Origin of the sequence: Aureimonas phyllosphaerae, assembly GCF_047943035.1 — a bacterium.
GTDB lineage: Bacteria > Pseudomonadota > Alphaproteobacteria > Rhizobiales > Rhizobiaceae > Aureimonas > Aureimonas phyllosphaerae.
In genome coordinates, this window is the sequence record NZ_CP181348.1 from 2515830 (window position 1) to 2571644 (window position 55815).

Below are 55815 nucleotides of genomic sequence, written 5' to 3' on the forward strand. Positions count from 1 at the left end.
AACGGCCGCAAGGTCGCGTCGCTGATCCTCTTTCTGATCTACGATCTCGCCGTGTCGGCTTGGCGGGTGGCGGTCGTCGTCATGCGGCCGAAGCTCGAGCTGAAGCCGGGCGTCTTCCTCTATCGCCACAAGGTGCGCAGCGAGTTCCAGATCGCGCTTCTCTCCAACCTCGTGGGCCTGACGCCGGGCACCCTGATCTTCGACATCTCGGACGACGAGCGCACGCTCTATGTCCACGCGTTCGACTGCTCCGATCCCGACGCGCGTCGTCGGGAAATCTCGGAGGGCTTCGAACGCCGGATCCTGGAGCTGTCGGAATGAGCTTTCTGCAGTTTTCCGAGATCATCCTCGACTGGGCGTTGTCGATCGCGCTGGTGCTCCTTTGCCTGTCGCTGACGCTGACGATCGTGCGCATTTGGAAGGGGCCGACGCTGCCGGACCGCGTTCTCGGGCTCGACGTCCTGACGAGTTCCTCGATCGGCCTGATCGCGGTGATCGGCATCGACACGGGATTCACGCTCTACGTCGATATCGCCATCGCGCTCGGTCTCGTCGGCTTTCTCGCCACGATCTCCTTCGCGCGCTTCATCATGGCGCGCGGCGACACCGAGCGCTCGCCCGTCGCGATCGCATTGAGCGACGAACCGGACGAGGTCGTCCTGTCCGAGGAGCCGCAGCCATGACCGCGATGGGCAATCTTCTGGCCGCCCTGTTCGTCATCCTCGGCGCGCTGTTCGCGCTGGTCGCCTCGGTCGGCATCCTGCGCCTGCCGGACTTCTACACTCGCGTCCACGCGGCCTCGAAGGCGGGCACGGTGGGATCGGCTCTCGCCCTCGTCGCGCTCGCCATCGTCTCGGTCCAGACCGCCGAGGTTCTGCGCGCCATCGCGGCCATCGTGTTCTTCTTCCTGACCGCCCCGATCGCCGCCCATCTTCTCGGCAAGGCGGCCTATTCGGCGGGGTATCGCATGTGGTCCGGTTCGGTCCTCGACGAGATGCAGGCGCGCAAACCCGCGACGGAAGAGGGCGATGGCAGCGCGTCGCAGAGGCCGATCCTGTGAGCTCGCGCGCTCTGATCGCAGCGGCGGGACTGTTCGGTGCGGCCGGCACGGCCGGTGCGGCCTTCGCGGCTCATGGCGGTGCGCAGGCCAATCTGGTCGCCATCGCGGCCGCGATCGCCTTCGTGCATGCGCCGGCGCTCTTGGCCTTGGGTCTCGCGCCGGTTGGGGCTCACCGGGCTCCCACGCTGCCCGGTCTCCTGATGATCCTCGGCACGCTCCTGTTTTCGGGCGATGTGGCCCTGCGCGCCGTGACGGGCGACCGCCTCTTCGCCAACGCCGCGCCGATCGGCGGTACGATCCTCATCGTCGCTTGGCTGACGCTCGCGATCCTCGCCGTCCTGCCGCGTCGCTCGGCTTGACGCCGGGTCGTCGCGATGGCTCCCATGCGGGCCAGCAGGGGGAGACGAGCATGACGGGATTCGACGAGAAGCTGTTCGCGGGGCGCACGGTGGTGGTCACGGGAGCGGGGCGGGGCATCGGCGCGGCGGTCGCGACGGCGTTCCTGCGGTGCGGCGCGCAGGTGATCGCCCATGCCGGGCGCGACCTCTCGCATGTCGAGGGCGACCTTCTGGCGCGACTGCCGGCCGGCGCACGGGCGAATCTGAAGCTCCTGACGGGCGATCTCGCCGCGCCGGACGGCGGCGCGGAACTCGCTCGAGAAATCCTGTCTCACGCGGACGCGATCGACGTCCTCGTCAACAACGCCGGCACGATGGGCGGACGCATCCCGACGGGTCAGGAAACGCGCGAGGACTACGACCACGTCCTCGATCTCAACATTCGCTCCGTCGTGGCGCTCACCGGCACCCTCCTACCGGCACTGCGCCGGGCCAACCACGCCTCGATTGTCAACACGGTGTCGATCTCGGGCCGACAGGGCGGAAGCGCCGGATCGGCTCTCTATTCAGGCGCGAAGGCCTTCGTATCGGCGTGGACGAAGACACTCGCCAAGGAACTCGCGCCGGACGGCATCCGGGTGAACGCCGTCTCGCCCGGCACGATCATGACCGACTTCCACCGCCGCTATTCGACCAAGGAAAAGCTCGACGCGACTGCTGCGACGATCCCGATGAAGCGGCTCGGCACAGCCGAGGACTGCGCGCCGGCCTACCTCTTCCTCGCGGCCCACACCCTGTCCGGTTACGTCACCGGCCAGATCCTCGAGGTGAACGGCGGTCAGCTGATGCCCTGACCGCCGGGCGCAATCAGTTCGCGGACGGCGGAGCCGGGGGCCCGGCCGGAGCGGGCGGCGTCGCGAGCGCCGCCTGCGGGCCGCCGCGCAGGGCCGCCAACAGCCGGGCGGCGAGCGCGTCGTAGTTGCCGTCGAAATGGTGGCCGCCTTCGATCGGCAGCTTGGTGAACGCGGCGAGCTTCGGCTCGATGCAGGCGGTGTCGTCCTCCTCCGAGCCGTAGACGCACAGGACGCGCTCGGTCGGAAGCCGCGAGGCGGCTTCGACCACGTCGCTGTCGCCGGTCGACATGCCGAGCCAACCCCCGACCGAGATCTGGAAGCCGGTCTGGGTCGAGGGAGCGAGGAGGCCGATCAGCGACACGCGCTGGGCCCATTCCGGCGACAGATCGGCGATCGCGAAGGGGAGGGTATCGGCGCCGAACGAGTAGCCGAGAAGGCCGATCGGCACACCTGCCGCCGGCTTCACGTTGGACAGCATGGCGTCGATGTCGTCCGCCATCTGCTTGGCGGTCTTTTCCGACCAGAAGTATCGCAGCGAATCGACACCGACGACCTCGACCCCTTCGGCGGTTAGCCAGTCGCCGATTGTCTTGTCGAGATCGCGCCAGCCGCCATCGCCCGAGAAGAAGACCACCACGGCCTTCGGCTGCCCTTTCGGCTTTCCGACGACGATCGGAAGCTCGGTCCGGTCGGCATCCGCGATCGCGAGCGCGCCCTGAACCACAGCTGCGTCCCGTGCCTCGGGCGTCGCGATGGCGCTCTGGCCGGCGCGCATCGGAGCCTTCATCGCGGTGGCGATCTCGGTGCCCTCGGACGCGACGAAGGTGAATGGGGCGGGCAGGTCGGCGCCGCGATCATAGGTGAAGGTGCCGGGGTCCGCTGGCGTCGCGGTGGCACCCTCGCAGACCGGAATCCGCGTGTGGGCAGCCGGCGGAGCGTCGAGCGCCACGCCGCCGGCCAGAGTCGCGGCCGGGGCGTCGGCGACGGCGGCATAGGCGAGCGTTCCGCCTTCGCCACGACCGACGACCACCGGGTGGAAGTAGGTGTCGAGTTCCAGCGCCCGCAGCGCTTCCTTGGCGATGCCTTCGAGGTCGGAGCCAAGATAAAGACATTCGCCGTCCGGCCCCGCGTCGGTCTCAAGCGCCGCGCGCCAGCGGTCGAGATCGACCGGGATGACGATCAGCCCGGCAGCTACGAGTTCTGCTGCCAAATCACGGTCGGCGCGGGTGGTGCCGCCGCGATCAGAGACCAGAACGACGAGCCCGCGGGCGTCGTCACCCGGCGAGAGGACATCGACGTTCTGGAGGTTCTCGGCGGAAATACGGGCGGCCACGAGGCTTCCGGCTGCCTGATCCAGGGCGCGCGAGGCGAGAAGCGCGGAACTGGCTCCGCCCAGAAGCATGAGGGCGAGCGATGCGGACAGTACGGAAAGGGTGCGCTTCATGGATCCTGCTTCGGGCGTCCGGAGATGAGGGCGGTCACGTCGACGAGGCATTTGGCTGTGTCGAAGCCGCCCGGGCAGATCAGGTAGTGCGGTGTCCAGACGGGATTGAACTTCTGCTTGAAGCCCTTCAGCCCGTCGAAATGGTAGAAATTTCCGCCTCGGCGATAGAGGAACGAGCCGAAGCGGTTCCAGCGCGAGGCGCCGCGGCGATCGACGAGGCCGGACAACGGCGCGGCGCCGAGGTTGAACCAGCGATAACCCTCGTCCTTGCCGTGGAGAAGGAGCTTGGCGAAGAGGGCATCCATCAGGACGCGCGAGACGTCCGGCAGGAAGCGCATCAGGTCGATCGACAGCTCTTCCTTGTTCGCGCCGCGCCAGAGATTAGCGAAGGCGACGATGGCGCCGTCCTTGCGCATCACCGCCATGTCGAAGTGGGACAGATAGGCCTCGTCGAAATAGCCGAGCGAGAAGCCCTTTTCCGAGCCCGCCTTGTTCTCCAGCCATGCGTCGGAGACGGCGCGCAGTTCGGCCATCTCGGCCTTCACCTGCTCGGCGCCGATGATCTCGAAGGACAGGCCTTCGCGCTCGGCCCGCCGCATGGCGGTGCGAAGGTTCTGCATCTTCTGGCCCTCCAGCTTGAAGGCCGGGAGATCGACCCGCGCGACCTCGCCGAGCTTCAGGGCGCTGAGACCCATGTCGAGGAAGAGCGGCAGGCTTTCCGGTCCGACCTGATAGAAGACCGGCCGCTCGGCCTGCCGGTCGGCGAGGTCGCGGAAACTCCAGGCAAGTTCGGACACGACGTCGGGCGGCCCCACCGGTTCGCCGAGCGCGATCAGGCTGCCGCCGGAACGCGCGTACATGACGAAGCCGCGGCGATCGGGCGAGAACAGGAAGCGCTTGTCGCCAAGAAGCGCGAGCCACGCGTCGGTCGACGGTGAGGCCGCGACGATCGGCGCGACCTCGGGTGGGATCGCGCTGGCCCGATGCAGTTTCTCGGTGCGCCGATGGATGGCGACATCGAGCCCGACCGCCGCGACGATCGCCACCGCCACGACGCTGGCGCGCAGGAAGCGCGGCGCGTCGGCATTCAGCGCGAAATCCCACCACATGGTGTTGGCATACTCGACGTGACGGTAGGCGAAGAAGCCGAGCCAGATCGAGGCCATGACGGTCGCAAGCACGGCCGCGAGCCAGCTCCAGGTGAGGGCGAAGGGATTTAGGACCGAGCGGCGGTAGAAGGCGCGGCGGAAGCCGAGGAGGAGCGTCGCCTGGATCACCAGGAGAACCGCTTCCTCCCAGTCGAGGCCGCGGAACATGGCGAACACGGCGCCGGCAAGGAGAAGGCCGAGCGATACGACCCAAGCGCGCCAAAGCCGCTTGGCCAAGCCGCGCGCGACGATCAGCAGAGCCACGCCGACGAAGCTCGCGGCCAGCTGCGACATCTCGATGAAGGGCAGGGGAACGATGTCCCCAAGGACGCCGATGCGCGACGCGACGCTCGGCAGCGAGCCCGAAGCCAGGAGAACGAGGCCGCCCCCGAACGTGAGCGCGGCGACGGCCGGGGGCACGATGGGTTCGACCGCCCGGAAGAGTTCCTTCGCCGGTCCCGCGACGACGCCGCGCCGGCGAACCACCTCGATCACGGCAAGCACCACCACGGTCACCACCAGAGGCAGGATCGTGTAGATCAGGCGGTAGAGGACAAGCGCCGCGACGACGTCGGCTCGATCCGACAGCCCGAGCGTGACGAGAAGCGTCGCTTCGAACGCGCCGAGACCACCGGGCGCCGAGGACGCGACACCGACGACGGTCGCCACGGCGAAGACGAGCGAGAAGAGAAGGAAGCTGCCGACGGTGCCCGGCGGCATCAGCACGTAGAGGACGGCTGCGGCGGCGCCGACGTCGACGATGCCTGCAACCAGCTGCACCAGCGCGCCGCGGTGGGACGGCAACGCCATGTGGAAGCGCCCGATCCGAACCTCGCGCGCGCCGCGCGAGAGCCAGAGCACGAAGAGCCCGACAAGGGCGACGATAACGATGCCAAGCACCAGATCGACGCGGTGGTCGAGATCCTTCAGCAGGGGGATTCCGCTCGGATCCACCATGAGCGCGACGCCGAGCATGATGGCAAGGGCGAACCAAAGCGCGAACCAGGACGTGCCGACGATGCGCCCGATGTCGGCGAGTTCGATGCCGCCGGACTTGTAGGCATGGTATCGCAGCGCGCCGCCGGTCAGGAGCGGAAAGCCGAGCGCATTGGAAATGGCGTAGCCAGCCGCGCCGACGACTGCTGCCACGGGGCGCGAGACCCGACCCGGCGCGATCGTCTCGACGGCCACGACGTCGTAGAGGGAGACGGCGGCGAAGCTGACCATCGTGAAGAAGATCGCGAGCACCAGGGCCGAGGTCGGCACGCCGGCCACTGCGGCGTGGATCTCGCCGAGCGACAGGCTGGACATCATCGTGTGAAGCGTGGCGAAGGCCACCACCGAGATCGCAAGGCCGATCCCAACCGGCACCCAGGTCTTCCAGCCGCGGCCGGACCTGGGGCCGGTAGCCGTTTGCGTAACGTCCGCTTCCACGCTCATCGGCACCCGCACATCCTGCCCATGATCTCAAGTCTCGCCCGGCTCGCGGCGAAGCGGGCTTCGCGCAATTTGCGGCGCACCACAAGACCGCGTCCCCTACCTTGCGGAAATTTTAAAATCTCGCTGGACCTTTCGTCTCTACGAATACGGCCATCACGGGAAGTCTCGAAAGAGGCTCAAAATGTCCGATCATTCGTACAAGTAACGGAACCATAACGTTGGCGATTGCATGGTTGCATTCGGTAGCCTGCCATAGGGTGTGGTTCGTTGCCGAGTTTCCGAGTGGATGAGACGCGGTCGTTCATGTCCATCAATGCCAAGCTTCTCGCGAGTGGTCTGGTGCTGGCTCTCCTCGGCGCCGGTTTCGCGCTGACGATCGACCGCAGCGGCGAGGCTCTGATCGACGCATCCGACCGCGTCGTGAACGACGGCACCTTTCCTCTGGCTCGAATCGAGGCGGCCGCCATCCGCGCCGACGAACTGTCCGAGCGTTTCGAGCGCGAGCATCGCGGCGACATCAACCGCATCGTGACGCGCGAGGAAGCGACGCAGATCGCCGAGGGCCTATCCAAGGTGATGAGCGAACTGCGCACGGTGTCGGTCAATTCCGGCCCGATCGCCGCGCGGCTGGACGAGCTCGACTACGGCATCAATCGATTGCGCATGGCCGACGGGGAGATCACCCGTCGCCTCGTCCGGCGCGAGCTGACGCAGATCGTCGCCAGCCTCAACGGCGTCGCCCAGAACCTGCGCAAGGGCGTCGACGAGCTGCGCCAGAACACCGTGGATCGATCCGGCGACCTGAAGCGCCTCATCATCGCGGGGTCGATCGTCAGTCTCGTCGCCGGGTTGCTCATCCTTCTCTACCTTTCGCGAAGCATCGCCGGGTCGATCCGGCAGGCGACGTCGAACCTCCTGCGCGTCAGCGGCGAGGAGCAACTCGCTCCCGCCGGCGGCGACGCCATCGCCGAGCTCGAAGCAGCCATCGAGTTCGTGGAGGTCGCCCTCGAAGGGCGGATGCAGGAAATCTCGGCCGGCGGCCGCGAGACCGCACGTCGATACGAGGGCGAACTGCAGCGGCAGCAGAAGCGTTTCGAGGCCGCGCTGAACAACGTTCCGCAGGCCTTCTGCGTGCTCGACGACACCGGCAGGCTGCTCAGCGTCAACGCTGCGTTCTCGCACCTCTTCCCGTCGATGAAGGTCGGCATGTCGACCGCCCGCGCGAATGGCGATCCGCTCCTCGCACGGCTTCTCGCCCCGCCGCATCTCGAGTTCGAGACGCGGGAGGCCGCCGACGGCCGCTCGTTCGAATTGCGTCGTCACGCGAGCCCGCAGGTTGGCGGCACCATCGTCATCTTCGAGGACGTGACGCGCATCCAAGCGGTCAGCCGCGAGATGGAGCGCTTGTCCGGCCAGGACGCGCTGACCGGCCTTGCGAACCGCGCGCGTTTCTATGCCAGCCTCGAGACGATGCTACGCGACGAGGCGATCGAGGGCGAGATCGCCGTCCTCTCGATCGACGTCGAGGACTTCAACACGGTGAACGCCACGCTCGGCCAGGCGGCGGGCGACGATCTCTTGCGTCAGCTCGGCGAGCGCTTCCGCTCGCTGGTGCCGGACGATGCGCTGGTCGCCCGACTGGACGGTGACGAGTTCGGCATCCTGATCACGCTCGACGGCGAGCCCGGAAGCAAGCAGCGGCTGGCGCGGGCCGTCATGGAATCCGTGGACGGACGGCCGATCCGCGTCGCCGGCAGGCCCCTGGCTGTTGCCGTGGCCGTCGGCATGGTCGTGGTCGGGCGCGACGATCGCGTGGCGGGACTCGATGCCGCGCGCGCGATGCAGAATTGCGAGCTGGCACTGCAGCAGGCCAAGGCGCAGCCGGGACGCAAGTTCAAGGCCTACCGGCCCGAGCTTCGCGAGGAACTGCAGGCGAAGCAGCTGATGATCGCCGATCTGCGGGCGGCGCTGGAGCGCAACGAGTTCGAGCTGCACTTCCAGCCGTTCGTCGATTTGCGTCGCCAAGCCGCATCGGGTTTCGAAGCCCTGGTGCGCTGGCGCCATCCGACGCGCGGGCTCGTCGGTCCCGCGACCTTCATCCCCTTGATGGAGGAAATGGGCCTGATCGTACCCCTCGGCCGCTTCGTGCTGATCGAGGCCTGCCGTCATGCGGCGGGGTGGCCGGGCAACCTCACGCTCTCGGTCAATCTCTCGCCCGTGCAGGTGAAAAGCCAGGATCTCGTGACGGTTGTGCAGGGGGCGCTGCGCTCGAGCGGTCTCGCAGCGGAGCGGCTGCAACTCGAGGTCACCGAATCCCTGTTCCTCGACGATGCCGAGGGCGTGCTCGGCACCCTGCAGCGCCTGCGCGAGCTCGGGCTGGTGATCTCGATGGACGATTTCGGGACGGGTTATTCCTCGCTCGGCTATCTCAGCCGCTTCCCGTTCGACAAGATCAAGATCGACCAGTCCTTCGTTCGCGACATGAACCGCGACGAGAACATCGCGATCGTGCGCGCCGTCATGGGCCTCGGCGCCGCAATGAGGATGAGCGTGATCGCGGAGGGCGTCGAGACCGTCGATCAGCTCATGCGGCTGGAGCAGGAGGGCTGCTCCGAGGTTCAGGGCTACCTCTTCTCCAAGCCGCGCCCAGCCTCGGATTTGCCGAAGATGCTGATGGAGATCCGCGAAGGCTTCCGAACGGGACGGTTCCGTCGTCCGGCGGAGACGGAAGCCGCGCGAGCCAGCTGAGCGGCGGGCACGACTTCGCCGGTCGTCAGCCGCCCGACATGCCGGCCTTGAGGCGCTGGGACAGGTCCTCGAAAGGGGTCGTGGAGGGCGCGTCGCCCGGATGCTGCATCATGCATCCGAAGACGTGCGGCACCAGGTCGACGGCCTGATCGAGCGTCGGATCGGCGCCGCGCTGGTAACCGCCCAGCAGGCGGAGGTCGCGGGTGTCCTCGAAGCGCGCGATCATCGCCTTCAACCGCGACACGAGCTCACGCTCCTCAGGCTTCCACGCGAGATCGGCCATGCGGGAGATCGACTTGAGCAGGTCGATGGCGGGGAAGCGGCCTTCTTCTGCGATCGTCCGATCGAGAACGATGTGTCCGTCGAGCGTCCCCCGGATGGCGTCCGCGACGGGCTCGTTATGGTCGTCACCATCGACGAGAACGGCGAAGAGGCCGGTGATCGTGCCGCTGCCTTCCGCGCCGGGACCTGCCCGTTCCAGAAGGCGCGGCAGTTCGGAGAAGACGCTCGGCGGATAGCCGCGCGCGACCGGCGGCTCGCCCGCGGCGAGGGCAACGTCCCGCGCCGCATGGGCGAGGCGCGTCACCGAGTCCACGATCAGGAGCACGTGCTCGCCGCGATCGCGGAAGTACTCGGCCACCGTCATCGCGGTTTTGGGCGCAAGGCGCCGCATCATGGCGCTCTCGTCGCCGGTCGCCACCACTGTGACGACGCGCGACAGCTCGCCCTGCATGGTCTCTTCCAGGAACTCGCGCACCTCGCGACCGCGCTCACCAACAAGCGCCACCACCACCGTATCGAAGCCCGGCGCGCGGGCAAGCATCCCCATCAGCGTCGACTTGCCGACGCCCGAACCCGCGAAGATGCCCATACGCTGGCCACGGATCAGCGGCGTGAAGATGTCGATGGCCCGGACCTGCGTCGGCACCGGCTGACGAATGCGCGCGCGCCGCATCGCTGCGTCGGGGAGCGAATCCGTGACGAACTCGGTGTCGCCGTTCTCGAGCGGTCCGAGGTCATCGCAGGGGCGTCCGAACGCGTCGACCGTTCGGCCTTTCCAGGCCGGAGAGGGGGCGACGGTGACGGGTCCGGTGCGATAGGCCAGCGTGCGCACGCCGCTCTGGAAGCGCACGGCGAACGGCTTGACCGTGGCGGCCGCCTCCTCGACGCGCACCACCTCGCCGAGCTCGGGACCCTGCGGCCCCTCGCAGACCACGCAGTCGCCGAGCCGCACGTAGGGGCTGAGGCCGGCCACGCGGAAGGACTGCGGCGTGACGTCGACGACATGCCCGCTGATGCGCACGAGCGGTTCATCGAGGCCGGACAGATCCCTCTTCCGGCTGGCTTCCGTCACTTGGGCGCTCCGAGCTGCGTGACGGCTTCATTCAGCGAGTTCTCGGAGGTCTGGATCATGTTGGCGGCCTGCTCGAAGATGCGCTGCACCTCGATCAGCCGGGTCATTTCCAGGATCGGATTAACGTTGGAGCCTTCGACGAAGCCCTGCGCGATGCGGTCCTCGTTGAAGTCGACGATCGGCTGGGCCTTGGCGTCGGGGACGACGCCGGACGTGCCGGCGCGCGAGAGGTTGGCGCCGGCCGGCATCTTGAAGAGGCCGACGGCGCCGATCTGGCCGCCGCCCTGCGTGATCATGCCGTCGTGGGCGATGTGGATCGGACCGCCGTTCGGGTCAATCTGCAGCGGTGCGCCGCCGACGTCGAGGAAGGGCTCGCCGTTGACCGTGCGCAGCTCGCCGGCATCCGACATCTGCATCCGGCCATCGCGCGTGTAGACGGTGCCCTTCGGCGTCTGGATCGCGAAGAAGGCTTCGCCGGCGACCGCCATGTCGAGCGGGTTGCCGGTTTCGGTGAGCGCGCCGGCGCGGGTCGACAGATACTGCTGACCCTGCGAGGCGAAGGCCACGGTCCGGGACGACGCCCGCGACATCACGCTTTCGAACTTCACCTCCTCGGCGCGGAAGCCGGCCGTGCCGACGTTCGCCAGGTTGTTGGCGAGCGTGTCGAGGCGCTTTTCCATGGCGAGCTGCGCGGAAAGGGCGACGGGAAGCGAGGTCTGCATGATGCGATCCGGTACTGGGCAGCTGAACGAGCGCCGGCACCGTCGGGCGGACGGGCCGAAATCTCCGTCATGATGCCCGGTGCGAATGGATCGAAGCTGACCCGGCCGCGCTGCAAACGCACAGTCTCGCGCAAGTCCGCCTCGTTAATCCTTCTTACGAATTCCTTTATCGTTTAAGGGTTAGCCCGATGGGTATCATTCTCGGCCTTATCGTGACGATCGGCTGCGTTCTGGGCGGCTACGTCGCGTCTGGCGGACATCTCTATGTTCTCTGGCAGCCCTACGAGCTTCTGATCATTCTGGGCGCGGCGCTCGGCACGTTCCTGATCGCCAACAACATGAAGGTCGTGAAGGACACCGGAAAGGCGATCGGCGAAGCGTTCAAGAACGCCGTGCCGAAGCAGCGCGACTATCTCGACCTCCTGAGCCTCCTCCACTCGCTGATGCGCGAGATGAAGTCGAAGTCGCGCTCGGAGTTCGAATCGCACGTCGACAATCCCGCGGACTCCGCGATCTTCAGCGCCTTCCCCAGCATCCTGAAGAACAAGCCGATGACCGACTTCATCTGCGACTACTGCCGCCTGATCATCGTCGGCAACGCCCGCCCGCATGAGATCGAGGCGCTGATGGAGGAGGAGATTCAGACGGTCGCCCGCGACCAGCTGAAGCCCAAGCACGCGATCCAGGACATCGCCGACGGCCTTCCGGCGCTCGGCATCGTCGCCGCGGTTCTGGGTATCGTCCACGCGATGGGCGCGCTCGACCAGTCGCCGGAAGTGCTCGGTCATCTCGTCGGCGCCGCGCTCGTCGGCACCTTCGCAGGCATCTTCTTCTCCTACGGCGTGTTCGCCCCGCTCGCCACCAAGGTGAAGGGCGTGCGCGAGAAGAAGATGCGCATGTACGTCATCATCAAGCAGACGCTCATCGCCTACATGAACGGCGCCCTCCCGCAGGTCGCCTTGGAATACGGCCGCAAGGCGATCTCCGCCTACGACCGCCCGACCATCGATCAGGTAGAAGCCGAGACGATCGGCGGCGCCCCTTCGGCCGCATAAGGAGGGACCATGGACACGGTCACCGAACGCAACATCGGCGAGCGCCTGCGCTCGGCCGCCCGGATCGAGCCGGAGCGCTTCCCGCGCCTCAAGCAGATCGGAACCAAGTGGGCCGAGGCCGTGTCCGCCAAGCTGGCGGCGGGCCATGCCTCGCCGCTCACCGTCGAGTTCATCGCTTCCTCGCCCTTCGTGCTGTCGCCCTCGGCCCTGTCGGACACCGACACGCAGCTGGTGCTGACGGTCCGCTCGTCGAAATGGCGCGAGATGGCGCTGGTCGCGGCCGACGGACGCTTCGCCGACACGGTGACGGAAGCGGGCTTCGGCGGCGACGGCCGCGACGCGCCGGCGCCCGGTCGTCCCCTCACCAGCGTCGGCCGCTTCTTCGCCGACGCCGCGCTGCGCAGCTTCGTCGAGACGGGTAATGCCGTCTTCGCCGACGTCGTCGCGCTCGGCATGTCCGCCGACAGGCTTCTCGCCGAGACGATCGGCGAGAAGCTCGACGAGTGGATCGCAGCCGACGCGCGCACCTTCGTCGAGTTCCGCTTCCGCCTGTCGATCGGCCGCTGCGAGGCGGCGCTGCGGGTGGCGATCCCGGAATCCGTCCTGTCGCCGCATCGGCGCAAGTTCGCGGCCGTCCCCGACGAGGGCCCGTCGATCGTCGACGAGACCTGGGCGCGCGACCTCGAGGCCGGGTTCCAGAAGACCGACATGCACGTTCGCGCCATCCTGTGCGAGCAGCAGACCTCGCTCGGCGAGATCTCGACCTTCCATGTCGGCCAGACACTCGCGCTGGACGCCACGATGCAGAGCCTCGTGCTTCTGGAATGCGAGGGGCAGCGCCTCTTCCGCGGCGCCATGGGCCGCTCGCGCGACACCTACGTCATCAAGGTTTCCGAGCCTGTTGATCCGACCGAGGAGTTCATCGATGACATCCTGGCTCATTGACGCGATTCTGGTCGCGGCCCTCCTTGTCACGAGCTGGCGCACGGGCTCCATGTACAAGGAGCTGAAGCGGCTGCGCTCGGAGGAGACTGGCTTCCGTCAGGCTCTCGAGGACGCCGACGCCTCGATCAACCGCGCGGCCAACGCCGTGGTCCTCCTGAAGAGCGAGGGCGTGCGTACGCTGCGCGCCCTCGAGGAGCGCGCGGCCGAGGCGCAGGAGCTGGTCGAGCGTCTCGACATCCTCCTCGACTCCTACGAGCAGAAGCGTGTCGCCCCGGTCACCGCCGCCGCGATCCCCCACGACAACGACGCGATCTCCCGCTTCGCGTCAGTTCCGAGCGCTATTCGTTAATTTACGGATCGCCCGGCGATCCAGACCTTCCCGAGGACGACCCCGATGCAGAACGAGACGATGGAACTCGAGACCGAGACCCAGTTCGGCGGCCAGTTCGGCGCCATGGACAACGGTTTCGAGATGGACGAGGCGGTCGAGGATGCCGAAGACGGCCACCACATGGGCCACGGCATGAGCTTCGCCGACGTCGAGGAAGAGCCGGTCGCGGACGTGACGCCCAACCTCGACGTCATCATGAACATCCCGGTGACGATGCAGGTCGTTCTCGGCTCCACCGTGATGCCGGTCGCCAACCTGATGAAGCTCGGCCGTGGCGCGGTGGTGAAGCTCGACACCAACATCTCCGATCCCGTCGATCTCATCGTGAACGGCCGCATCGTGGCGCGCGGTGAGGTTGTCGTACTGGAGAACGAGGAATCGCGCTTCGGCATCACGCTGACCGAGATCGTCGCCCCCACCGCACGCCAGCCCCGCGCCAAGGGCGCCTAAGACACGATGCTCTCGGAAGCCTATCAGAGCCGCGAACTGGGCGCGCCGACGCTGAGCGGCGCCTCGCGCGCCGCCGTCCTGCTCCTGACGCTGGGCGGCGAGGGCGCGACCAAGCTCCTGAAGCATTTCAGCGCCGAGGAGATCCGGGCGCTGCGCCAGAGCGCGGCGCTGCCGAACTCGGTCACCCCGATGGAGCTCGACGAGATCGTCGCCGACTTCCAGGACGCGTTCCGCGCCGGGGCAGCCATCACCGGCCTCAACGACGAGATGACGAAGCTCCTGCGCTCGAGCCTGTCGAACGAGGATCTGGCGATCGTCTTCGAGGGCGAGGCGATGCCGATCGACGAGAGCGGTGTCCCGGTCTGGCAGGAGATCGAGCAGCTCGGCGCCGAGGCGCTTGCCAAGATCCTCGACCGAGAGCATCCGCAGGTGGCGGCCTATATCCTCCAGCGCCTGAAGTCCGACCTCGCGGCCGTCGTCGTCGCCGGCATGGCGCCCGCCCGCCGCAACGACATCATGCGCCGCATGCTCTCCTCGGCGCCCCCGCCCGAATCCATCGCGCGGCTGATCGAGCGGCGCTGCCGCGAGGCGTTCGTATCAAGCTCGAACGGCGCCGAGCGCCGCGAGCGCTACGCGACGATGGCCGAAATCGTGAACCGGATGGACAAGGCGCAGACCGAGGAACTCCTCGCCTCGCTGGAGACCACCGAGCCGGAAGAGGCGGCGGCGCTTCGCAAGCTGCTCTTCGCCTTCGAGGACGTGGCCGAGCTGTCGAAGAAGGGCCGTCTCGTCCTCTTCGACGCGATCCAGGTGGAACAGGTCACGCTCGCGCTCAATGGCGCGCCGCAGGACCTGCGCGAGGCCGTACTCTCGGCGCTCGGCGCGCGCGCCCGCCGCATGGTCGAGGCCGAACTCGGCCGCAACGAGCCGGCGGCTGCCGACGCCATCCAGGCCGCCCGGCGGGCCATTGCGGGCGCGGCCCTGCGGCTCGCCGCCGAAGGGCGCATCGACCTCACCGAGAAGGTTGAGGGCTGACAACCATCGCGGTCCCGGCGCTAGAGCGGCGCGCGGGGCCGCTATCTGTTTCGTGAAGGGGCGGGCGCGGCATGTCGGAGGGTGCGGACAAGGAGTCCCAAACCGAGGAACCGACGGAGAAGAAGATCCGCGATACGGTCGAGAAGGGCAACCTTCCCGTCTCGCGCGAAGCACCGATCCTCGCCTCCCTTCTCGCCGCCATCGCCGTCGTCGTCTTCCAGGCGCGCAACAACGCGGCGCAGCTCGCCAGCGATCTCAAGGTCACCTTCGAGAACCCGACGCAATGGTCGATCGGGAACGGAATCGACGCCCTGCAGTTTCTGCACGCGATGGCGCTACAGAGCGCCAAGTTCGTGCTGCCGGCGACGGGCCTCTTCATGGTGGCGGGTATTCTTGCCTCGCTGCTCCAGAACCCGCCGCAGATCAACCTCGAGCGCATCCGTCCCAAGTATTCGAACATGTCGCTTTCGAGCGGCTGGGGGCGTTTGTTCGGGCGTCGCGGATTCACCGAGTTCGGTAAATCCTTATTCAAGTTCTCTGCCGTTACGATCATCGTCGGTTGGATCTTGTCCGACGAACTGCCCTTGCTGTTGAAGACGATGTTCTCGGACCCACTCCTGCTTCCCGAAACGATCCTCGGCCTGGCGATGCGGCTCCTCGCGGCCGTGTCGGTCGCCACCATCGTGCTGGTCGCCGCGGACCTTCTCTTCTCTCGCATCCTGTGGCGGCGCGACCTGCGCATGTCCAAGCAGGAGATCAAGGACGAGATGAAGCAGTCGGAAGGCGATCCGATGGTCAAGGCGCGCCAGCGCCAGATCGCCCGCGAGCGCACCAAGCGCCGGATGATGGCGGCGGTGCCGCGCGCGACCGTCGTGATCGCCAATCCGACCCACTACGCCATCGCCTTGCGCTACGTGCGCGAGGAGGGCGGTGCGCCGGTGGTGGTCGCCAAGGGCGTCGATGTCCTGGCGCTCAAGATCCGCGAGATCGCCGAGACCAACGACATCCCGGTCATCGAAGACAAGCTCTTGGCAAGGTCGATGTACGACCATGTCGAAATCGACCAGATGATTCCGCCCCAATTCTTCAAGGCGGTCGCGGAACTCATCTACTTCCTTCAGTCGCGCTCTCAGGCGCGCCTGGAGATCGGGGCAGCCTGACCCGGCCGACCTGTCGACGCCTGCCTTCCCCTCGGGAAGGCGTTTCGGTTCATTTCGCGTAAAGGTCCTCCATGGGTTCCCACGTCATGCTCAACGTTCGCAACAAGTACGCAGCCGACCGCGAGAAGGCGCTGGCGAACGGGATCAAGGAAGTGGTGGCCGAGCTGCGCCTCGTCGACGTCGTCGACTACGTGGCCTTCCTGCGGATGGACCAGTTCGGCAATATCGCCGACATCGTCGAGTCCTCGGCGCAGCTCTACCTCGCACCCGGCTCGCTTCGGTTCGCGGGCGGCGGCGACGTGCATCTCAACTGGGGCAGCGCGCCGACGATCGACCTCGACATGGAATTCCACGGCGGCGAGGTGACGGTGCACTTCAAGCTGTCGCTGACCGCGACCAAGGCGGCCGTCCATATCAACTACATCGCCTTCTCCGACCCGGATGCCGACCCTGCGGCCAATACCGAGCGCCTGAAGACTGCGATCGCGGCCGCGCGCCTTGCCACGGCTCGCAACGCCTGAAACCATTCCGCCTGCAGTTTTCAGGGCCTCGCCATCGGCGGGGCCTTTTTGTTGATGCATTATGCTTTCGTTAATACTGATTAACGATCTGTTAATACTAAGAAATCTGTAAGATCGTCAGCTTCGGACAAGTGGCTGTTCCTATGAATGGGACACCGATCAAATGTCCGAGGACGCGACCCTTGAGCGAGTTCTATCTTTTCGGGCTGAGTTCCCGCCGAGCCGAATGGCTGTCCGCGCGCCAGGCCGTGGTCGCCGAGAACGTGGCCAACGCGAACACGCCGACCTATCGGGCCAAGGACGTGACGCCGTTCTCCGAAGTGCTGGAGACGACGGCGCTCCAGATGTCCGGCTCGAACCCGAGCCACCTCGTCGCTTCGGCCGGCCGTGATTTCGGCATCGACGAAGCCGCCCAGAAGCCATGGGACGTCACCCATTCCGGCAACTCGGTCAGCCTCGAGCAGGAAATGCTCAAGGCCGGCGAGGTGTCGCGCGACTTCGCCCTTTCGACCTCCGTCGCGAAGTCGTTCCACCGCATGTTCATGACCACGCTGAAGGGCTGACGCCTTGACCGATTCGATCACCTCCGCCCTCAAGATCGCGGCGAGCGGCCTCGAGGCGCAGTCCGAACGGATGCGCATCGTGTCCGAGAACGTGGCCAATGCCCGCTCCACGGGCGAGACGCCCGGAAGCGATCCCTACCGGCGCAAGACCGTCGCCTTCACGAGCGAGATGGACCGGCTTCTCGGGGCCGATCTCGTGCGCATCAAGTCGGTCGGCACCGACCGCTCGGACTTCCGCATGGAGCACGATCCCGGCAATCCGGCCGCCGACAAGGATGGCTACGTCAAGATGCCGAACGTCAACATGCTGGTCGAGATGACCGACATGCGCGAGGCGAACCGCTCCTACGAAGCGAACCTGCAGGTCATCAAGCAGGCGCGCGAGCTCATCAATCTCACCATCGATCTCATGAGAGGCTGACGCCCATGATCCCCGCCATCGGCAGTGCCATGCCGCGCGTCGACGCGCTGCGCCTCGACGGTCTTTCCCCTGCCGGCGCCTCGAGCGCCGCAGCCACGCAGGAAGCCGGCCAGAGCTTTGCCGCCGCCATGAACGAGATCGCCCGCGAGGCGACGCAGTCCATGAAGGGCGCGGAGACCGTCTCGATCCAGGGCGTCAACGGCAAGGCTTCCACGCAGGCGGTCGTCGACGCCGTGATGGGTGCCGAGCGCACGCTTCAGACGGCCGTCGCGCTGCGCGACAAGGTCGTCTCCGCCTATCTCGAACTTTCCCGCATGTCGATCTAACGAAAGTACCAGCCCATGCGCGCCCTTGCGATCGCCGCGACCGGCATGAACGCCCAGCAGACCAACGTCGAAGTGATCGCGAACAACATCGCGAACATCAACACCACCGGCTTCAAGCGCGCCCGCGCCGAGTTCACCGATCTCCTCTATCAGGTCGAGCGGATGCAGGGCGTGCCAGCGCGCGGCGGCGAGAACGTCGTTCCCGAGGGCGCGCGCATCGGCCTCGGTGTGCGCACGGCCGCCGTTCGCTCCGTCCACATCCAGGGTGCGCTGGAGCAGACCGGCAACAATCTCGACATCGCGATCAACGGTCAGGGCTGGCTCCAGATCCAGGGACCCGGCGGCGAGACGCTCTACACGCGCGACGGCGCGCTCAACAAGAACGATACCGGCCAGATCGTGACGCTCGACGGCTTCACCGTGGACCCCGGCATCACCGTTCCGCAGAACACGACCGACATCTCGATCAACGATTCCGGCGAGGTCTACGCCACGGTGGAGGGCGAGGCGCAGCTGATCGGTCAGCTGACCCTCGTCAACTTCGCCAACGAGCCGGGTCTGGCGGCCGAGGGCGGCAACCTGTTCCGCGAGACGGTCGCGTCCGGCGCCCCGATCGCCGGCGTGCCGGGCGATCCGGGCTACGGCGTGATCAAGCAGGGCTACCTCGAAAACTCCAACGTCGATCCGGTGAAGGAAATCTCCGAGCTGATCTCGGCGCAGCGCGCCTACGAGATGAACTCCAAAGTCATCCAGGCCGCCGACGAGATGTCGGGCGTCGTCTCCAAGGGCATCCGCTAAGCATCATGACCCGCATCGTCCGCCTTGCAAGATACGTCCTGGCCGCCGCCGCGCTCGGCCTCGTCCCGGCCGCTGGCACGGCGGGCGCCGCGGATCTGAACCTGCCGGTTCCCACCGCCGTGGTCTATCCCGGACAGAGCGTCCTCGACCGCGGCGTCATCTCGGCGCGCTTCACCGTCCCCGGCAACCAGCTCTCGGCCTATGTGGTCGAGGAAGGCATGCTGAAGGACCGGATCGCGCGTCGCACGCTGCTGCCGAACCAGCCGATCCTCCTCAGCGACCTCAAGTCGCCGGATGCCGTCACGGTCGGACAGGTCGCGACCCTCATCTATCGCGAGGAGGGCCTCCTTATCACCGGCAAGGGCCTGCCGCTTCAGTCGGCGCAGGCGGGTCAGCCGGTGCGCGTGCGCAACGTCGACAGCGGCGTCCTGATCAGCGGCATCGCGTCCGAGGACGGCTCGATCGAGGTGTCGGCGCAATGAGAGCATCGCTTCGCACCGTCGTCCTCGGCGCCAGCCTCGCAGCCGTCCTCGTTCCGGCGAACGCGGCCGACTACGGCGTCGCGGACTACGGTTATGCGCAGGCCGGCATCGGCGCGCACGAGAACTTCCAGACGATCGTCCCGCGTGCCCGCCAGTCCGGCGGCGTGCGCATCAAGGACGTCACCACGATCAAGGGCGTGCGCGACAACCAGCTCGTCGGCTACGGTCTGGTCATCGGCCTGCAGGGCTCGGGCGACTCCTTGCGCAACTCGCCCTTCACCGAGCAGTCGCTCCAGTCGATGCTCGACCGCATGGGCGTCAACGTGCGCGGCGCCAACCCGCGCACGCGCAATGTCGCGGCCGTGATCGTCACCGCCGACCTGCCGGCCTTCGCCGGCATCGGCTCCCGCATCGACGTCTCAGTGTCCTCGCTCGGCGACGCCTCGTCGCTGATGGGCGGCACGCTCGTGATGACGCCGCTCTACGGCCCGGATGGTGAGATCTACGCCGTGGGGCAGGGGGCGCTCGCGGTCAGCGGCTTCTCGTCCGAGGGCACCAACGAGAGCCTGACGCAGGGCACGCCGACGACCGGTCGCATCGCCGGCGGCGCGCTGATCGAGCGCGAGGTTCCGCGCGCGACGGTGGATACGCCCAACATCACCATGGAACTGCGCAACCCGGACTACCGCACCGCGATCCGCGTCGTCGATGCGATCAACTCGTTCGCGGTGCGCTCCTACGGCAAGCCCGTGGCGCGCGAGCAGGATTTCCGCACGATCTCGCTGACGCGCCCGGCCAAGATGTCGTCCACCCGCTTCATCGCGGATGTCGGCGACCTGATGATCGAGCCGGACACCGCCGCGCGGGTCGTGATCGACGAGCGCACCGGCACGGTCGTCATCGGCAAGGATGTCCAGATCTCGACGGTCGCGGTCACGCATGGCAGCCTGACCGTGCGCATCACCGACATTCCCAATGTCTCGCAGCCCGCACCCTTCAGCGAAGGGCAGACCGTGGTCACGGCGGATACGACGGTGAACGCCGAGCAGGGCGGCGGAAATCTCGCGATCGTGCAGGGCGCCAATCTCGACAGCGTGGTGCGCGGGCTGAACCGCCTCGGCCTCAAGCCGACCGGCATCATCGCCATTCTTCAGGCTATCAAGACGGCCGGCGCCATGCAGGCCGAGATCGTGGTGCAGTGATGACCTCGTTCCGCTCCCATCGTGCGGCCCTTGGGCTCGGCCTGATGCTCGCGCTTGTGACCGCAGACGCGGCTTTCGCCGAAGGCGCGTCGACGCCGCCGCCGGCCATGCCGACGACGCCCGCCAAGGTGCGCGTCATCGGCGCCGACGGCAAGGAAATGTTGACGCCGGAAGCGCCGATGACCGACACGGACCGTTTCTGCTCCAACATCGCCAATCCCGCGCTCGACGCACGCAACGCCATGCAGCTGGCCGAGATCCGCCAGGCGGAGGGCGAGATTTCCTCCAAGATCGACGAGCTGGAGGCCAAGCGCGCCGAGGTCGAGAAGTGGCTCGGTGAGCGCCGTGACTTCATCAACTCGACGTCCGACATCGTGATCGGCATCTATTCCGGCATGAAGCCGGATGCGGCGGCCGCCCAGATGGCAGCGCTTGACCGCCCGATCGCCGCCTCGCTCCTGACGCGCCTCAAGCCGCGGCAGGCCAGCGCGATCCTCGCCGAGATGCCTGCGCCGATCGCGTCCGAACTCGCGGCGCTGATCGTCAAGAAGACCGACCGCGCCTCCGCCGAGGCCGGTGCGAAGGACCAGTCCCTGTGAGAGCCATTGCCCCCCTCCTGGCCGTCGGCCTCCTTGCCGGTTGTTCCACCACGCGCGAGGATGCGTTCCGCGAGCCGCTGCTGACGCCCGTCGGAAGCGGACTCTACCAGAACGCCCCGATCGTCCAGCCGGCGCCCGGCCCCGGACCGAACGAGCTGCCGCGCAACGTCAACTCGCTGTGGACCGGCCGAAACGCCGATCTCTTCCGCGACACGCGCGCGCTGAACGTCGGCGACATCGTGACGGTGAAGATCCAGATCGACGACAAGGCGACGCTCGACAACAACACCAAGCGTTCGCGCGATTCCGGCGTCAGCGTCGGGGCCGACCTCAAGGGCTCGATCGGCTCCTACGGGTTGCCGACCGTCGGCACCACGCTTGGCCTCAAGAACGGCACCAAGGCGACCGGCAAGGGAACCGTGGACCGCAAGGAAGAGATCGACGTGTCCGTCGCGGCCGTGGTGACGCAGGTCCTGCCGAACGGCAACCTCTACATCGCCGGCCAGCAGGAGGTGCGCGTCAACTTCGAGGTGCGCGTCCTGTCGATCGCCGGCATCATCCGGCCGGGCGACATCCTGCCCAACAACACGATCCATTACGAGAAGATCGCGGAAGCCCGCATCTCCTACGGCGGCCGCGGCCGCCTGACGGAAGTGCAGCAGCCGGGCTGGGGTCAGCAGGTCCTCGACAACGTCCTGCCCTACTGACGAGGGCCCACTTCGCACCGTTCCGACGCCGCCCTCGGCTGCAGCCCCGCTGCCGCCGTGGGCGTTCGTCGTTCTGATGCGCGCGGCAAGGCTCGCGACAGGGCAATTCCTTAACACTTCCTTGCCGGGCGGCGGTTCCCGGCGGGACGATCCCGCCCACACCGCGCCCGGCTGCCCCATTCCATGCCGCCGGAGCGCCGAATGACCGAGCTCAGCCCTGAAGCCCTAGGCATGATGCCGGACGGCTTTGCACCGCCCAAGAAGAGCAACAAGGCGCAGACGATCGGCGCCCTTCTTGGCCTGACGGTGATCGCGCTGGCGGGCGGCGGTGCCCTCGGCTTCCTCCTGAAGAAGGATCCGCCGGTGGTCGCAGCGCCGTCGGCCGAGGCCCCGGCGGCGGCCGCCGCCGCCGCTCCGTCGCTCGCCTCGGTTCCGGCCGGCACGAAGGAGATCGTCCAGCCGCTCGAGCCGATCCTCACCGATCTCGCCTCGCCCCCGGGCACCCAGGTCCGGCTCGAGGCCGGGCTGCTCCTGTCGCTCTCGGAGGACGAGAGCGTCGATCAGACGGTGCTGGCCTCCCAGATCCAGGCCGATACGCTGGTCTTCCTGCGCACGCTGGAACTTGCCCAGATCGAGGGCGCCCGCGGTCTTCTGCACCTCAAGGAAGACCTTCTCGAGCGCGCCAAGCTGCGCTCGACAGCGGTCAAGGACGTCGTCGTCCGCTCGTTGATCGTCAAGTGAAGCGGCTTCTCCTCCTCCTAGCGCTCCTCGTCGCCAGCGCTGCCCCGGCTCTGGCGCAGGATGCGGTCGCGGAAGCGGCGAGCGGGCTCGCCTCGCTGATCCCCGCAGGCGACACCGCCGTCTCCGGCCGGATCGTCCAGCTGTTCGGCATCGTCACCGTCCTTTCGGTGGCGCCGGGTCTCCTCGTGATGGTCACGGCCTTCACCCGCGTCGTGATCGCGCTTTCGATCCTGCGCACGGGTCTCGGGCTCCAGACGACGCCGGCCAACCTGATCCTGATCTCGCTGTCTCTCTTCATCACCTTCTTCGTGATGATGCCGACCTTCGACCAGTCATGGCGCGACGGCCTGCAACCGCTGATGAAGGGACAGATCACGGAAGAAGAGGCGCTGCCGCGCATCGCCGAGCCCTTCCGAGAGTTCATGCTCGATCAGGTGCGGGAAGAAGATCTTGCCCTCTTCAACAACATCAACGAGGCCTCGATCCGCGATCGTCTCCCGGTGGTGGAGCAGGGCTCGGGCGAAGGGCAGGTCGTCGACTTCCGCATCCTCGTCCCGGCCTTCATGATCTCGGAACTTCGCCGCGGCTTCGAGATCGGTTTCCTGATCGTCCTGCCGTTCCTGGTGATCGACCTGATCGTCGCGACACTGACCATGTCGATGGGCATGATGATGCTACCTCCAACGATCATCTCGCTGCCCTTCAAGATCCTGTTCTTCGTCCTGATCGACGGCTGGAACATGCTGACGGGCAGCCTCGTGCGCTCCTTCATGTAGCGACGCTCGCACGCAAGGCCCCTTCCAAAAGGCCCTCGGACCTACCGGTCCGGGGGCCTTCTGCGTTGCACGCTGGACGCCTGGCGGCATTTCAGAGGCTTAGCCGAAAATGTATCCAATTTGAATCGAAACCGCGCCGACCCCGAAGTTGATTTTCATCTATACTTTAGGTCCATAGGTCCGAATGCCCGATATGATTCAATTTTAGCGATCCAATACAGCAGGTATTCCGAGTTCCCCGGTAGTTTTGTCTTCGAAGCAAAGAGCAACGGCTCAAACAAAAGCTTCAAGATAAACGGGGAAAAGACAATGGTTGCTATCAGCACGACGAATAACGGTGTCGCCATGGCCGCTCTGCGCCGCGTGAACGCCGATCTCACCACGACCCAGAACCGCATCGCGACGGGCCTGCGTGTCGGCTCTGCGAAGGACGACGCCGGGATTTGGGCGACCGCCACGAAGATCCGCTCCGACATCTCGGCGTCCGAGTCGGTCAAGTCGAACCTCAGCACCGCCAAGGCCCAGGTCGATGCCGCCTCCGCCGCACTCGACGAGATCAGCGCGCTGGTTGATGAGGTCGCCAAGATCACCGCTTCTGTCGCAGCAGCTGGCGGCACGGCAACGACAAGCCAAGTCAATCAGGTCGTTGCCTTCCAGACCCAGATCACCGCCTTGATGGGCAGTTCGACGGTCAACGGCAAGAACCTTCTCGGCGCTGCGGGCGCACCAAACAACCTTTCCGTTGCGACCGGCGTTTCGGACGGGGCGCTTGTCGGAACCGTCGCCTACACTGCTGGTCTTCCGACCGCTGGCGCCGGCATGACCGAACTGATGGCCGTTACTGATGCAGCCAGCTTGGCGGCTTTCACGTCGACGGACGCTGCGACGGCGCAAAGTGAGATTGCAGCCATCGCGACCAAGCTTGGTGCCGTGTCGAAGGGGCTCGACAGCGCGATGAGCTTCAACGACCGGATGGCCGACGTCCGCAACAACGCCCTCGGTGGTCTGGTGGACGCCGATCTCGAGCGTGAAACCGCCAAGATGCAGGCGCTTCAAGTTCGCCAGCAGCTCGCCTACCAGGCCATCTCGATGAGCAACAACTCGGCCCAGAACATCCTCATGCTCTTCCGCTAAGCCTTAGGCGACGCATCGCGTCTCCCCGTCGCGCCACTTGCCGACGGCTTAGCAAGCGACCCTCCGGCGCTCCCCGTGCCGGAGGGTTTTCGATTCCGGATCGTACCTCGAGTCCTTCATCCTTCATCATTCGGTAAGGTCATCACGTCCGCGCAAGCTTGTGCCCCCAGAGTGACGCCATCACTTCCCGCATTCCGCAGGCGAACGCATGGCGATGGTCGCTCGGGCCGAGGCCCAAAAACTCCTGTCCAACCTTCAGGCGCTGGGCGGCCGCAAGCTGGGTGCGCTGGCGTTGATCGGCGTCGTCGCCATCGCGCTCGTCAGCCTCGCCGCCTTCTACCTGTCCAAGCCGACGATGGAGTCCCTGTATTCGGGCCTCGACCGGCAGGACGTCACGCGCATCGGCGCGGCGCTCACCGAGGCGGGCATTCCGTTCGACGTGAACGCGGCCGGCGACACGGTGATGACCAACTTCTCGCAGACCGCGAACGCCCGCATGCTGCTCGCGGAAAAGGGCCTGCCGCGGTCGGAGAACGCGGGATACGAGCTCTTCGATTCCATGGGCTCGATGGGTCTTACCACCTTCATGCAAGAGGTAACGCGCGTCCGCGCTCTTGAGGGCGAACTCGCCCGCACGATCCAGACCTTGAAGGACGTGCGCGCTGCGCGCGTCCACATCGTCCTGCCCGAGCCGGGCTCGTTCCGCCGCGAGAGCCAGAAGCCGTCGGCCAGCGTCGTGATCCGCACCGACAACACCGAGGACTTTGCCAACGCGCAGGCGATCCGCCACCTCGTGTCCTCCGCCATTCCCGGCATGCAGGTCGACCAGGTGACGGTGCTGAACACCGACGGCACGCTGCTTGCCTCCGGTGACGACGCCTCCAACGCCACCTCGACCAAGCAACTCGGCATGGAGGGTATCGTCTCCTCCTCGATCCAGGACTCGATCCGCCGCACGCTCGCCCCGTATCTTGGCGTCGGCAATTTCCAGTCCAGCGTTATCGCCCGCCTCGATACCGACCGGCGCCAGATCTCCTCGCGCAAGTTCGACCCGGACGGCCGCGTCGAGCGCTCGACGCGCACGGTGCGCGAGACCGGCCAGTCGACCGACCAGGCCGCCGACGCCAATGCGGCGACCGCCGCGCAGAACGTGCCCCAGGCCGCCCCGCAGCCCGCCGCCAACGGCACCTCCTCGTCGGAGGCCAAGGAGCGCCGAGAAGAGCTGACCAACTACGAGATCAACGAGACCACCACGCAGACCGTCTCCGACGGCTACGACGTGCGCCGCCTGTCGATCGCCGTCGTCGTCAACCGTGCCCGGCTCGCTGCCACGCTCGGCGAGAACCCGACGCAGGAGCAGATCGACGCCGCGCTCGCCGAGGTGAAGACCCTCGTCGCCTCGGCGGCCGGGATCACCGACAGCCGCGGCGACCAGCTCGAAGTGACCGCTGTCGACTTCGTCTCCAATGGCCAGGACCTCCAGCCCGTGCCTTCGCTCGGCTACGGCGAGATGCTGCTGAAGCAGTCCGGCACGATGGTCAACGCGCTCACCATCCTCGTGGTCGCCGTGCTCGTCATCTGGTTCGGCCTGAAGCCCGCCATCCGCGCGATCTCGGCCCCGGCCGCCAACGACAACGTCGACGACGCCATGCTGACGGGCGACGGGCCGATCGAACTGCAGAACCCGATGCTCGACAACGATCTCGGCCCGCTCAACACGCCTCCCGGCTTCGGCGCCGACCTCGTGGCCTCGCTGGGCTACGGCGAGCCGCCCGCAAACGACGACCTGTTCGACGAACTCACCCGCAACCGTGCCAACTCGCCGAAGGTCCGCCTCGAGAAGCTCGTCGATTTCGACGAAGCCCAAGCGGCGGCCATCCTCAAGCAGTGGATTCACCAGAAAGAGGCGGCCTAAGCCATGATCCCTCTCGCGCAATTCCTGTCGGACGAAAACGAAGACGAGTTCGTGCCGCTGCGGGCCCAGGCGCCGCGCCGGCCTCCGGTCGCCGCTCCCCGCGCCTTCGAGGCTGGCCTGCCGCGGGTCTCCTCGCAGGCCGCGCCGGCGGCGCGCGCGGCGGCTAAGCCTGCCGCTCCCATGCCCGCCATGCGCCCGACGGCGATGCCGGCCAAGGCCCTGCAGGCGGCGGGCGTCGCGCCCGTCCAGCCGCGTCCCGCGGCCGAGCCGCGCGTGCCGCTGCGTGAGGTCGAGGCGGAGCGCCGGGCCTGGGCAAGGGAGCGTGAAACGCTTCTGCGAGCCCATGAGATCGCGTTGGCCCAGGCCCACCAGGACGGTGCCGCCGAAGCTGGCGAGGCGGTGCGCCAGGATCTGGAGCGCGCGTCCGCCGAACGCATCGAGGCCCTTCGCCAGACGCTGGCAGCCGACCACGAGGGGGTGCTCGCCGAGGCGCGCCGGCAGTGGGTCGAGACCGAAGGCGACCGGCTCGCCGATCTCGTCATCCTGCAGATGGCGGTGTTCGAGGATGCGTTGAAGACGACGCTAAGCTCGCTCCTGCGGCCCCTCGTGCTCGACGCGCGAAAGCGCATGACGGTGGACGAGCTGGCGGGCGCGGTGAAGACCATCGCCTTCGACGGCACCACGGTGAAGATCGCGGCATCCGGCCCGAGCGATCTTCTGCATTCGCTGGAGGACAAGCTCGGCGATCACGCCCGCCATGTCTCCTTCGATCCTGACGAGACCTATGCCGACGTTCGCATCGACGCCAATCAGACCGTGATCGAGACCCGTCTCGCCGCGTGGCTGAAGGCCGTCGAGGAGGCGCTTTCGTGAGTGCACTCGATACCGAGCGGCACGAGATCATCATCGTCCGTCGCAGCGGCGAGGGCGAGGACGGGCACCATGGTGGCGCCTGGAAGATCGCCTTCGCCGACTTCATGACGGCGATGATGGCCTTCTTCCTCGTGATGTGGCTGACCAGCGTGTCGGACGAGGCGACGAAGAGCCAGATCGCCCAGTACTTCAACCCGATCGAGCTGAACGACCCGCTGCCGCCGACGGACGGTGTGGCGCGCGACCCGTCGGCCCCGGCGCAGACGCCCGGTCCCGCCGCGGAGGACAGCAAGACGCCCGGCACCCCCGGCGGCAAGCCCGTCGGCGGCGACGCCAAGGGCGGCGAGGATCAGGCGATCTTCCGCGATCCGTATGCGGTGCTGGCCGAGATCGTCGCCGAGAACGAGGCGATGGGCGACACCGGAAAGGCGGTCGGCAAGCCCGACGGCACTGGGCTTCCGGGCCTCAACGGTGGCGACGCCTACCGCGATCCGTTCGACCCAACGTCCTGGCAGCTGACGCCGAACGCCGTCGCCGGCAAGGAGGTCGAGGTGACTGCCGACGATTTCGCGACGGTCGCCGTCGAGCCGCCGAAGCCCGCGCCGCCGCCGGTCGAGGTTGCTGCCGCACCCGCCGCGCCGGCAACGCCCGAGCAGAGCGATGCGGCCGAGTTGCAGAAGGAGATCGACGCCAGCGTGCCGGGAACGGAAGTCGCCGACGTCCAGGTGAAGAGCGGCGATGCGGGATCGGGCACGGTCACGATCTCGCTCGCCGACACGCTCGACACCGGCATGTTCCAGATCGGTTCGGCCCGGCCCACGGCCGACGCGATCCGGCTGATGGAAAAGATCGCGGCGATCCTCAAGGACCGTCCGGGCGACATCGTCATCCGCGGCCATACGGACGCACGGCCCTATTCGGGCAACGGCCAGATCGACAACTGGCGCCTGTCCACCGACCGCGCCCACATGGCCTACTACATGCTTCGCCGCGGTGGCCTCGACGACAAGCGGGTGGAGGCGATCGAAGGCGTCGCCGACCGTCAGCCGAGCAATGCTTCCGATCCCGAGGCCGCCAGCAACCGGCGCATCGAGATCCTCTTGAAAGAACCCAAGGCGTGAAGAACTCTCTGCGGCTCCTGCTCGGCTCGTTGCTGATCGGTGCGTCCATGCTGCCCGCGCGCGGCATGGAGGCACCCGCCGTGCCCGAAGCCGCGGGACAGGCCGAGCCGGCCGCGGCAGAGGCAACGGCCGCCGCGTCTGCCGACCCGGCGCCCGCGCCGACCGCCGAAGCGGGTGCCGGAGGAGAGGCTACGGGCGCGGCCCATGACGCCTCACCGGAAGCGCCGCCGGAACTGACCGGCGGTCGCGACACGCACTGGACCGAAACGCGCACGCCGATGCCCTTCGACGTCATGCGATCGGTGCAGTTCCTGCAGGATCAGGTGGCGCGGGGCAACGTGCGCGCGATCCGCGTGCAGGCTCTGCTCCTGCGCCGCTTCGCCCGCACCTTCGTCGAAGCCGCGCCTGAGGTCTGGAACGATCCGCGCAACACCCGCGCCATCGTGCTCTTCACCTTCAGCGGCGGGACGCCCGACGTCATCGCGACGCTGCTCGACCAAGGACGCCTGCCGGAGGCCGAGCGTCCCCTGTTCGACGGAGCGCTGGCCTATGTGCGGAACGATCTGAAGACGGCGGCGACGAAGCTCGAGTCGATTTCGATCGACGATCTGGAGCCCGTGCTGGCCGCGCAGGTCAGTCTCGCGCTGGGTCAGATCCACCAGATCGACCATCCCGACAAGGCGATCGAGGATCTGGCCAACGCCCGGCTGCTCGCGCCCGGCACGCTGATCGAGGAGGCGGCGCTGCGTCTTGGTGCGCCGCTTGCGGACGATGCCGGTGCGCACGACGACGCCGACCGGATGGCGCGGCGCTACTTCGACACTTATCACGACTCCAGCTATGCGGCGAATTTCGAGACCCGCTACGTCGCCCTCGTGGTCGGCCGTGCCATGGCCGATCCGCAGGCGGCGCTCGTCGCCATGGACGGCGTCGTCGCGGGGCTCCCAACCGCCCGGCAGCAGCGGCTCTATCTCGCGGCCGCCCGCCGTTCGCTCGTGGCGGGCAACCTCCATTTCGCGTCGCAGTCCGCCGACCAGGCGATCGCCCTCGACGGCTTGGAGCCCGGCGACGCAGCCCGTGCCAGCCTCTATCGGACGGCCTCCGCGCTCGGCGCCGACGACCAGACCGCTTCGAGAAAGGCTTTAGACGGCATCGACCGAAGCCTCCTGCATGTCGAGGACCAGAAGATCCTCGATGCCGCCTATTCCGTCTTGGACTCCATGGCCAAGCCGGCGCTGATGACAGAGGTGAGCAATCCCGCTCCGCCGGAACCGGACACCTCGTCGGTTCTGACACGGGCGCGGGCCGCGCTCGACGCCGCCTCCAAGGAAATGAAGAAGCCGTAATCCATGAAGATCGATCTCTCCCTCGCGCCGCTCGACAAGGACGGACCGGCCCGCGCTTCCGCCAATCCGGAGGCCGATCGCGGCGTGCTCGGCGATGCGTTCGGGAGGGCGGTGCGCGACGCCGAGGGCAAGCGTTCCGCCAATTCCAACGACCGAACGTCGAAGGCCGACGCCGAGAAGCCGGAGCCGGCCGCGAACGACGCGGCGCTGGTGGATCCTGAGGACGCGGACGATGCGGCCTCCGAAGACAAGCACGATGTGAAGGCCGACCAGCTCCAGGCTCTCCTCGGCTCGCTCGCGGCCGTCACCAATGCCAAGGCCGCGGCGAAGCTTGCGAAGCAGGTCGCCAAGGAGCACGCCAAGGCCGATGGCGAGACCAAGCTGTCGCTCGAACGCGCGGGGCAGAAGGTCGCGATCGCCGAAGAGGCGCAAGGCAAGACCAAGGGCGGAATGAAGCTCGACGTCTTGCGCATGGAAACGCATTTCGAGCCGCACCAGGACGGCATGGTTCTGGTGGAGGGCAAGGCAGGTGCAAAGGACGAGGCGACCCCCGTCGTGGACGCCAAGTCCAAGGGCGCCGCGCCCGGCGCGCTGTCCGCAGCCCTCGCCGACATCGCCAAGGGACGCGTCGGCGACGGCAAGTCGGCGGCGGGCGATGTTGCCAAGGGTGTGGCCGACGACGGTGCCAGCCCGCCGATGCGGTTCGACGAGGCACTCGCGCGACTCGGACGCGGCGCGTCCGATGGTTCGGGCCGCGAGGCAGGACGCGACGGCTCGGCCGCTGCGAAGTCGGCCCTCAGCGAATTGGCGGACCGTCGAAGCGCGGCCAGAAGCGCGGACGCGGCATCGGGCACCGTCTCGATCGCGTCGCCGCTCCCGTCCTCGTCGCCCTACAACCTGGCCGGGCAGGTGGCCGGACCGATCATGGAGGCGCTCGGCGATCCTGCCAAGGCGCCGGCCCAGTCCGCGCCCGCCAGCTCGGACGCCCATCTCCGCATGCGGGCCGGCGGCGGCGCGCTCAAGACGCTGACGATCCAGCTCCATCCCGAGCACCTCGGCACCGTGGACGTGTCGATGCGGCTGAACGAGGGACGGCTGACGCTGGAACTTGCCGCCAGCCGGAGCGACACGGCCTCGATGCTGCTCGACGATCAAGCGTCCCTGCGCAAGCTTCTCGAGCATGCCGGCTTCTCGCTCGACGACGCTGCGATCTCGGTTATCACGCGGGACAACGGGCAGTTGCGCACCGCGGACGCCAGCGGAACGAATTCGCAGCCGAACGACCAGGGCGGTCGTCCGGCGGGGGAGGGGCGCTCCGACGCCCGCGGCCAGTCCAGCGGATCGGACGAGCAGGCGAGCCGACGCCGTCCCACCCAGCAGGGCCGCGACGACGGCTCTCCGGCCAAGTCTCAGGCCGGATCGACCTATCTCTGAGCAATCGGACAGGGGATGCCGTCGGCCATCAGGTCTTCGGCATCCCTTCTCTTTTCGTAACCCGAGGTTGCGACACCCGATCGAGCGCAAAACGGTTGCAAGACTCGCGATAGCTTGCACGGATAGATTGAAAATCAACGGTCCGTGATTTATCTCGAATGTGAATGGTTCCGAACAAGCGTCTGTCAACAAATGGTAAATCGACGCTGACTGTTACGAACCATTAACCCTATAGTGATTTTTGGGGATGGCCCGATTCGCGGTGGGTTGGTTATTTGTTTCCTAACGAAACGCAAGTCACGCGGCGGGGACAAATGATCGTAGTTGTGGACAATCGCGAGCTGGTCACGAACGGCTACAAGTCCCTCTTCGGGACGGAAGGGGTCTCCTCCGCCGGTTTCGGCGTCGACGAATTCCGCGACTGGGTCGAGTCCGCGTCCGACAACGACCTGTCGGCCGTCGAAGCCTTCCTGCTCGGCGACTTCCCCGAGCGCGGCGCCTTCACCCGCCTCGTCCGCAGCCGCTCCACCGCCCCGATGATCGCCCTGGCCGAAGCCAAGGCCCTGACCTCCACGCTCGACCTCTTCGCGGCCGGCATCGACGACGTCGTCGCCAAGCCCGTGCACGTCAAGGAAATCCTGGCCCGTGTCGGCGCCATCCGCCGCCGCGAGGTGACGATCGACCGCGCCAAGACCACGGTCGACGAGATCTGCGTCTTCGCCGACGGTCGCGACGCCGAAGTCGCCGGCCAGCCGATGGTGCTGCCGCGCCGCGAGCGCCGCATCCTCGAGTATCTGGTCGCCAACAAGGGTCGCCGCGTCTCGAAGCAGCAGCTGTTCAGTGCGATCTACGGGATCTTCGACGAGAACGTCGAGGAGAACGTCATCGAAAGCCACATCTCCAAGCTGCGCAAGAAGCTCAAGATGCGTCTCGGTTATGATCCGGTCTCGTCGAAGCGTTACCTCGGTTATGGTATCGGCGTCTGAAGCAACTCGCTTCGTAAAGTAGACGAACGACTTTGAGGGCCCGGCACGAAAGTGCCGGGCCCTTCGATTTATGAAGATATGGTTAATGATATGTTATTTAAATTCTATGTGACAGCAGCTTCGCGCAAGCCATTCCCACTAGTGTGAATGCAATCTGAGGTAACGGATAAGGGTGGCAGTATGAGCATCGGCGGCCTAATGCGCACGAGCGTCTCCGGCATGAACGCGCAGGCGACGCGCCTCAGCGCGGTGTCGGAGAACATCGCGAACGCCAACACCAACGGCTACAAGCAGACCACCACCGAGTTCACCTCGCAGATGCTGGCCAACGGCAAGGGCCAGTACAACTCGGGAGCGGTGGAGGCCAACGTGCGCACGCTGATCAGCGAGCAGGGCGGCCTCAGCTACACCGCCAACTCCGTCAATTCGAAGAAGCTCGACCTTGCGATCTCCGGCCAGGGCTTCCTGGTCGTCGACGACGGCAACGGCGGCAACGTCCTGACGCGCGCCGGCTCCTTCATGCAGCAGCCGGACGGCACGCTGGTCAACGCCGCCGGCTACGCGCTGAAGGGCTACCCGGTCGGTGCGACGGGCACCGACTTCGTCCTCAACGGCTTCGCCGGGCTCAAGCCCGTGAACCTCAACGCCGGCCTCCTCAGCGCCAGCCCGAGCACCAAGGGCATCCTCACGATCCCGCTGAACAAGGACTTCACGGAGCAGACCGGCGATCTGCCATCTGCGAACACCGACAAGACGCCCGACCCGAAGAAGACGGTCTCGAACTCGCTGGTGGTCTACACCAACTCCGGCGAGGCGGTGAAGCTCGACATTTATTATACAAAGACGAGCGACGCCAATAACGAGTGGGAGGTTACGGTCTTCGACAGCCGCGGTGCCAGCAAGACCGGCACCAACCGCCCATTCCCCTACGATGACGGCCCGCTGAAGACGGCGACGCTCGCGTTCGACGCCACGAAGAACTACTCGCTGGCGTCGATCGACGGCACCGCGACCGGAATCCTCGACATCGACCTCTCCAGCATCGGCGGTGTCGCGGCCTTCAATCTGGACATCGGCAATACGACCCAGTTCACCGGCGACAACCAGCCGCTGGAAGCCAAGGTCGACGGCAACCCCGCCGAGGTGATCGATAAGGTCAACGTCGGCAAGGACGGCACGGTGCTCGCGACCTTCACGTCCGGCGCCACCCGCGAGCTATACAAGATCCCGCTCGCCAAGGTCGCCGCGCCCGACAACATGACCGTCCTGTCCGGCAACGCCTTTGCGCCGAGCCTCGAATCCGGCAGCGTCCTGATGGGCTTCGGCGGATCTGACGGCTTCGGCGACCTGATCTCCGGTGCGCTCGAGAACTCCACCGTCGACATGGCCTCCGAGCTCACCACCATGATCGAGAGCCAGCGGTCCTACACCGCCAACTCCAAGGTCTTCCAGACCGGTTCGGAAATCATGGACGTGCTGGTGAACCTGAAGCGCTGACGGCGTCGGTTCCCAACCTTTCCTGACAGCAATGCGCGTCGCAGGACTGCGGCGCGCCGCCGGACCGATCGTCCTTCGTACCCTACCGGATTGCTCCCATGTCGCTCTCTGCCGCGTTGAACACTGCCAAGTCGTCGCTGGCCGCGTCGCAGCTTCAGACGCAGATCGTCTCGAGCAACATCGCCAATGTGAACACGGCGGGTGCCACCCGCAAGATCGCGAACGTGGTGACGGGCGCTGGCGGTGGGGTCACCGTTTCCTCGATCTCGCAGGCCTCCAACTCGGTCCTCTTCCGCAACATGCTGGACGCGACCTCGAAGCTGCAGGTCGCCGTCACTCAGTCCGACGCCTACTCGCGGATCAATGAAATCCTCGGCGACACCGCGGCCAAGGAGTCGCCGCAGGCCCGCATCGCCGCCTTGAACGACGCGCTTTCGACGCTGGCCAACACGCCGGGCAATTTCGATCTCGCCCGCAACGCCGTGCAGGCCGCTCAGGACGTCGTCACCACCATCCGCACCCATGCCGCGACCGTCGACACGATCCGTCGCGACGCGGACGACGGATTGGTGGCAGCGGCTGCCGACATGCAGCAGATCCTGGCCGAACTCGAAACGGTCAACCGCCAGATCGTGCAGGGCACGAACAAGGGCCAGGACATCACCGACCAATCCGACCAGCGCGATCGGCTCGTCACGCAGCTGTCCCAGTATGTCGGCGTCAGCGTCCAACTGCGCGGCAGCAACGACATGGTGATCTACACCGACTCCGGCGTGACGCTCCTCGAGAACACGGCGCGTAGCGTTTCCTACCAGTCGACGAATTCCCTTGCGCCGGGCGCCGAGGGCAACAGCTTCTACATCGACGGCGTCGCCGTGACCGGCGAAAAGTCGTACATGCCCGTGAAGACCGGCAAGATCGCCGGGCTGACTGAAGTCCGCGACGAGATCGCCAACACCTACGGCGCGCAGCTGGACGAACTGGCCCGCGGCCTCGTGTCCGCCTTCTCCGAGTTCGATCCGTCGGGCACGGGCGTCGCCAAGACCGGCCTCTTCACCTCGACCGTCGACATGTCCACGACCACCGGGCCCGTTTCGGCCGGCGCGTTGACGACGCCTGGCGCCTTTGCGGCCGACAAGGACGTGTCCTTCACGGTCACCTACGAAGGCACGACCTACCAGGCTTCCGGAACGCTGACCGCCGCGGATCTCGCCAGCGAGGCAGCCTTCGCCAGCCGCCTTCAGTCGCTTGTCGCGGGCGCCAAGACCACGACGGGAGCGACGCTCGGCGCCGGACGCATCTCCGTCACCAGCACGGGCACCGCGCTGTCGATGTCGGCAACCGGCGTCGGCGATAGCATCGGGTTCGCAATCTCCGGGCTTTCCGCCAACATGACGGCGGCCGGCGTCACCGCCGGGACCGGCACGCCTGATCCCGAGCCGGTCTATCGTGGCCTCAGCTCGAACCTGACGATTGCCGCCGGCCTTGGCGCCGATCCGACGCTGGTGCGCGACGGCGTGAACTACCAGTACAACCCGGGCTCGCCGACGAAGCTCGGCGGCTTCAGCGATCGCATCGTGGCGCTCGGCAAGGCCCTGGATACGGCCCGCTCCTTCTCCAGCGACGCGGGTGCCAATCCGAAGGCGACGCTGGCCGGTTACGCAGCTTCCTCGATCGGCTGGGTGCAGCAGTCGCGGACCGCCGCCAGCAATTCCGCGACGTCGATGGCGACGCTTGTCAACAAGACCAACGAGACGCTGTCCAGCGAGACCGGCATCAATCTCGATGTCGAGCTGACCCGCCTGATCGAACTCGAACGCTCCTATCAGGCGTCGGCCAAGATCATCTCCACCGTGGACCAGATGTTGGCCCAGCTTCTCCAATCCATCTGACGGATCGCGTAAGTCATGAGCATTTCCTCGCTGTCCTTCAACGCCGCCACCCGAGCGACGATCCTGCGTCTCCAGTCCGAGCTGAAGGACGCGACGACGGAGTTGAGTTCGGGGCGCCACGCCGATATCGGCATGACCCTCGGTCGGCTGACGGGGGATGCGGTCCAGTACCATTCGCAGGAGACCAGCATCGTGAAGATGCTGGAGTCGAACAATCTCGTCACCAGCCGCCTCGAGCTGATGGACGACACGCTCGACGATCTGCGCAGTTCGGCGGAATCCGTCTCGTCGAACCTGATGACGGTGGTGGCGAACGGGGCGAACGCCGATGCGGTTGCGGGTTCGATGATCGCGGCCAAGGGCGCTCTCGGCTCGCTGATCGGCTCGCTCAACGTCAACATTACGGGCCAGTACCTGTTCGCCGGCGCGCAGACCGACCAGCTGCCGATGACCGACGCCAGCAACGTCGTCGCGACGCAGTTCCAGGCCTTTCTGGCCGCCGCCGGCAAGACGCCCGAGACCGTGACGAAGGACGAGCTCACCCGGTACTTCTCGAAAGACGGTTTCACTGCCACCGGCGGCCAGATCTACCGGTTCGACGACATGTTCGCCGACAACCTGCCTCCGACCGCACCGCTCCAGCCAAGCTGGAACGACTGGTCGACCGCGTCCGACACGCCCGTCGTGTCGCGCATCTCGAAGACCGAGACGATCGAGTCGTCGCTCAGCACCAGCGACAGCGCGATCCGCAAGATCACGGCGGCCTATGCCCTGATCGGCAGCGTCGGCCTCGACAAGATGGGCGCCGATGCCCGCACGGCAGTCGCCTCGGCCGCCTACGAGAGGGTCGGCGACGGCATGAAGGGCCTGACAGCCCTGCAGACGCAGATCGGCGGGCGCCTCAACCGCGTCGAGATCGCCAACACCGCGCTGAACACCCAGAAGGCGCTGGTCCAGAATGCGATCGACCGTCTGGAAGGTGTCGATACCGCCGAGGCGGGCCTCCGGGTGTCGGCCCTGGAGACGCAATTGCAGGCTTCGTTCACGGTGACCGGGCGCCTGAAGAACCTCAGCCTTCTGAACTATCTCTGACCCCTTCGAACGGCCGGCATGATCGCCAGGCAGCCGCGAACCAGCCTCACGGGATACGAAGCATGTACCAGTTCTCCTATGCGGAAGTCAGTTCGGAGAGTTCCGCGACGGCTCGCGACCGCGAGCGTGAGGCGCTTGACCGTACCGTGGCCGCCCTTCAGCGCGCCCAGGCCGCCGGCCCGAAGTCGCGCGAAGCCGTCGAGGCGATCTACCTGACGCGCAGCCTCTGGAGCGTGCTCGTCGAGGATCTTGCCAACCCCGAGAATGCGCTTCCGGAGGAACTCCGCGCCGCGCTGATCTCGATCGGTCTCTGGATCATGCGCGAGGCCGAGGCCATCCGTCTTGGACGCAGCGACGACTTCTCCGCGATGATCGAGATCACCGCGATGATCCGCGACGGTCTCGGAGAGTAACGATGTCCACACTTCGGATCACGCTGCGTGCCGGAGAACGGATCTTCGTCAACGGCGCGGTGATGCGCGTCGATCGCAAGACGCATCTGGAATTCATGAACGACGTGACGTTCCTGCTGGAAAGCCACGTCATGCAGGCCGACGACGCGACGACGCCCCTTCGCCAGCTCTACTTCGTCATTCAGCTGATGCTGATCGACCCGGCCGGCGCCGCCGAGGCGCGGGCGCTCTTCGACCGCACCTATCCCTCGCTGCTTGCCGCCTTCTCGTCCGCCGAGATTCGCTCGGGCATCCAGGATGTCGTCGATCTCGTCCACCGCGAGCGCAACTTCGAAGGACTGAAGCGGCTCCGCTCGTTGCTGCCGCTAGAGGACCTCGTCATGCAGGGTGAAGGCGTCGTGATGCCAGAGATCAAGCCGATCGCCCGTCCGGTCGTCGCCATGGGAGCCCGATAGTCATGTCCACCGTCTCCAACGTCTCTACGAACGCCGCGACCACGGCCGCAGCGACGAAGTCCTCCGGCAGCGTCTCGAGCGAGATGAAGACCGGGCTCGACTACGACGCCTTCCTGAAGCTTCTCGTCGCCCAGATGAAGAACCAGGATCCGACGAACCCGACCGATCCGACCCAGCAGATGAGCCAGCTCGCCTCGTTCTCGAACGTCGAGCAGTCGATCAAGCTCAACCAGAAGCTCGAGGCGATGACGACGCTCTCGACGCTGACGCAGGCGAACAACCTGATCGGGCGCACCGTTACCACCGGCGACGGGTCGGTCAGCGGCGTCGTGAAGTCGATCCAGGTCGCCAGCGACGGTGCGGTCGCCACGCTCGCCGACGGCAAGCTCGTACTCCTCGAAGCCGGCATCAAGGTCGAGTAGCATGAACGAGGCCGACGCCATCGACATCGTCCAGTCCGCGATCTGGACCGTGGTCGCCGCCTGCGGGCCCGCCGTCGGCGGCGCAATGCTGGTCGGCATCGTGATCGCGCTGTTCCAGGCACTGACGCAGATCCAGGAGGTCACGCTGACCTTCGTTCCGAAGATCCTCGCGATCTTCGTCATCATCGCCTTCACGGCCTCTTTTACAGGCGCGCAGGTCTACGCCTTCACGCAGGAAACCTTCTCGCGGATCGAGCACGGGTTCTGACGACCTCAGTTGCGCAAAGCATAGAAAAGGCCCGGACCGCACGCGGTTCGGGCCTTTTCGTTTCGGGCCCTGCGCCAGCCCGGCTCCAGATCGAAATGGCAAGAAAGCGTTAACGATCCCGCTGTCCGTGCCGCGCGCCGGCCAGCCGTCCAGGACCGATGCGCATGGCCGTCGACACCCTCAAGATTCCCTCATCAGCGCTGCCGCCGCGCGCCAGCATGCGCGACATCGGCTTTGCGCTCGGCATCGTCGCGATCCTCGCGGTGCTGTTCGTTCCGATCCCGTCCTTCCTGATCGACATCGGTCTCGTGGTCTCGATCGCGCTGTCGATCCTGATCCTGATGGTAGCGCTCTGGATCGAGAAGCCGCTCGACTTCTCGGCCTTTCCGACGGTGCTGCTGCTGGCGACCATGCTGCGCCTGTCACTGAACATCGCAACGACGCGTGTCATCCTCAGCCACGGCGACGAAGGCCACAACGCGGCCGGCTACGTCATCGGCGGCTTCTCGCAGTTCGTGATGGGCGGCGACTTCGTCATTGGCATCGTCGTCTTCATCATCCTGATCACCGTCAACTTCCTCGTCATCACCAAGGGTGCGACGCGTATCGCGGAAGTCGGTGCGCGCTTCACCCTCGACGCCATTCCCGGCAAGCAGATGGCGATCGACGCCGACCTTTCGGCCGGCCTCATCGACGAGAAGCAGGCGCAGACCCGTCGCCGCGAACTGGAAGAGGAAAGCTCGTTCTTCGGCTCGATGGACGGTGCCTCGAAGTTCGTGCGCGGCGACGCCATCGCCGGTCTCATCATCACGGCCGTCAACATCTTCGGTGGCATCATCATCGGCGTCACGCGCCACGGCATGGACGCCGCGCATGCCGCCGACGTCTTCGTGAAGCTGTCGGTCGGCGACGGTCTCGTCACGCAGATCCCTGCGCTCGTCGTCTCGCTCGCCGCCGGCCTTCTGGTCTCGAAGGGCGGTACGCGCGGCGCGGCCGAGAGCGCCATCATGATGCAGCTCGGGCACTACCCGCGCGCGCTGATGGTGGCCGCCGCGCTGCTCTTCGTGCTGTCGCTGCTGCCGGGCCTGCCCTTCATGCCCTTCGCCATCGTCTCCGTGCTTCTGGGCACGATCGCCTATGTCATCCCGCGTCGCCGGGCGACGGAAGCGGAGAAGGTGCAGGTCGCCAAGCGCGAGCAGGAGGCTCAGGCCGTGGAGGCCGAACGCCAGTCGGTCAAGGAGTCGCTGCGCATCATCGAGGTCGAGTTGGTGCTCGGCAAGCAGGTGGCCGCGCACCTGTCCTTCTCGCGCGACGAGCTGGCCAACCGCGTCGGCAAGATGCGCCGCCGCTTCGCCTCGCGCTACGGCTTCGTGATCCCCGAGATCAAGCTGTCGGACGACCTGTCGATCGGCGGTAAGGCTTATGCGATCAAGGTGCATGGCACCACGGTCGCGACGCAGGAGGTGCGCCTCGGCGACCTTCTCATCGTGCTTGGCGACGCGCCCGCGCCCGACATGCCGCACGACCTGACGAAGGAGCCGGCCTTCGGCCTTCGCGCCGCGTGGATTTCGGAAACCTTCGCCTCGTCCGCCCGCCGCGCCGGTTTCGAACCGGTCGACACGCTGTCGATCATCCTGACGCACCTGTCGGAGGTGATGCGCAACAACCTTGCGCACCTCCTGTCCTACAAGGACATGCGTTCGCTGCTCGACCGGCTGGAGCCGGAGTACAAGCGGCTCATCGAGGAGATCGTGCCGACGCACATGAGCTATTCCGGCCTTCAGGCCGTCCTGAAGCTCCTCCTTGCCGAGCGCGTCTCGATCCGCAACCTCACGCTGATCCTCGAGGCCATCGCCGAGATCGCGCCGCATGTCCGTCGATCGGAAAAGATCGTCGAGCACGTGCGCACGCGCATGGCGCAGCAGATCTGCGGCGATCTCCTTCACAACGGGCAGCTCGGCGTCCTGCGCCTCGGCAACCGCTGGGATCTTGCCTTCCATCAGGCGCTCAAGCGCGACGCCAAGGGCGACGTCATCGAGTTCGATATCGATCCGCGCCTCGTCGAACAGTTCGCGACGGAAGCCTCCAAGGTGATCCGCGAGAAGACCGACCAGGGCGAGAACTTCGTCCTCGTCGCCTCGCCCGATGCGCGCCCCTACGTGCGGATGATGATCGAGCGGATTTTCGTCAACCTGCCGGTGCTGTCGCATCTCGAGATTGCGCGTGGCGTCGACATCAAGGCGCTCGGGTCGATCGCGTGACGCCGGACGTCGAGGTCCTCGTTCTTTCGGCCTTTCTGGTGTTCTGCCGGATCGGCTCGTGCCTGATGGTCCTGCCGGGCTTCTCGTCCATGCGCATCCCGGCGCAGATTCGCCTGTTCGTGGCGGTGGCGATCGCCTTCGCGGTCGCGCCGCGGCTTTTGCCCGACATTATGCCGCTGGTGCGCGGCGCGTCCGACGACATGCGCATCGCGATGATGTTCGGCGAACTCCTGAACGGGCTGCTGATCGGCCTTCTCGGCCGCGTCTTCATGATCGCGCTGCAGTTCTCCGGCAGCGTCATCGCCAACGCGATCGGCATGGGCCAGACCCTCGGCGTGCCGATCGAGGGGCACGAGGCGGACCCCGCATTGGTCTCGCTGATCACGCTGACGGCGACCGTCCTCATCTTCTCACTCAACCTGCATGCCGAGATCGTGCAGGCACTTCTGGCGTCTTACCGCGCGATGCCGGTCGAGCTTGGCTTCTCGATCCGCTCGGGGCTGGCCTCACTCGTCGACAATCTCGACGAGACCTTTCACCTCTGCCTGCGGATCGCCAGCCCCTTCGTCGTCTATGCCGTGATCGTCAACTTCGCGATCGGCCTTGCCAACAAGATGACGCCGCAGATCCCGGTCTACTTCATCTCGCTGCCCTTCGTTCTGGCCGGCGGCCTCGTTCTTCTCGGCTTCTCGATCGGCGACTACCTGACGCTGTTCATCGAGGGCTTCCGCAACTGGGTGCTGAACGGATGAGCGGACAAAGCCGGGCAGCGCGTCTCGCGCGCGTGCGGGACGTTCAGGAGAAGATGCGCCAGCTGGAGGAATGGCGGCTCGGCGAACTGGTGCGCGAGGAAGCGCGCCTTCGCGAGACCGAGCGCGAGCTCCTCGAGACCTTGGGCTCCCAGTCGCTGATGCAGGGTCTGTTTCTGGAAGGAAAGGCCGCGGCGCTCCGGCGGAACGACGTCGTGCTGCGCGAGACGCAGGCGAGGGAGGCCGTCGCGCGCGAGAAGGTTCAGAAGGCGCAGGCGACCGAGAAGCGCCTGGAGCGCGCCGCCGATAAAGCCGAGGCGACCGAGCGCGCCGCCACGGAGCGCTCCGAACTCCTGCTGGCTCTAGAAGACCATCTCGCCGCACGGGCCGCAAGTTTCGAATAAGTGGACTGGTCTACGAATCGTGTCAGCCGATCGCGGCACCGAACGAGGTGTCGCGGTGCGATCGAACTCCGGGATTGTCCTCCATGACCGTTTCAGCTCTCGCGGGCCCGCTGCCGGCCTTGCGCGCGGACCAGTCCGCGCCGTCGGCCGCGACCCGCAAGGTCGATGCCGGATCGCAGACGCAAGCCTTCGAGGCGGCCATGCAGGCCGCGCCCGTTTCCGCCGACGCGACCCTGGACGAGGTGAACTTCCACCACCAGAGCTCGCGCAGCGCCGAGATGAAGCCGTTGCAGAAGTTCGAGGCGTTCGTGCTGCGCAGCTTCGTCGAAAGCATGCTGCCGTCGAAGAACACCGCGTTCTTCGGCACGGGCACCGCCGGCAACATCTGGCGTTCGATGCTGGCCGAGCGGATCGGCGACGAGATGGCGAAGGCCGGCGGGGTCGGCATCGCCAAGATGCTCGAGAAGGACGGTCGGGACGGGGCCGACGCCCCCGGCGTCGCCAAGACGAAGGCCTGACGAACCGGGGGTTGGGAGCCCCCGGCAACGAAACACAAGCGGCTCGTCCGCATCTGAAAAGGGTTGAGGCATTGGAAGCGGTTCTGACACAGGCGATCAACAGGCTCGAAGCTGTCATCGCCGGGGAGATGATGGCGCTGCAGGCCGGCGACCACACGGGGCTGGGGGACATCAGCCACCGCAAGAACCAGAGCCTTCTTGAACTGACCCGCATCTCGCGGGGCATCGAGCCGGAGAGCGTCAGCGACGGCTTGCGCACGCGTCTCACCGTCCTGCGCGAGCGCCTCAACGACAACAGCCGTCTCCTCGAGCTTCACATGGAAGCCACGGCCGAGGTGGCCGGTCTCATCACGCGCGCGATCGCCGAAGCCGAGTCCGACGGCACCTATGTCGCGCCCCAGAACGGCGGCAGGCGGAACGGATGATCAAGATCCTCGGCATCGGCATCTGGGTGTGTCTGGTCACATTGGGGACGGGCTATGCCGTCGCCAACATGGCGGCCGGCGCTGCGCCGGAGGCGCCGCCGCCCGCTAACTACTTCGAAGGTCTCGACTACAAGAAGACCGACACGATCGCCGTGCCGATCATCGCCGAGAACGCCATCCAGGGCTATGTCCTGGCCCGCTTCGTCTACACGATCGACGGCAAGACGGCGGCGGCGCTTGCCGTGCCGCCCGAGCCCATCATCCTGGATCAGGCGTTCAAGTCGGTCTATTCGGTCACGAGCTTCGACTTCCGCAACCCGGAGCGCTACGACCTACCGGCCTTGCTGGCGGAGCTGAAGGACAACGTCAACACCAAATACGGCAAGCCGGTGGTGGAAGACGTGATGATCGACCAGTTCGACTTCCTCCCCAAGAACCAGCTCGGCGGTGAGGTCCTGAAGACCAAGTAGACGAGCCGCTCTTTACGAACGGTTCATCATGGCGCGCGAGAATGGTGCGAATGTCCCGCGCCGGCATGGGCGCGCCCGACAAAGGCTGGTGCCGTGCTTTCGACCCTGATGAACTACCGCCTTTACAGCGCCGACATGGCCAAGTCGCTGGCGCGCATCGCGAGCCAGGCGGCCGTCGAGCGCGACGCCGACTACTACAAGGCGAACATCGGCAAGGTGAAGACGCCGGAAGACCTCCTGAAGGACCAGCGGCTCTACGCATACGCAATGAAGGCCTATGGGCTGGAAGATCAGATCCAGTCCAAGGGTCTGATGCGCAAGGTGCTGGAAAGCGACCTGTCGAAGACCGACAGCTTCGCCAACAAGCTCGTCGACAAGCGCTACCGGGAGTTTGCCGCCGCCTTCCAGTTCGGCAGCAGCAGCAAGGCGGCGATCCAGACCGCTTCGCAGACCGAAGCCCTGACGGAAGCCTACAGCTCTCACCGGGTGACGCTCGCCACGCGCGCCAGCGCCGATGTCAACGCGTTCAAAGTCAGGCTGGGCAGCCTCGTCCAGGGCATTGCCAATCCTCAGTCGACCGATGTGGCGGGTGCGATCCTCAGCGACCCGGCATTGCTGTCGTTCCTGGAGAAGGCCGCCGATCTCGAGCCTCTGCCCTCCAACAAGGATGCGATCCGCCAGGCCCTGACGGGCGGCACGCTGTCGAGCCACCCCGGCCTCGTCGCGCTGCGCGACATGTTCAATTTCAATGCCGACGGCAGCATCAAGGCGAATATGCCGCTGCAGACCGCGGCGCAGATCGCGGACCTCTCCTCGACCTACTTCGACAGCAGGGGTGCCGGCGCGACGTCGCAAGCCGCCGCCGTGAAGACGACCTATTTCCAGCAGGCGATCGCCGGCGTCGATACGGCGGGGAAACTCGCCAGCGACCCGCAGCTTCTGAACTATACGCTCAGCGCCTTTGGCATCGACCCGTCGCTGACGTCGGCCGGCTTCGTCGAGAACATCCTGCGCTCGCAGCGTGGCGACGCCAACAGCGCGCTCGCGCAGATGCCGGAGACGACGGCCGAGGAAATCGCGTCCAAGCAGCGTTTCACGGCCCTGAACGCCGCCTTCGCGTTTAAGGCCGACGGCACTCGTGCCAACGGCGGCACCGTGTTCGCCACCGGCTTCGACGCGCAGGGCATCGAGGACCGGTTCTATCAGAACTACCAGACGTTCGCCCTGCAGGACGACAAGCGCAAGACGTCCGTCTTCCAGGCGCGCCTGTCCAACATGAAGACGATCAACGACCTCCTCGGTCGCGACGCCGCCTTCGGCAAGGCTGCCTTCGACTACATTCTGACCGCCTTCGACATCGACCCGAGCACGGAGTCGTCATCCAAGATCCGGCGCGTTCTGCTCAGCGATCCGTCCGATCCAACGAGCTACGTCTCGCGTCTCAAGGACGAACGCTACGAGCGTCTCGCCGCCGCGTTCAACTTTGGCCCCGACGGGAAGGCGACGACCCAGCGTCTCGCCCAGTCCGTGTCCGCGCAGACCGCGACCGGCTCGCTCTACACGGCCTCCTTCGGAACCGATGTGAACGCCGCCAAGAAGGAACTGATCCGCAAGGACACCGAAACCTATCTCGGCGCGATCGGCCAAGTGAGGTCGCTCGACGATCTTCTCGACGACAAGAAGACGGTCGCCTACGCGCTGAAGGCGTACGGCCTCTCGGACGAAAACCTGTCCGACCGCGACCTGAAGCGACTGTTCACGAGCGATCTCGGCGACCCGAAGAGCTTCGCGAACGCCAAGGGCGACAAGCGATATGTCGACCTTGTGTCGGCCTTCAACTTCACGCCGTCCGGAACGATCCAGCGCGACGGCGAGGGGGTTCAGTCGGGTGCGAAGCTGCTCTCGACGCAGAACCGCTTCCTGCTCCAGACGATGGAGAGCCAGGTCGGAGAACAGAGCGAGGGCGCGCGGCTCGCCCTCTACTTCCTGCGCAAGGCGCCTGACGTGACCTCGGCCTACGGCATCCTCGCCGACAAGGCGCTCTTTGAGGTCGCCCGTACGGCCCTCGGCCTTCCCGCCGGCATTTCCGGCATGGCGATCGAGAGCCAGGCGAAGCTTCTGGAATCCAAGATCGACTTCAAGGATTTCCAGGACGCCAAGAAGCTCGACAAGTTCATCGTCCGCTTCTCGTCGATCTACGACAGCCAGAACAGCGCGGCGTCCTCGCCGATCCTGGCGCTGTTCGGAAACACCGCAGGATCGAACGGCATCATCAGCCTTCTGTGACGGTGCGGGGCCTCAAAGGCCGCGGGCACCCACATATATCGCATAGAGCGAACGCGTCGCCGTGATGAACAGGCGATTGCGCCGCGGACCGCCGAAGCAAAGGTTCGCAACGACCTGCGGCACCAGGATCTTGCCGAGGCGCGTGCCGTCCGGCGCAAAGCAGTGGACGCCGTCCGCCGCGCTCGACCAGAGGTTGCCAGCCGTATCCACGCGGATGCCGTCGGGAACGCCGACGTCGATCACGCAGAAGACGCCGTCGTCCTTCAGCGTTTCGCCCTCGACCCGGAAGCGACGGATGTGGGTCGGCGCGCCGTGGGTGTGGCTCGCGCCGGAATCCGCGACGTAGAGGACGCTCTCGTCCGGCGAGAAGGCGAGGCCGTTCGGCTGGAGGAAGTCGTCCACGACCCGGCGAATCTCACCGCTCTGCCCGTCCACCCGGTAAACGCCGCGGACCGGCTGTTCGGGCTCGGCCTTCGAGCCCTCGTAGTCGCCCATGATCCCGTAGGTCGGATCGGTGAACCAGATCGAGCCGTCCGAGCGTACCACGAGGTCGTTCGGCGAGTTCAGCCGCTTCCCCTCGAACATGTCGGCAATCACCGTGATCGAGCCGTCGATCTCGGTGCGCGTCACGCGGCGCGCGCCGTGCTCGCAGGACATCAGTCGTCCCTGACGGTCGCGGGTGTTGCCGTTCGAGAAGTTGGCGCCCTGTCGGTAGACCGACGTGCCGACATCGGGAATGTGGCGCATCATCCGGTTGTTCGGGATGTCGCTCCAGACGAGGTGGCCGGCATCGGCGAACCAGACGGGCCCTTCCGCCCAGCGGCAGCCGTCGAACAGCATCTCGAGTTCCACGTTGAGAAGGGTGAGCGCCTCGAAACGCTGGTCGTCGACCTGATACGGCGTCATGATCGCCATGAACGAGTTCCTCAGTTGCGCCCGGTCTTCGGACCGCCGGCGATCGTGATGATGGCGATGATGATGAGGCCGGTGAGCAGCAGCCGCAGGCCTGCACCGACGCCGAACGTGTTGAGCATCGTGACGAGGAGGTAGAGGAAGATCGATGCGCCCCAGAGGCCCGGCACGTTCGACTGCCCGCCCGAGACCGACGATCCGCCCACCACGACCACGGCGATCGAGGCGAGGAGATACTCCTCGCCCATGTTGAGCGACGAGCCGCCGGAGAAGCCGGCGAGGACCGCGCCGCAGAGGCCCGCAAGGAGGGCCGACAGGACGTAGGTCACCCAGCGCAGCCGCTCAACGGGAATGCCCGCCAGCGAGGCGGCGCGCGCGTTCTGCCCGATCGCGGCGATCGACCGTCCGTAGACCGTGCGATGAAGGACGATGCCCATCAGAACGCAAACCACGAGCGTTGCGATCGCCAGATAGGGAACGCCGAGGACGCGGCCGGTGGTGAAGTCGCCGAAGGCTTCCGGCGGGCGCACGCGCAGGCCGCGACCATAGGCGATGGCGACCGACTGGATCAGGAAGCTCGCCGAAAGGGTCGCGATGATCGGCGGGATCTGGAGAAGCCGGATCAGCGCGAAGTTGAAGCAGCCGACCACGACGCCGACCCCGAGCGCGGCGAGAAGCCCCGGCAGGATCATCGCATCGTTGCCGCCCATGACCGTCATCGACACGGCGCCCGCAAGCGCGATCGTCGAGGGGATCGAGAGGTCGACGTTGCCCGGCCCCGTCGTGATGACGAACATCTGCCCAAGGCCGACGATCACGTACATCGTCGCGAAGGTGAGGGCGGTGGAGAGGATCTGGCCGGCGCCCGTGCCGCCGGTGAAGGCGATGGTGGCGAGAAACACCGCGCCCGCGCCGAGGAACGAGAAGATCCAGGGACGGCTCGGGCCCGCTCGGCGCGTCGCCGGGGAGGGGGTGGTCGCGCTCTTCATGCCGCCTGCCTTTCCACGCGGTTGACGAGGGCGCGCAGCGCCAGCACCACGATCAGGATCGCTCCCTGCGCCCCGATCTGCCAGTCCGGCGAGATGCGCAGGAACGACAGGAGCGAGCCCGCGAGCGTCAGCGTCAGGGCGCCGAGCACCGCGCCGATCGGCGAGATGCGCCCGCCGGTGAACTCGCCGCCGCCCAGGATCACGCCCGCGATCGACAGGAGCGTATAGCGAAGGGCGATGTTGGCGTCGGCCGACGTGGTGAGGCCGACGAGGGCAAGCCCGGAGAGGACGCCGAAGAACCCGCAGAGCGCATACATCGTCATCTTGGCACGCAGGAGCGACCAGCCGGCACGCTGGACCGCCTGCGGATTGCCGCCGGCGCCGCGCAGCACCACGCCGAAGGACGAGCGCATCAGGAGGAAATGTCCCGTGACGGCAAGCAGCGCGCTCGCGATGATGGTGAGCGGCACGAGCGGCGTCTTCAGCTTCACGAGGCCGGAGAGCCAGGTCGGAGCGGTGCCGCCGGGGCTCGGCAGAAGAAGCACGGCAGCGCCGAGCCAGACGAAGCTCATGCCGAGCGTGACGACGATCGACGGCAGGTTGCGCAGGTGTATCAGCGCGCCGAGGAGCGCGTAGACGCCGATGCAGCCGGCGAGCGCGAGAATGCCGTAGAGCGGCGTCTCGTTCATCAGCGTCGCGCCGATGCAGGCGACGAAGGACACGAAGCCGCCGATCGACAGGTCGAGATCGTTGACCGCGATGACGCAGAGCTGCGCCATCGTCGCGAGTGCGATCGGAAGCGCGAGGTTGAGCATCAGCGACAGGCCGAGATAGCTCATCGCGCGCGGCTGAATGACGAAGATCGCGACGAGGAGCAGCGCCAGCGAGATCGGCGGAAGCAGGTCGCGCAGCGTGCGGGCGAGGGCAGGGGAGCGCGTCATGCCGCGCTCTCCTCGAAGGAGGATTGGAGGACCCGCGCTTCCGACAGTTCGCTGCGCGCCATGTCGGCCACGATGCGCCCGGACCGGAAGACATAGACGTGGTCGCAGGCGCGCAATTCGTCGAACTCCGTCGTGTACCAGAGGAAGGTGCGGCCTTTGGCAGCCTCGGCGCGGATCAGGGCGTAGACCTCCTGCTTGGTGCCGATGTCGACGCCGCGCATCGGATCGTCCATCAGGACGATGTCGGCGTCGGAGGCCAGTGCACGCGCGAACAGCGCCTTCTGCTGGTTGCCGCCCGAGAGCGTCAGGATGCCGTTGGCCATGTCGGGCGTGCGGATCGCGATGCGCGCCTTCCACTCCTCCTCCATGGCGCGCTCGGCGTTCGGGTTGATCAGCCCGAAACGGCTCATGGCTTTCAGCGATCGGACCGTGACGTTGCCGCCGATCGACCAGAGCGGGAACACGCCATCGGTTTGCCGGTCGCCGGCGACGAAGGCCGTGCGGCCCTGAAGCTCGGCGTAGCGCGAGCGTCCGCCCGACGCGTTCTGCAGAAGCACCAGCAGCGCTGTCTGTCCGTGGCCCGCGAGGCCACCGAGCCCGATGATCTCGCCACGGCGTGCCTCGACGCGGCGACCGTTGCCCTGGCGCGGCGGCGCGGCGGACGCAACGATCGGCGCCGCGGATCGGGGGGCGGCCGCCGCTTCGGCGGTCTCCTCCGATCCATGCGCAACATGGCCCATCGCCTCGACCAGCGAATGGCGGGTGAACGCCCGAGCAGGGCGGTCGGCGACCACCTTGCCGTCGCTCATGACGGTGATGCGGTCGCAGGTTTCGAGGATTTCACCGAGGATGTGGGAGATCAGGACGACGCTCCCACCGCCCTCCACGAAGCGCCGGACATGGGCGAGCAACTGGCTCGCCACCTGCGCGTCGAGCGAGGAGGTCGGCTCGTCGAGAATGACGAGCGAGAGCGGCGTCTCGCCGGCCGCGAAGACCGTCGCGATCTCGACCATCTGCCGCTGGCCGAGGGCGAGGTCGGAGACAAGGTCGCCCGGCCGGATGCCATGTCCCGGAAAGATCGTGTCGAGTTGCCCGGTGATGAGCCGCGCCGCGCGCTTGCGCCAGCCGAACCCCTTGAGGAAGGGATGCCGGACGCGCGCATTCTCGGTCACGGTCAGGTTCGGGCAGAGCGACAGTTCCTGAAAGACGCAGCGCACCCCGAGCTTGCCCGCCCGCTCGACGGAATAGTGGCCCGTTTCGTCCGATCCCGAGACCGACAGCGTCCCCGCATCGGGTCGCACATTGCCGGCGAGCACCTGCATCAGCGTCGATTTGCCCGCGCCGTTGTGGCCGGCGAGGCCGACGCACTCGCCGGGCGCGATCGCGAAGTCGACGCCGCCAAGCGCGCGCACGGCGCCGTAGGCCTTCGCGACGCCGCGAAGGTCCACCAGCGGGCGTGCGGATGCGTGGGCGGGCGCGAGGCCGCCGTCGGATGGCATCATGGGAATGCTCTCGAAATCGAATCGCGGAAGCAGGCGGCGAAGGACGGGATGCGTCCTCCGCCGCTTCGCGTCACTTCGCCTCGGCGATCACCTTCTTGGCGTCGTCCTGGCTGTACTCGACATTGGCGACGCCGCCTTCCGGGGTCGTCTTCAGCGACTCTTCGAGCCCGGCCTGGTCGATCGACAGGAACGGTACGACGAGATCCTTCGGGACCTCCTGCCCGTCGAGGATCTGCTGCGCCACCCAGAAGGCCAGCGTCGAGACGCCCGGCGCGATCGAAACCGACATGGTCTCGTAGCCGTCCTTGTCCTTCTGCTGCTTCCACCAGGCGAGCTCGTCCTGGCGGTTGCCCATGATGATGGTCGGCGTCGGGCGGCCGGCGGCGGTGAAGGCTTCCGCCGCGCCGAATCCGTCGCCGCCCTGCGTCACCACGCCGACGACCTGCGGGATGCTCGGCAGGACGCCCGCGACCGACTTCTGGGCCACGGTCTGCGTCCAATCGCCCTGGACCTCGGAGACGATCTTGAACTTCGGATTGGCCGCGACGCCTGCCGCGATGCCCTCGTGGATCTCGGTATCGACCGACGTGCCGGCGAGGCCGCGGATCTCGAGCAGGTTGCCGCCGTCGGGATAGCGCTTGGCGAGGTAGTCGAGCTGGCCCGAGCCCATCTTCTTGAAGTCGACCGCGACGCGCCAGGCGCAGGGTTCGGTCACGATGCCGTCGAACGACACGACCGTGATGCCCGCGTCGCAGGCTTCCTTGACCGCACCGTTCAGCGCGGTCGGCGAGGCCGCATTGATGACAATCGCGTCGTAGCCCTGCAGGATCATGTTCTGGATCTGCGCGGCCTGCTCGGTCGCTTGGTTCTCGGCGGTCGTGAAGGCGTCGGCCGACTTCACGACGCCGTCCGCGACGGCCTTGTCGGTGACCGTCTTCCAGCTTTGCAGCATCGCCTGGCGCCAGGAGTTGCCGGCATAGTTGTTCGACAGGGCGATGGTCTTGTCCGCGGTGTCGGCGAAGGCCGAGCCGGCGGCGAAAAGGCATGCGGCGGCCGTGCCGGCCATCAGAAGATGCTTCAGCATCAGTGGTCCTCCCATGGGCCGCATCGGCCCTCCCATCCGGCCCGGCGCGAGACGCGCGAGGCTTGGCCGCTCCCGACGGCCGAAGCGCAGTGTGGAACGCCGCGAAGGCGGATGTCCAACCCGATTTGCGCAAGGCTTTTGCGGGTTCCCGCAAACGTCGTGCGTCGCTTCCACCGTCGACCGCGCGTTGCGGGCTGGCGGCGCGACCGCAAACATGATGCGATCGGGCCATGACCCTTGCCCGCAACGTCCTGCCCGCCGAAGCGCCCGTCCGAGCCGTGCCGGGTTCGGAGGCCGTGTTCGCACACCTTCTGCGCATCTCGCGAGCGATGGCGGGTCATCTCGATTTCCAGGCGGCGATCCAGGCGGTCTCGGCCGAGCTCGGCGATGTGCTGCCGCACGACCATCTCGACATCTGCCTCCTCGGTTCGGAGGGCACGATCCACGCTGCCTACGAGGCCGGACTCCACACGGACTGGAGTTTGAACCCGCACCCCGTTCCCGTATCGGGAAGCCCGATCCGCAGCATCCTGCAGGGCGAGACCCTCGTGATGCGGACGGGCGATGCGACGCTGGACCCGCGCTTCCGGTTCGAGGGCGCCTTCAATCACCCGATCTTCGACCAGAACCTGCGCTCGCGGATCCACACCGCGCTTCTCGTGCGCGGCGAGGTGATCGGCGCGTTCTCCTGTTCCAAGCACGATGCCGACTTCTACGGCGAGGGCGACGCCTCGCTGGCGCGGCACGTCGCGGACCTCCTGGCTCCTTACTTCTACGCCCTACGGGCCAGCCAGGAGACACGCCGCCTCGCCATCGAGGAGGCCGAGGGGCGGGCTCGCGAGGAGGGCCTGCGCGAGGGCGCGCTGCGCCTGACGGAAGAACTGGAGCGTGAACGCCAGCGGATCGGCATGGACCTTCACGACCAGACGCTGGCGGACCTGACCCGCATCGTCCGACGTCTGGAGGCGCTGCGCGAAGGGCTGGTCGATCCCGACAGCCTGTCGCCGGCGATCGTCGGACTTCATCGCTGTGTCGGCGAACTCCGGCGCATCATCGACGACGCTCGACCCAATGTCCTCGAACTGTTCGGCTTCGCCGAGGGTGTCGAAGACTTTCTCGGACGCGTGGCCGCCGACAGCGGGATCCAGTGGCAGCTCGGCGACACCAGCGATGGTCTCGTCGACGAACTCGATCCGGCACTTCGCGTGGCGTTGTTCCGCATCGTGCAGGAGGCCGTCAACAACGCCGCGCGGCACGCCGATCCGTCGCGGATCGACGTTGGCATCGCCGTGCGCAAGGATGGCGCCCTGCAGATCGAGGTGCGTGACGACGGCGTGGGCTTTGCGCCGATGCCGCAGCGTCGCCGGGTCGGCGGCATCCGAAACATGCAGACGCGGGCCCGGCTCATTTCGGCAAGCTTCTTCCTCGACGGGTTGCCGGGCGGGCGCGGAACCCTGATGTCGCTGGTCCTGCCGATCGAACGGAGGGCTTCGCGGTGAGCGAACAGGACATTCTTCTCGTCGAGGACGACGCCGTGCACCGCGCTTTCCTGCGCGACGTGATCCGCGCCGTGCTGCCGGGGCGCGCGCTGATCGAGGCGGCGGACGGCGAGGAGGGCGAGAAGCTCGCCCGGCGCTTTGAGGCCCGCGCGATCGTGGTCGATCTCCAGATGCCCCGCCGGACCGGCGTCGAGTTGGCCCGCTCCCTGTGGCGCGACCGGCCGGACACCAGCATCATCTTCTGGTCGAACTACGCGGACGAAGCCTATGTGCGCGGTGTCTCGCGCATCGTGCCGGCGGGCGCGGCCTACGGCTACATCCTGAAGTCGGCATCCGAGGAACGGCTTGGGCTCGCGCTGAAGGGCGTCTTCGTCGAAGGGCAGTGCGTGATCGACCGCGAGATCCGCGGCGTTCAGCAGAAGGCGGCCAATCGTTCGGAAGGGTTGTCCGACGTCGAATACGAGGTGCTCGTCGATCTCGCCCTCGGCCTCACCGACCGGATGATCGCCGAGCGTCGCGGCATTTCGCTGCGCAGCGTCCAGAACCGGCTGCAGCAGGTCTACGAGAAGGTGGGCGCCTATGACGGCGCGGGCGGTGCTGACCTCTTCAACCTGCGAACGCGCTGCGTCAGTCTGGCCCTGATGCGCCGGCTGCTGAACCGTGCCGGGCTCGATCAGGCCGAGGCCGAGCTCCAAACCTGGCTCGAGCGCAACGGGGCCCGGACGCCTGCCGGCTAGCCAGCGCAAGGATACGAGCTTGAATCCGCTTGGTGAGGCGTGCCATCGAGCGGAGACCGGGAGGATACGAGTATGGATACCAAGCTGACCAACGCCGCGGATCTGGCTGCGATGATGCTCGAGCGCTTCGGGCCGCGCTCCGTCCTGACCGAGCCGACCGACACGCTGCGCTACCGGCGGGACTGGCACGGCGACGTCGAGGGCAGCGCGGTCGCGGTTCTGCGGCCCGGCGACACGGAAGAGGCGTCCGCCATGGTGCGCTTCTGCGCCGAACATGGGTTGGCCGTGGTCCCGCAGGGCGGCAACACAGGGCTGGTGTTGGGGGCGCTTCCGACGAGCGCGCGAGGCCACGTCGTCGTCTCGACCGAGCGCATGAACCGCATCCGCAACATCGACGCGGCCGACTTTTCCGCCGTGGTCGAGGCCGGCTGCGTGCTCGCCGCGATCAAGGACGCGGCCGAAGCGGAGGACCTGTTCTTCCCGCTGTCGCTCGGCGCGGAGGGAAGCGCCCAGATCGGCGGCAACATCTCGACCAATGCTGGCGGCATCAATGTCCTGCGCTACGGGATGACGCGCGAGATGATCCTCGGCCTCGAGGTGGTGCTGGCCGATGGGACGGTCTGGAACGGCCTGTCGACGCTGCGCAAGAACAATTCCGGTCTCGATCTCAAGCAGCTCTTCATCGGCGCCGAAGGGACGCTCGGCCTCATCACGGCCGCAGCGATCCGCCTCGTCCCGAAGCCTTCGCATGTCGAGACGGCGTTCCTGGCGCTGGCCGACCGCAACGACGTGATGGCGCTCTATGCGCTGGCGCGGCGCGAATGTTGCGATCTCCTGTCGGCCTTCGAGCTGGTGCCGCCCGAGGGCATGACGCTGGCGAAGGAAGCGGATCCGAGCCTCGCGCTGCCGCAGATCGCCGATGCGCCAGCCTATGCGCTGATCGATGTCGCGGCCACGGGCTCGCTCGATCTGAAGCCCCTGGTCGAGCGCTTCTTCGAACTCGCGATGGAACGCGGCTATGTGATCGACGGCGTCCTCGCGGCTTCGCAGTCGCAGGCTGCCGACCTCTGGCAGATCCGCGACGGCATGAACGAGGGGCAGGCGAAGCGCGGCGTCCACCTTCGCACCGACTTGTCCGTGCCGCCGTCCAAGGTCGCCGCGTTCATCGAGGAGGGCATGCGGGAAATGGCCCTACGTCTGCCGGACTGCCTGCCCGTTGCCTACGGCCATGTCGGCGACGGCAACATCCACTTCAACGTGCTGCCGCCGGCCGGCCTGCCGCGCGAGGAGCGCGACGCGAAGCTGGCGTCGGCCAAGAAGGTGCTGAACGCGATCGTCGATCGCTATGAGGGGGGCATCAGCGCCGAACATGGAATCGGGCGACTGAAGCGCGACGACTTCGCCGCGCGCCGATCGCCCGTGCAGCAGGAGATTCTCACCGGCATCAAGGCGCTGCTCGATCCTGCGGACCTCTTCAATCCGGGCTGCCAGATCGCTTCGCTGCGCGACGGGGCGGACGTGACCGTCTTCTGAGGCGCTGCGTCGGGGGGCCGCCAAGACGACCCGCCGGCGCATTTCATGACCGGTCTCGACGTTCGACGATGACGTCGGCGTCTGTCCCCGTGTTGGGAATTGAAATCCGCCGCTGGCTTGTCCCTACGCTCGTTGGGTCGCCCCTAACCGGCCACCGTTTCCGTCAACGTACGGCGCACCGCCTGCGACCAGCCTTTCAGCTTGGCGCCGCGCTCCACGGCTCCCATCGCCGGCTCGAAGCGGCGTTCCAGCCGCCAGCGGGCCGAAAAGCCGCCCATGTCAGGCCACGCGCCGCAGTGATGCCCTGCGAGCCAGGCGGCGCCGAGTGCCGTGGTCTCCAGGACGGTCGGTCGGTCTACCGGCGCGTCGAGAATGTCTGCGAGACGCTGCATCGTCCAGTCGCTCGCGACCATGCCGCCGTCGACCCGCAGCACCGTGTCGGACGCGCCCTTCCAGTCGCGGCGCATGGACGACAGGAGGTCTGCCGTCTGGAAGCAGACGGCTTCCAGCGCCGCGCGGGCGATCTCGTTCGGCCCCGTGTTGCGCGTCAGCCCATAGATTGCGCCGCGCGCCTCGGCGTCCCACCACGGCGCGCCGAGGCCGGTGAAGGCGGGCACGAGATAGACGTCCTGCCCCTCGTCGGCGCGCGTCGCCATCGGTCCGGTGTCTGATGCCTTCTCGACGATCTTCAACCCGTCACGTAGCCATTGCACCGCGGCGCCGGCGATAAAGATCGAGCCTTCCAGCGCGTAGGTCGTCTTCCCGTCCAGCCGGTAGGCGATGGTGGACAGGAGCCGGTTCGCCGAGCGAACACGCTCCGTGCCGGTGTTGAGCACGGCAAAGCATCCGGTGCCGTAGGTCGACTTCATCATGCCCGGCTGGAAGCACGCGTTGCCGAGCGTGGCGGCATGCTGGTCGCCGGCGATGCCGCAGATGCGGATGCCCTCGCCGAAGAGCGAGGCGTCGGTCGTGCCGAAATCGGCCGCGCAGTCGCGCACCTCGGGGAGGATCGCGCGCGGCACTCGGAGAAGGCGCAGCAACTCGTCGTCCCACTCGTTGCGCTGGGTGTCGAAGAGCATGGTGCGCGAGGCGTTGGTGGCGTCGGTCGCGTGGACGCGCCCGCCCGTCAGGCGCCAGAGCAGGAACGTATCGACGGTGCCGAAGGCGAGCTTGCCGGCTTCGGCCCTGGCCCGCGCGCCCGCCACGTTGTCGAGCATCCAGGCGATCTTGGTGCCCGCGAAGTAAGGGTCGATCACGAGGCCGGTGCGCTCGGAAATCATCCCCTCCGCGCCGTCCTCCGCAAGGCGGCGACAGATGTCGGCGGTCCGCCGGTCCTGCCAGACGATGGCGTTGTGGATCGGCTGGCCGGTTTCGCGG

The 55815-nt window shown here is 66.8% G+C and carries 57 protein-coding genes (2 of these 57 running past the window's edge); 47 read left to right on the top strand and 10 right to left on the bottom strand.

Annotation, left to right across the window (positions count from 1 at the left end; genetic code table 11):
• The 5 genes in view from ACLNGM_RS11845 to ACLNGM_RS11865 are tightly spaced (at most 50 nt apart) and all read left to right on the top strand, a layout consistent with a single transcriptional unit that may run on beyond the window.
• Nucleotides 1–321, top strand: the 3' portion of a protein-coding gene (locus ACLNGM_RS11845) for a Na+/H+ antiporter subunit E (RefSeq protein WP_055889613.1). It extends 153 nt beyond the left edge of the window; 321 of the gene's 474 nt are visible here — the last part of the coding sequence; the start codon falls outside the window, past its left edge; the stop codon is at nt 319–321.
• Nucleotides 318–683, top strand: coding sequence for a cation:proton antiporter (locus tag ACLNGM_RS11850; protein WP_416355076.1), 366 nt, complete (start codon nt 318–320; stop codon nt 681–683). The genes ACLNGM_RS11845 and ACLNGM_RS11850 overlap by 4 nt, the downstream gene beginning before the upstream one ends.
• Nucleotides 680–1060, top strand: a complete 381-nt coding sequence (gene mnhG / locus ACLNGM_RS11855; RefSeq protein ID WP_294645021.1) for a monovalent cation/H(+) antiporter subunit G — start codon at nt 680–682, stop codon at nt 1058–1060. The genes ACLNGM_RS11850 and mnhG overlap by 4 nt, the downstream gene beginning before the upstream one ends.
• Nucleotides 1057–1419: a DUF423 domain-containing protein gene (locus ACLNGM_RS11860; RefSeq protein ID WP_416355077.1), complete on the top strand. Its 363-nt coding sequence runs from the start codon at nt 1057–1059 to the stop codon at nt 1417–1419. The genes mnhG and ACLNGM_RS11860 overlap by 4 nt, the downstream gene beginning before the upstream one ends.
• Before the next feature lie 50 nt (nt 1420–1469).
• Nucleotides 1470–2252 (top strand): SDR family NAD(P)-dependent oxidoreductase, encoded by a 783-nt coding sequence (locus ACLNGM_RS11865; protein ID WP_416355078.1) that lies wholly within the window; start codon nt 1470–1472, stop codon nt 2250–2252.
• 13 nt (nt 2253–2265) lie between these two features.
• Here ACLNGM_RS11865 and ACLNGM_RS11870 read toward each other — a convergent pair whose 3' ends face one another.
• Both ACLNGM_RS11870 and mprF read right to left on the bottom strand, forming a co-directional pair.
• Nucleotides 2266–3696, bottom strand: a complete 1431-nt coding sequence (locus ACLNGM_RS11870) for an AcvB/VirJ family lysyl-phosphatidylglycerol hydrolase (RefSeq protein WP_416355079.1) — start codon at nt 3694–3696, stop codon at nt 2266–2268.
• Complete coding sequence (gene mprF / locus ACLNGM_RS11875; RefSeq protein ID WP_416355080.1) at nt 3693–6284, bottom strand: bifunctional lysylphosphatidylglycerol flippase/synthetase MprF; 2592 nt, start codon at nt 6282–6284, stop codon at nt 3693–3695. Before mprF ends, ACLNGM_RS11870 begins: the two co-directional genes overlap by 4 nt.
• Nucleotides 6285–6587: 303 nt before the next feature.
• On the opposite strand from mprF, the gene ACLNGM_RS11880 reads away from it, so the two are divergent.
• A complete protein-coding gene (locus tag ACLNGM_RS11880; RefSeq protein WP_416355081.1) occupies nt 6588–9032 on the top strand; it encodes a putative bifunctional diguanylate cyclase/phosphodiesterase in 2445 nt (814 codons plus the stop codon).
• 25 nt (nt 9033–9057) lie between these two features.
• Here the strand turns inward: ACLNGM_RS11880 and ACLNGM_RS11885 are convergent, their stop codons facing one another.
• Complete coding sequence (locus tag ACLNGM_RS11885) at nt 9058–10386, bottom strand: FliI/YscN family ATPase (protein WP_416355082.1); 1329 nt, start codon at nt 10384–10386, stop codon at nt 9058–9060.
• Entirely contained in the window at nt 10383–11108 is a 726-nt protein-coding gene (gene flgF / locus ACLNGM_RS11890; protein ID WP_416355083.1) for a flagellar basal-body rod protein FlgF, read from the bottom strand. The genes ACLNGM_RS11885 and flgF overlap by 4 nt, the downstream gene beginning before the upstream one ends.
• A 188-nt stretch (nt 11109–11296) precedes the next feature.
• On the opposite strand from flgF, the gene motA reads away from it, so the two are divergent.
• The 38 genes from motA (at nt 11297) to ACLNGM_RS12080 (ending at nt 45241) form a co-directional block, all read left to right on the top strand.
• Nucleotides 11297–12163, top strand: a complete 867-nt coding sequence (gene motA / locus ACLNGM_RS11895; protein WP_090960528.1) for a flagellar motor stator protein MotA — start codon at nt 11297–11299, stop codon at nt 12161–12163.
• 9 nt (nt 12164–12172) lie between these two features.
• Entirely contained in the window at nt 12173–13108 is a 936-nt protein-coding gene (locus tag ACLNGM_RS11900; protein ID WP_416355084.1) for a FliM/FliN family flagellar motor switch protein, read from the top strand.
• Nucleotides 13089–13457 (top strand): hypothetical protein, encoded by a 369-nt coding sequence (locus ACLNGM_RS11905; RefSeq protein WP_416355085.1) that lies wholly within the window; start codon nt 13089–13091, stop codon nt 13455–13457. The genes ACLNGM_RS11900 and ACLNGM_RS11905 overlap by 20 nt, the downstream gene beginning before the upstream one ends.
• A gap of 174 nt (nt 13458–13631) precedes the next feature.
• Nucleotides 13632–13949, top strand: a complete 318-nt coding sequence (fliN, locus tag ACLNGM_RS11910) for a flagellar motor switch protein FliN (RefSeq protein ID WP_244545914.1) — start codon at nt 13632–13634, stop codon at nt 13947–13949.
• Nucleotides 13950–13955: 6 nt separating this feature from the next.
• Nucleotides 13956–14984 (top strand): FliG C-terminal domain-containing protein, encoded by a 1029-nt coding sequence (locus ACLNGM_RS11915; protein WP_416355086.1) that lies wholly within the window; start codon nt 13956–13958, stop codon nt 14982–14984.
• Nucleotides 14985–15055: 71 nt separating this feature from the next.
• Nucleotides 15056–16144, top strand: a complete 1089-nt coding sequence (gene flhB / locus ACLNGM_RS11920; protein ID WP_090960517.1) for a flagellar biosynthesis protein FlhB — start codon at nt 15056–15058, stop codon at nt 16142–16144.
• A 71-nt stretch (nt 16145–16215) separates the two neighbouring features.
• Complete coding sequence (locus ACLNGM_RS11925) at nt 16216–16665, top strand: hypothetical protein (RefSeq protein ID WP_090960514.1); 450 nt, start codon at nt 16216–16218, stop codon at nt 16663–16665.
• A 182-nt stretch (nt 16666–16847) separates the two neighbouring features.
• Entirely contained in the window at nt 16848–17228 is a 381-nt protein-coding gene (gene flgB / locus ACLNGM_RS11930) for a flagellar basal body rod protein FlgB (RefSeq protein WP_090960512.1), read from the top strand.
• Nucleotides 17229–17232: 4 nt separating this feature from the next.
• Nucleotides 17233–17649, top strand: a complete 417-nt coding sequence (flgC, locus tag ACLNGM_RS11935; RefSeq protein ID WP_090960508.1) for a flagellar basal body rod protein FlgC — start codon at nt 17233–17235, stop codon at nt 17647–17649.
• A gap of 5 nt (nt 17650–17654) precedes the next feature.
• Nucleotides 17655–17975: a flagellar hook-basal body complex protein FliE gene (locus ACLNGM_RS11940; RefSeq protein ID WP_090960506.1), complete on the top strand. Its 321-nt coding sequence runs from the start codon at nt 17655–17657 to the stop codon at nt 17973–17975.
• Between the two features lie 15 nt (nt 17976–17990).
• On the top strand, nt 17991–18773 hold the full coding sequence (gene flgG, locus ACLNGM_RS11945) for a flagellar basal-body rod protein FlgG (RefSeq protein ID WP_416355087.1): 783 nt from the start codon (nt 17991–17993) through the stop codon (nt 18771–18773).
• A gap of 5 nt (nt 18774–18778) precedes the next feature.
• Nucleotides 18779–19255 (top strand): flagellar basal body P-ring formation chaperone FlgA, encoded by a 477-nt coding sequence (gene flgA, locus ACLNGM_RS11950; protein WP_416355088.1) that lies wholly within the window; start codon nt 18779–18781, stop codon nt 19253–19255.
• A complete protein-coding gene (gene flgI, locus ACLNGM_RS11955) occupies nt 19252–20457 on the top strand; it encodes a flagellar basal body P-ring protein FlgI (RefSeq protein WP_090960498.1) in 1206 nt (401 codons plus the stop codon). Before flgA ends, flgI begins: the two co-directional genes overlap by 4 nt.
• Nucleotides 20457–21056 (top strand): MotE family protein, encoded by a 600-nt coding sequence (locus tag ACLNGM_RS11960; protein WP_416355089.1) that lies wholly within the window; start codon nt 20457–20459, stop codon nt 21054–21056. Before flgI ends, ACLNGM_RS11960 begins: the two co-directional genes overlap by 1 nt.
• Complete coding sequence (flgH, locus tag ACLNGM_RS11965) at nt 21053–21763, top strand: flagellar basal body L-ring protein FlgH (RefSeq protein ID WP_055889544.1); 711 nt, start codon at nt 21053–21055, stop codon at nt 21761–21763. The genes ACLNGM_RS11960 and flgH overlap by 4 nt, the downstream gene beginning before the upstream one ends.
• Before the next feature lie 201 nt (nt 21764–21964).
• Nucleotides 21965–22504: a flagellar basal body-associated FliL family protein gene (locus ACLNGM_RS11970; RefSeq protein WP_416355090.1), complete on the top strand. Its 540-nt coding sequence runs from the start codon at nt 21965–21967 to the stop codon at nt 22502–22504.
• Nucleotides 22501–23280 (top strand): flagellar type III secretion system pore protein FliP, encoded by a 780-nt coding sequence (gene fliP, locus ACLNGM_RS11975; RefSeq protein WP_055889538.1) that lies wholly within the window; start codon nt 22501–22503, stop codon nt 23278–23280. The genes ACLNGM_RS11970 and fliP overlap by 4 nt, the downstream gene beginning before the upstream one ends.
• Nucleotides 23281–23400: 120 nt before the next feature.
• Nucleotides 23401–24414, top strand: coding sequence for a flagellin (locus tag ACLNGM_RS11980; RefSeq protein WP_416355091.1), 1014 nt, complete (start codon nt 23401–23403; stop codon nt 24412–24414).
• Nucleotides 24415–24622: 208 nt separating this feature from the next.
• Nucleotides 24623–26329, top strand: a complete 1707-nt coding sequence (gene fliF / locus ACLNGM_RS11985) for a flagellar basal-body MS-ring/collar protein FliF (protein WP_416355092.1) — start codon at nt 24623–24625, stop codon at nt 26327–26329.
• Nucleotides 26330–26332: 3 nt separating this feature from the next.
• On the top strand, nt 26333–27202 hold the full coding sequence (locus ACLNGM_RS11990) for a hypothetical protein (protein WP_416355093.1): 870 nt from the start codon (nt 26333–26335) through the stop codon (nt 27200–27202).
• A complete protein-coding gene (locus ACLNGM_RS11995; protein ID WP_416355094.1) occupies nt 27199–28323 on the top strand; it encodes a flagellar motor protein MotB in 1125 nt (374 codons plus the stop codon). The genes ACLNGM_RS11990 and ACLNGM_RS11995 overlap by 4 nt, the downstream gene beginning before the upstream one ends.
• Nucleotides 28320–29669 (top strand): hypothetical protein, encoded by a 1350-nt coding sequence (locus ACLNGM_RS12000; RefSeq protein WP_416355095.1) that lies wholly within the window; start codon nt 28320–28322, stop codon nt 29667–29669. Before ACLNGM_RS11995 ends, ACLNGM_RS12000 begins: the two co-directional genes overlap by 4 nt.
• 3 nt (nt 29670–29672) lie before the next feature.
• On the top strand, nt 29673–31103 hold the full coding sequence (locus tag ACLNGM_RS12005; RefSeq protein ID WP_416355096.1) for a flagellar hook-length control protein FliK: 1431 nt from the start codon (nt 29673–29675) through the stop codon (nt 31101–31103).
• 314 nt (nt 31104–31417) lie between these two features.
• Nucleotides 31418–32089 (top strand): response regulator transcription factor, encoded by a 672-nt coding sequence (locus ACLNGM_RS12010; RefSeq protein ID WP_090960468.1) that lies wholly within the window; start codon nt 31418–31420, stop codon nt 32087–32089.
• A 180-nt stretch (nt 32090–32269) separates the two neighbouring features.
• On the top strand, nt 32270–33586 hold the full coding sequence (locus ACLNGM_RS12015) for a flagellar hook protein FlgE (RefSeq protein WP_090960465.1): 1317 nt from the start codon (nt 32270–32272) through the stop codon (nt 33584–33586).
• Nucleotides 33587–33684: 98 nt separating this feature from the next.
• A complete protein-coding gene (flgK, locus tag ACLNGM_RS12020) occupies nt 33685–35478 on the top strand; it encodes a flagellar hook-associated protein FlgK (protein ID WP_416355097.1) in 1794 nt (597 codons plus the stop codon).
• A 15-nt stretch (nt 35479–35493) separates the two neighbouring features.
• Nucleotides 35494–36570, top strand: a complete 1077-nt coding sequence (locus ACLNGM_RS12025) for a flagellar hook-associated family protein (protein ID WP_416355098.1) — start codon at nt 35494–35496, stop codon at nt 36568–36570.
• A gap of 62 nt (nt 36571–36632) precedes the next feature.
• Complete coding sequence (gene flaF, locus ACLNGM_RS12030; RefSeq protein ID WP_090960458.1) at nt 36633–36983, top strand: flagellar biosynthesis regulator FlaF; 351 nt, start codon at nt 36633–36635, stop codon at nt 36981–36983.
• Between the two features lie 2 nt (nt 36984–36985).
• Complete coding sequence (flbT, locus tag ACLNGM_RS12035; protein WP_090960455.1) at nt 36986–37438, top strand: flagellar biosynthesis repressor FlbT; 453 nt, start codon at nt 36986–36988, stop codon at nt 37436–37438.
• Nucleotides 37439–37440: 2 nt separating this feature from the next.
• Nucleotides 37441–37860 carry a flagellar hook assembly protein FlgD gene (gene flgD, locus ACLNGM_RS12040; protein ID WP_416355099.1) on the top strand — a complete coding sequence of 140 codons (420 nt, stop codon included), beginning with the start codon at nt 37441–37443 and terminating at the stop codon, nt 37858–37860.
• 1 nt (nt 37861) lies between these two features.
• Nucleotides 37862–38128, top strand: a complete 267-nt coding sequence (gene fliQ, locus ACLNGM_RS12045; protein WP_090960449.1) for a flagellar biosynthesis protein FliQ — start codon at nt 37862–37864, stop codon at nt 38126–38128.
• Nucleotides 38129–38292: 164 nt separating this feature from the next.
• A complete protein-coding gene (gene flhA / locus ACLNGM_RS12050; RefSeq protein ID WP_416355100.1) occupies nt 38293–40389 on the top strand; it encodes a flagellar biosynthesis protein FlhA in 2097 nt (698 codons plus the stop codon).
• Complete coding sequence (locus ACLNGM_RS12055; RefSeq protein WP_090960443.1) at nt 40386–41141, top strand: flagellar biosynthetic protein FliR; 756 nt, start codon at nt 40386–40388, stop codon at nt 41139–41141. The genes flhA and ACLNGM_RS12055 overlap by 4 nt, the downstream gene beginning before the upstream one ends.
• Nucleotides 41138–41542, top strand: a complete 405-nt coding sequence (locus ACLNGM_RS12060) for a hypothetical protein (protein WP_416355101.1) — start codon at nt 41138–41140, stop codon at nt 41540–41542. The genes ACLNGM_RS12055 and ACLNGM_RS12060 overlap by 4 nt, the downstream gene beginning before the upstream one ends.
• An 83-nt stretch (nt 41543–41625) precedes the next feature.
• Nucleotides 41626–42060, top strand: a complete 435-nt coding sequence (locus ACLNGM_RS12065; RefSeq protein WP_416355102.1) for a rod-binding protein — start codon at nt 41626–41628, stop codon at nt 42058–42060.
• 71 nt (nt 42061–42131) lie between these two features.
• Nucleotides 42132–42485 (top strand): flagellar protein FlgN, encoded by a 354-nt coding sequence (locus tag ACLNGM_RS12070; protein ID WP_416355103.1) that lies wholly within the window; start codon nt 42132–42134, stop codon nt 42483–42485.
• The gene (locus ACLNGM_RS12075; RefSeq protein ID WP_416355104.1) at nt 42482–42955 is read left to right on the top strand and encodes a hypothetical protein; all 474 of its coding nucleotides are present in this window, start codon (nt 42482–42484) and stop codon (nt 42953–42955) included. The genes ACLNGM_RS12070 and ACLNGM_RS12075 overlap by 4 nt, the downstream gene beginning before the upstream one ends.
• Nucleotides 42956–43048: 93 nt before the next feature.
• The gene (locus ACLNGM_RS12080) at nt 43049–45241 is read left to right on the top strand and encodes a DUF1217 domain-containing protein (protein ID WP_416355105.1); all 2193 of its coding nucleotides are present in this window, start codon (nt 43049–43051) and stop codon (nt 45239–45241) included.
• 12 nt (nt 45242–45253) lie between these two features.
• Here the strand turns inward: ACLNGM_RS12080 and ACLNGM_RS12085 are convergent, their stop codons facing one another.
• The 5 genes from ACLNGM_RS12085 to ACLNGM_RS12105 form a co-directional block, all read right to left on the bottom strand.
• On the bottom strand, nt 45254–46156 hold the full coding sequence (locus tag ACLNGM_RS12085) for an SMP-30/gluconolactonase/LRE family protein (protein WP_416355106.1): 903 nt from the start codon (nt 46154–46156) through the stop codon (nt 45254–45256).
• A gap of 11 nt (nt 46157–46167) precedes the next feature.
• Nucleotides 46168–47142, bottom strand: a complete 975-nt coding sequence (locus ACLNGM_RS12090; RefSeq protein ID WP_416355107.1) for an ABC transporter permease — start codon at nt 47140–47142, stop codon at nt 46168–46170.
• Complete coding sequence (locus ACLNGM_RS12095; protein WP_416355108.1) at nt 47139–48083, bottom strand: ABC transporter permease; 945 nt, start codon at nt 48081–48083, stop codon at nt 47139–47141. Before ACLNGM_RS12095 ends, ACLNGM_RS12090 begins: the two co-directional genes overlap by 4 nt.
• The gene (locus tag ACLNGM_RS12100; RefSeq protein WP_416355109.1) at nt 48080–49585 is read right to left on the bottom strand and encodes an ATP-binding cassette domain-containing protein; all 1506 of its coding nucleotides are present in this window, start codon (nt 49583–49585) and stop codon (nt 48080–48082) included. The genes ACLNGM_RS12095 and ACLNGM_RS12100 overlap by 4 nt, the downstream gene beginning before the upstream one ends.
• A 70-nt stretch (nt 49586–49655) precedes the next feature.
• A complete protein-coding gene (locus ACLNGM_RS12105; protein ID WP_090960420.1) occupies nt 49656–50669 on the bottom strand; it encodes an ABC transporter substrate-binding protein in 1014 nt (337 codons plus the stop codon).
• 230 nt (nt 50670–50899) lie between these two features.
• Between ACLNGM_RS12105 and ACLNGM_RS12110 the strand changes: the two genes are divergently transcribed.
• From ACLNGM_RS12110 to ACLNGM_RS12120, 3 genes are all read left to right on the top strand, one after another.
• Nucleotides 50900–52168: a GAF domain-containing sensor histidine kinase gene (locus tag ACLNGM_RS12110; RefSeq protein WP_416355110.1), complete on the top strand. Its 1269-nt coding sequence runs from the start codon at nt 50900–50902 to the stop codon at nt 52166–52168.
• Complete coding sequence (locus tag ACLNGM_RS12115) at nt 52165–52905, top strand: response regulator (RefSeq protein ID WP_416355111.1); 741 nt, start codon at nt 52165–52167, stop codon at nt 52903–52905. The genes ACLNGM_RS12110 and ACLNGM_RS12115 overlap by 4 nt, the downstream gene beginning before the upstream one ends.
• Before the next feature lie 72 nt (nt 52906–52977).
• Entirely contained in the window at nt 52978–54438 is a 1461-nt protein-coding gene (locus ACLNGM_RS12120) for an FAD-binding oxidoreductase (protein ID WP_416355112.1), read from the top strand.
• 143 nt (nt 54439–54581) lie between these two features.
• On the opposite strand, the gene glpK is transcribed toward ACLNGM_RS12120, so the two are convergent.
• A protein-coding gene (gene glpK, locus ACLNGM_RS12125; protein ID WP_416355113.1) for a glycerol kinase GlpK crosses the window boundary here: on the bottom strand, nt 54582–55815 show its 3' portion. 266 nt of this gene lie beyond the right edge of the window; only the last 1234 of its 1500 coding nucleotides appear in the window; its start codon lies beyond the right edge, outside the window; its stop codon occupies nt 54582–54584.

What these genes read in the sequence shown, in the direction of transcription:
- ACLNGM_RS12015 (WP_090960465.1), top strand. Translation starts at nt 32,270, where the DNA reads ATGAGCATCGGCGGCCTAATGCGCACGAGCGTCTCCGGCATGAACGCG.
- ACLNGM_RS11850 (WP_416355076.1), top strand. Translation starts at nt 318, where the DNA reads ATGAGCTTTCTGCAGTTTTCCGAGATCATCCTCGACTGGGCGTTGTCG.
- ACLNGM_RS12025 (WP_416355098.1), top strand. Translation starts at nt 35,494, where the DNA reads ATGAGCATTTCCTCGCTGTCCTTCAACGCCGCCACCCGAGCGACGATC.
- ACLNGM_RS11960 (WP_416355089.1), top strand. Translation starts at nt 20,457, where the DNA reads ATGACCTCGTTCCGCTCCCATCGTGCGGCCCTTGGGCTCGGCCTGATG.
- flgF (WP_416355083.1), bottom strand. Translation starts at nt 11,108, where the DNA reads ATGCAGACCTCGCTTCCCGTCGCCCTTTCCGCGCAGCTCGCCATGGAA.
- mprF (WP_416355080.1), bottom strand. Translation starts at nt 6,284, where the DNA reads ATGAGCGTGGAAGCGGACGTTACGCAAACGGCTACCGGCCCCAGGTCC.
- ACLNGM_RS11905 (WP_416355085.1), top strand. Translation starts at nt 13,089, where the DNA reads ATGACATCCTGGCTCATTGACGCGATTCTGGTCGCGGCCCTCCTTGTC.
- mnhG (WP_294645021.1), top strand. Translation starts at nt 680, where the DNA reads ATGACCGCGATGGGCAATCTTCTGGCCGCCCTGTTCGTCATCCTCGGC.
- flhA (WP_416355100.1), top strand. Translation starts at nt 38,293, where the DNA reads ATGGCCGTCGACACCCTCAAGATTCCCTCATCAGCGCTGCCGCCGCGC.
- ACLNGM_RS11865 (WP_416355078.1), top strand. Translation starts at nt 1,470, where the DNA reads ATGACGGGATTCGACGAGAAGCTGTTCGCGGGGCGCACGGTGGTGGTC.
- flgD (WP_416355099.1), top strand. Translation starts at nt 37,441, where the DNA reads ATGTCCACCGTCTCCAACGTCTCTACGAACGCCGCGACCACGGCCGCA.
- ACLNGM_RS12120 (WP_416355112.1), top strand. Translation starts at nt 52,978, where the DNA reads ATGGATACCAAGCTGACCAACGCCGCGGATCTGGCTGCGATGATGCTC.
- ACLNGM_RS11880 (WP_416355081.1), top strand. Translation starts at nt 6,588, where the DNA reads ATGTCCATCAATGCCAAGCTTCTCGCGAGTGGTCTGGTGCTGGCTCTC.
- ACLNGM_RS12085 (WP_416355106.1), bottom strand. Translation starts at nt 46,156, where the DNA reads ATGGCGATCATGACGCCGTATCAGGTCGACGACCAGCGTTTCGAGGCG.
- ACLNGM_RS11970 (WP_416355090.1), top strand. Translation starts at nt 21,965, where the DNA reads ATGACCGAGCTCAGCCCTGAAGCCCTAGGCATGATGCCGGACGGCTTT.
- flgI (WP_090960498.1), top strand. Translation starts at nt 19,252, where the DNA reads ATGAGAGCATCGCTTCGCACCGTCGTCCTCGGCGCCAGCCTCGCAGCC.
- ACLNGM_RS12090 (WP_416355107.1), bottom strand. Translation starts at nt 47,142, where the DNA reads ATGAAGAGCGCGACCACCCCCTCCCCGGCGACGCGCCGAGCGGGCCCG.
- fliQ (WP_090960449.1), top strand. Translation starts at nt 37,862, where the DNA reads ATGAACGAGGCCGACGCCATCGACATCGTCCAGTCCGCGATCTGGACC.
- fliF (WP_416355092.1), top strand. Translation starts at nt 24,623, where the DNA reads ATGGCGATGGTCGCTCGGGCCGAGGCCCAAAAACTCCTGTCCAACCTT.
- flhB (WP_090960517.1), top strand. Translation starts at nt 15,056, where the DNA reads ATGTCGGAGGGTGCGGACAAGGAGTCCCAAACCGAGGAACCGACGGAG.
- ACLNGM_RS11915 (WP_416355086.1), top strand. Translation starts at nt 13,956, where the DNA reads ATGCTCTCGGAAGCCTATCAGAGCCGCGAACTGGGCGCGCCGACGCTG.
- ACLNGM_RS12110 (WP_416355110.1), top strand. Translation starts at nt 50,900, where the DNA reads ATGACCCTTGCCCGCAACGTCCTGCCCGCCGAAGCGCCCGTCCGAGCC.
- ACLNGM_RS12060 (WP_416355101.1), top strand. Translation starts at nt 41,138, where the DNA reads ATGAGCGGACAAAGCCGGGCAGCGCGTCTCGCGCGCGTGCGGGACGTT.
- ACLNGM_RS12100 (WP_416355109.1), bottom strand. Translation starts at nt 49,585, where the DNA reads ATGATGCCATCCGACGGCGGCCTCGCGCCCGCCCACGCATCCGCACGC.
- fliN (WP_244545914.1), top strand. Translation starts at nt 13,632, where the DNA reads ATGAGCTTCGCCGACGTCGAGGAAGAGCCGGTCGCGGACGTGACGCCC.
- ACLNGM_RS12095 (WP_416355108.1), bottom strand. Translation starts at nt 48,083, where the DNA reads ATGACGCGCTCCCCTGCCCTCGCCCGCACGCTGCGCGACCTGCTTCCG.
- flgK (WP_416355097.1), top strand. Translation starts at nt 33,685, where the DNA reads ATGTCGCTCTCTGCCGCGTTGAACACTGCCAAGTCGTCGCTGGCCGCG.
- ACLNGM_RS12010 (WP_090960468.1), top strand. Translation starts at nt 31,418, where the DNA reads ATGATCGTAGTTGTGGACAATCGCGAGCTGGTCACGAACGGCTACAAG.
- ACLNGM_RS11900 (WP_416355084.1), top strand. Translation starts at nt 12,173, where the DNA reads ATGGACACGGTCACCGAACGCAACATCGGCGAGCGCCTGCGCTCGGCC.
- ACLNGM_RS11940 (WP_090960506.1), top strand. Translation starts at nt 17,655, where the DNA reads ATGATCCCCGCCATCGGCAGTGCCATGCCGCGCGTCGACGCGCTGCGC.
- ACLNGM_RS11990 (WP_416355093.1), top strand. Translation starts at nt 26,333, where the DNA reads ATGATCCCTCTCGCGCAATTCCTGTCGGACGAAAACGAAGACGAGTTC.
- ACLNGM_RS12075 (WP_416355104.1), top strand. Translation starts at nt 42,482, where the DNA reads ATGATCAAGATCCTCGGCATCGGCATCTGGGTGTGTCTGGTCACATTG.
- ACLNGM_RS12065 (WP_416355102.1), top strand. Translation starts at nt 41,626, where the DNA reads ATGACCGTTTCAGCTCTCGCGGGCCCGCTGCCGGCCTTGCGCGCGGAC.
- motA (WP_090960528.1), top strand. Translation starts at nt 11,297, where the DNA reads ATGGGTATCATTCTCGGCCTTATCGTGACGATCGGCTGCGTTCTGGGC.
- ACLNGM_RS11870 (WP_416355079.1), bottom strand. Translation starts at nt 3,696, where the DNA reads ATGAAGCGCACCCTTTCCGTACTGTCCGCATCGCTCGCCCTCATGCTT.
- ACLNGM_RS12105 (WP_090960420.1), bottom strand. Translation starts at nt 50,669, where the DNA reads ATGCTGAAGCATCTTCTGATGGCCGGCACGGCCGCCGCATGCCTTTTC.
- flgG (WP_416355087.1), top strand. Translation starts at nt 17,991, where the DNA reads ATGCGCGCCCTTGCGATCGCCGCGACCGGCATGAACGCCCAGCAGACC.
- flaF (WP_090960458.1), top strand. Translation starts at nt 36,633, where the DNA reads ATGTACCAGTTCTCCTATGCGGAAGTCAGTTCGGAGAGTTCCGCGACG.
- flbT (WP_090960455.1), top strand. Translation starts at nt 36,986, where the DNA reads ATGTCCACACTTCGGATCACGCTGCGTGCCGGAGAACGGATCTTCGTC.
- ACLNGM_RS11925 (WP_090960514.1), top strand. Translation starts at nt 16,216, where the DNA reads ATGGGTTCCCACGTCATGCTCAACGTTCGCAACAAGTACGCAGCCGAC.
- flgA (WP_416355088.1), top strand. Translation starts at nt 18,779, where the DNA reads ATGACCCGCATCGTCCGCCTTGCAAGATACGTCCTGGCCGCCGCCGCG.
- ACLNGM_RS12005 (WP_416355096.1), top strand. Translation starts at nt 29,673, where the DNA reads ATGAAGATCGATCTCTCCCTCGCGCCGCTCGACAAGGACGGACCGGCC.